At 71.0% G+C, this 55,126-nt stretch carries 59 protein-coding genes and 1 pseudogene (1 of these 60 cut by a window edge); 32 read left to right on the top strand and 28 right to left on the bottom strand.

The window, feature by feature from the left end; translation table 11 throughout:
• Positions 1-299: the 3' end of a sulfite oxidase-like oxidoreductase gene (locus VKN16_08815; protein ID HME94301.1), read on the top strand. 343 nt of this gene lie to the left of the window's left edge; 299 of the gene's 642 nt are visible here — the last part of the coding sequence; the start codon falls outside the window, past its left edge; it ends in the stop codon at positions 297-299.
• A 40-nt stretch (positions 300-339) separates the two neighbouring features.
• Here the strand turns inward: VKN16_08815 and VKN16_08810 are convergent, their stop codons facing one another.
• On the bottom strand, positions 340-1,167 hold the full coding sequence (locus tag VKN16_08810) for an alpha/beta hydrolase (GenBank protein ID HME94300.1): 828 nt from the start codon (positions 1,165-1,167) through the stop codon (positions 340-342).
• 619 nt (positions 1,168-1,786) lie between these two features.
• Here VKN16_08810 and VKN16_08805 point away from each other — a divergent pair.
• Positions 1,787-3,331, top strand: coding sequence for an altronate dehydratase family protein (locus tag VKN16_08805; GenBank protein ID HME94299.1), 1,545 nt, complete (start codon positions 1,787-1,789; stop codon positions 3,329-3,331).
• Between the two features lie 21 nt (positions 3,332-3,352).
• Positions 3,353-3,634 (top strand): hypothetical protein, encoded by a 282-nt coding sequence (locus VKN16_08800; GenBank protein HME94298.1) that lies wholly within the window; start codon positions 3,353-3,355, stop codon positions 3,632-3,634.
• On the opposite strand, the gene VKN16_08795 is transcribed toward VKN16_08800, so the two are convergent.
• Both VKN16_08795 and VKN16_08790 read right to left on the bottom strand, forming a co-directional pair.
• Positions 3,631-4,188, bottom strand: coding sequence for a hypothetical protein (locus tag VKN16_08795; protein HME94297.1), 558 nt, complete (start codon positions 4,186-4,188; stop codon positions 3,631-3,633). The genes VKN16_08800 and VKN16_08795 overlap by 4 nt on opposite strands.
• Positions 4,189-4,198: 10 nt before the next feature.
• Positions 4,199-4,327, bottom strand: a complete 129-nt coding sequence (locus tag VKN16_08790; GenBank protein HME94296.1) for a hypothetical protein — start codon at positions 4,325-4,327, stop codon at positions 4,199-4,201.
• Positions 4,328-4,447: 120 nt separating this feature from the next.
• Between VKN16_08790 and VKN16_08785 the strand changes: the two genes are divergently transcribed.
• On the top strand, positions 4,448-6,424 hold the full coding sequence (locus VKN16_08785) for a YjhG/YagF family D-xylonate dehydratase (GenBank protein ID HME94295.1): 1,977 nt from the start codon (positions 4,448-4,450) through the stop codon (positions 6,422-6,424).
• On the opposite strand, the gene VKN16_08780 is transcribed toward VKN16_08785, so the two are convergent.
• The 4 genes from VKN16_08780 to VKN16_08765 all read right to left on the bottom strand — a co-directional run bounded on the left by VKN16_08780 (position 6,425) and on the right by VKN16_08765 (position 10,738).
• Positions 6,425-6,730 (bottom strand): ATP-dependent Clp protease adaptor ClpS, encoded by a 306-nt coding sequence (locus tag VKN16_08780; GenBank protein HME94294.1) that lies wholly within the window; start codon positions 6,728-6,730, stop codon positions 6,425-6,427. It abuts the gene before it with no gap.
• An 80-nt stretch (positions 6,731-6,810) separates the two neighbouring features.
• Positions 6,811-8,007 carry a CoA transferase gene (locus VKN16_08775; GenBank protein ID HME94293.1) on the bottom strand — a complete coding sequence of 399 codons (1,197 nt, stop codon included), beginning with the start codon at positions 8,005-8,007 and terminating at the stop codon, positions 6,811-6,813.
• A 1-nt stretch (position 8,008) separates the two neighbouring features.
• Complete coding sequence (locus VKN16_08770) at positions 8,009-8,491, bottom strand: MaoC family dehydratase (protein ID HME94292.1); 483 nt, start codon at positions 8,489-8,491, stop codon at positions 8,009-8,011.
• A gap of 9 nt (positions 8,492-8,500) precedes the next feature.
• On the bottom strand, positions 8,501-10,738 hold the full coding sequence (locus tag VKN16_08765; GenBank protein ID HME94291.1) for an acyl-CoA dehydrogenase family protein: 2,238 nt from the start codon (positions 10,736-10,738) through the stop codon (positions 8,501-8,503).
• Between the two features lie 131 nt (positions 10,739-10,869).
• On the opposite strand from VKN16_08765, the gene VKN16_08760 reads away from it, so the two are divergent.
• The 4 genes from VKN16_08760 (at position 10,870) to VKN16_08745 (ending at position 14,115) form a co-directional block, all read left to right on the top strand.
• Positions 10,870-11,565 carry an endonuclease/exonuclease/phosphatase family protein gene (locus VKN16_08760; protein HME94290.1) on the top strand — a complete coding sequence of 232 codons (696 nt, stop codon included), beginning with the start codon at positions 10,870-10,872 and terminating at the stop codon, positions 11,563-11,565.
• Between the two features lie 17 nt (positions 11,566-11,582).
• Positions 11,583-12,926: a magnesium transporter gene (gene mgtE / locus VKN16_08755; protein ID HME94289.1), complete on the top strand. Its 1,344-nt coding sequence runs from the start codon at positions 11,583-11,585 to the stop codon at positions 12,924-12,926.
• A 152-nt stretch (positions 12,927-13,078) separates the two neighbouring features.
• A complete protein-coding gene (locus VKN16_08750; GenBank protein HME94288.1) occupies positions 13,079-13,543 on the top strand; it encodes a response regulator in 465 nt (154 codons plus the stop codon).
• A complete protein-coding gene (locus tag VKN16_08745; GenBank protein ID HME94287.1) occupies positions 13,450-14,115 on the top strand; it encodes an ABC transporter substrate-binding protein in 666 nt (221 codons plus the stop codon). The genes VKN16_08750 and VKN16_08745 overlap by 94 nt, the downstream gene beginning before the upstream one ends.
• Here the strand turns inward: VKN16_08745 and VKN16_08740 are convergent.
• Complete coding sequence (locus VKN16_08740; protein HME94286.1) at positions 14,112-15,347, bottom strand: Zn-dependent hydrolase; 1,236 nt, start codon at positions 15,345-15,347, stop codon at positions 14,112-14,114. The two genes, VKN16_08745 and VKN16_08740, sit on opposite strands and share 4 nt — an antisense overlap.
• Before the next feature lie 138 nt (positions 15,348-15,485).
• On the opposite strand from VKN16_08740, the gene VKN16_08735 reads away from it, so the two are divergent.
• Complete coding sequence (locus VKN16_08735) at positions 15,486-16,055, top strand: NUDIX hydrolase (GenBank protein ID HME94285.1); 570 nt, start codon at positions 15,486-15,488, stop codon at positions 16,053-16,055.
• Between the two features lie 44 nt (positions 16,056-16,099).
• On the opposite strand, the gene VKN16_08730 is transcribed toward VKN16_08735, so the two are convergent.
• Both VKN16_08730 and VKN16_08725 read right to left on the bottom strand, forming a co-directional pair.
• Positions 16,100-16,504 carry a thioesterase family protein gene (locus VKN16_08730; protein HME94284.1) on the bottom strand — a complete coding sequence of 135 codons (405 nt, stop codon included), beginning with the start codon at positions 16,502-16,504 and terminating at the stop codon, positions 16,100-16,102.
• A 35-nt stretch (positions 16,505-16,539) separates the two neighbouring features.
• Positions 16,540-17,274 carry a sulfite exporter TauE/SafE family protein gene (locus VKN16_08725; protein ID HME94283.1) on the bottom strand — a complete coding sequence of 245 codons (735 nt, stop codon included), beginning with the start codon at positions 17,272-17,274 and terminating at the stop codon, positions 16,540-16,542.
• A 47-nt stretch (positions 17,275-17,321) separates the two neighbouring features.
• On the opposite strand from VKN16_08725, the gene VKN16_08720 reads away from it, so the two are divergent.
• Entirely contained in the window at positions 17,322-18,509 is a 1,188-nt protein-coding gene (locus VKN16_08720; GenBank protein HME94282.1) for an MFS transporter, read from the top strand.
• A 14-nt stretch (positions 18,510-18,523) separates the two neighbouring features.
• Here the strand turns inward: VKN16_08720 and pssA are convergent, their stop codons facing one another.
• From pssA to VKN16_08705, 3 genes are read right to left on the bottom strand one after another with little or no spacing between them, the layout of a single operon-like run.
• Positions 18,524-19,135: a CDP-diacylglycerol--serine O-phosphatidyltransferase gene (pssA, locus tag VKN16_08715; protein HME94281.1), complete on the bottom strand. Its 612-nt coding sequence runs from the start codon at positions 19,133-19,135 to the stop codon at positions 18,524-18,526.
• A 1-nt stretch (position 19,136) separates the two neighbouring features.
• Positions 19,137-19,556 carry a DUF3037 domain-containing protein gene (locus VKN16_08710; protein HME94280.1) on the bottom strand — a complete coding sequence of 140 codons (420 nt, stop codon included), beginning with the start codon at positions 19,554-19,556 and terminating at the stop codon, positions 19,137-19,139.
• Positions 19,557-19,570: 14 nt separating this feature from the next.
• Positions 19,571-20,416, bottom strand: a complete 846-nt coding sequence (locus VKN16_08705; GenBank protein ID HME94279.1) for a HipA family kinase — start codon at positions 20,414-20,416, stop codon at positions 19,571-19,573.
• Positions 20,417-20,469: 53 nt separating this feature from the next.
• Between VKN16_08705 and VKN16_08700 the strand changes: the two genes are divergently transcribed.
• The 3 genes from VKN16_08700 to VKN16_08690 all read left to right on the top strand — a co-directional run bounded on the left by VKN16_08700 (position 20,470) and on the right by VKN16_08690 (position 22,517).
• Complete coding sequence (locus VKN16_08700; protein HME94278.1) at positions 20,470-20,748, top strand: hypothetical protein; 279 nt, start codon at positions 20,470-20,472, stop codon at positions 20,746-20,748.
• A 147-nt stretch (positions 20,749-20,895) separates the two neighbouring features.
• Positions 20,896-22,062 (top strand): hypothetical protein, encoded by a 1,167-nt coding sequence (locus tag VKN16_08695; protein HME94277.1) that lies wholly within the window; start codon positions 20,896-20,898, stop codon positions 22,060-22,062.
• Positions 22,063-22,064: 2 nt separating this feature from the next.
• On the top strand, positions 22,065-22,517 hold the full coding sequence (locus tag VKN16_08690) for a tetratricopeptide repeat protein (protein ID HME94276.1): 453 nt from the start codon (positions 22,065-22,067) through the stop codon (positions 22,515-22,517).
• On the opposite strand, the gene glgP is transcribed toward VKN16_08690, so the two are convergent.
• Both glgP and VKN16_08680 read right to left on the bottom strand, forming a co-directional pair.
• Complete coding sequence (gene glgP, locus VKN16_08685; GenBank protein ID HME94275.1) at positions 22,498-24,108, bottom strand: alpha-glucan family phosphorylase; 1,611 nt, start codon at positions 24,106-24,108, stop codon at positions 22,498-22,500. The two genes, VKN16_08690 and glgP, sit on opposite strands and share 20 nt — an antisense overlap.
• Before the next feature lie 93 nt (positions 24,109-24,201).
• The gene (locus tag VKN16_08680) at positions 24,202-25,458 is read right to left on the bottom strand and encodes an NAD(P)/FAD-dependent oxidoreductase (GenBank protein HME94274.1); all 1,257 of its coding nucleotides are present in this window, start codon (positions 25,456-25,458) and stop codon (positions 24,202-24,204) included.
• 164 nt (positions 25,459-25,622) lie between these two features.
• On the opposite strand from VKN16_08680, the gene VKN16_08675 reads away from it, so the two are divergent.
• From VKN16_08675 to VKN16_08645, 7 genes are all read left to right on the top strand, one after another.
• Positions 25,623-26,669, top strand: a complete 1,047-nt coding sequence (locus VKN16_08675) for a hypothetical protein (protein ID HME94273.1) — start codon at positions 25,623-25,625, stop codon at positions 26,667-26,669.
• Positions 26,669-26,956: a hypothetical protein gene (locus VKN16_08670; protein HME94272.1), complete on the top strand. Its 288-nt coding sequence runs from the start codon at positions 26,669-26,671 to the stop codon at positions 26,954-26,956. The genes VKN16_08675 and VKN16_08670 overlap by 1 nt, the downstream gene beginning before the upstream one ends.
• Positions 26,957-26,977: 21 nt before the next feature.
• Positions 26,978-27,211 carry a hypothetical protein gene (locus VKN16_08665; GenBank protein HME94271.1) on the top strand — a complete coding sequence of 78 codons (234 nt, stop codon included), beginning with the start codon at positions 26,978-26,980 and terminating at the stop codon, positions 27,209-27,211.
• 280 nt (positions 27,212-27,491) lie between these two features.
• Complete coding sequence (locus VKN16_08660; GenBank protein ID HME94270.1) at positions 27,492-28,472, top strand: alpha/beta fold hydrolase; 981 nt, start codon at positions 27,492-27,494, stop codon at positions 28,470-28,472.
• A complete protein-coding gene (locus VKN16_08655) occupies positions 28,469-29,770 on the top strand; it encodes a hypothetical protein (GenBank protein ID HME94269.1) in 1,302 nt (433 codons plus the stop codon). The genes VKN16_08660 and VKN16_08655 overlap by 4 nt, the downstream gene beginning before the upstream one ends.
• Entirely contained in the window at positions 29,770-30,255 is a 486-nt protein-coding gene (locus VKN16_08650; protein ID HME94268.1) for a GNAT family N-acetyltransferase, read from the top strand. The genes VKN16_08655 and VKN16_08650 overlap by 1 nt, the downstream gene beginning before the upstream one ends.
• 10 nt (positions 30,256-30,265) lie before the next feature.
• Positions 30,266-30,775, top strand: a complete 510-nt coding sequence (locus tag VKN16_08645; protein HME94267.1) for a hypothetical protein — start codon at positions 30,266-30,268, stop codon at positions 30,773-30,775.
• Positions 30,776-30,778: 3 nt separating this feature from the next.
• Here the strand turns inward: VKN16_08645 and VKN16_08640 are convergent, their stop codons facing one another.
• Positions 30,779-32,215: an amidase gene (locus VKN16_08640; protein HME94266.1), complete on the bottom strand. Its 1,437-nt coding sequence runs from the start codon at positions 32,213-32,215 to the stop codon at positions 30,779-30,781.
• A 137-nt stretch (positions 32,216-32,352) separates the two neighbouring features.
• Between VKN16_08640 and VKN16_08635 the strand changes: the two genes are divergently transcribed.
• Positions 32,353-33,615, top strand: coding sequence for a PEP-CTERM sorting domain-containing protein (locus tag VKN16_08635; protein HME94265.1), 1,263 nt, complete (start codon positions 32,353-32,355; stop codon positions 33,613-33,615).
• A gap of 81 nt (positions 33,616-33,696) precedes the next feature.
• Here the strand turns inward: VKN16_08635 and VKN16_08630 are convergent.
• The 6 genes and pseudogenes from VKN16_08630 to VKN16_08605 all read right to left on the bottom strand — a co-directional run bounded on the left by VKN16_08630 (position 33,697) and on the right by VKN16_08605 (position 41,683).
• Positions 33,697-34,638: pseudogene (locus tag VKN16_08630) on the bottom strand (ABC transporter permease).
• Positions 34,639-34,641: 3 nt separating this feature from the next.
• Positions 34,642-35,601, bottom strand: a complete 960-nt coding sequence (locus VKN16_08625) for an ABC transporter permease (GenBank protein ID HME94264.1) — start codon at positions 35,599-35,601, stop codon at positions 34,642-34,644.
• A 53-nt stretch (positions 35,602-35,654) separates the two neighbouring features.
• On the bottom strand, positions 35,655-37,454 hold the full coding sequence (locus tag VKN16_08620) for a peptide ABC transporter substrate-binding protein (GenBank protein HME94263.1): 1,800 nt from the start codon (positions 37,452-37,454) through the stop codon (positions 35,655-35,657).
• Between the two features lie 99 nt (positions 37,455-37,553).
• Entirely contained in the window at positions 37,554-39,353 is a 1,800-nt protein-coding gene (locus VKN16_08615; protein ID HME94262.1) for a peptide ABC transporter substrate-binding protein, read from the bottom strand.
• Positions 39,354-39,476: 123 nt separating this feature from the next.
• Positions 39,477-40,514, bottom strand: a complete 1,038-nt coding sequence (gene pdxA / locus VKN16_08610; protein ID HME94261.1) for a 4-hydroxythreonine-4-phosphate dehydrogenase PdxA — start codon at positions 40,512-40,514, stop codon at positions 39,477-39,479.
• The gene (locus VKN16_08605) at positions 40,511-41,683 is read right to left on the bottom strand and encodes a four-carbon acid sugar kinase family protein (protein HME94260.1); all 1,173 of its coding nucleotides are present in this window, start codon (positions 41,681-41,683) and stop codon (positions 40,511-40,513) included. Before VKN16_08605 ends, pdxA begins: the two co-directional genes overlap by 4 nt.
• An 86-nt stretch (positions 41,684-41,769) precedes the next feature.
• On the opposite strand from VKN16_08605, the gene VKN16_08600 reads away from it, so the two are divergent.
• From VKN16_08600 to VKN16_08590, 3 genes are read left to right on the top strand one after another with little or no spacing between them, the layout of a single operon-like run.
• Positions 41,770-42,318 (top strand): TlpA disulfide reductase family protein, encoded by a 549-nt coding sequence (locus VKN16_08600; protein HME94259.1) that lies wholly within the window; start codon positions 41,770-41,772, stop codon positions 42,316-42,318.
• Positions 42,315-43,052, top strand: coding sequence for a cytochrome c biogenesis protein CcdA (locus VKN16_08595; protein ID HME94258.1), 738 nt, complete (start codon positions 42,315-42,317; stop codon positions 43,050-43,052). The genes VKN16_08600 and VKN16_08595 overlap by 4 nt, the downstream gene beginning before the upstream one ends.
• 18 nt (positions 43,053-43,070) lie before the next feature.
• Positions 43,071-43,349, top strand: a complete 279-nt coding sequence (locus VKN16_08590; protein HME94257.1) for a hypothetical protein — start codon at positions 43,071-43,073, stop codon at positions 43,347-43,349.
• Positions 43,350-43,371: 22 nt separating this feature from the next.
• Here the strand turns inward: VKN16_08590 and VKN16_08585 are convergent, their stop codons facing one another.
• From VKN16_08585 to pdhA, 5 genes are read right to left on the bottom strand one after another with little or no spacing between them, the layout of a single operon-like run.
• A complete protein-coding gene (locus tag VKN16_08585; protein ID HME94256.1) occupies positions 43,372-44,046 on the bottom strand; it encodes an alpha/beta family hydrolase in 675 nt (224 codons plus the stop codon).
• A gap of 8 nt (positions 44,047-44,054) precedes the next feature.
• A complete protein-coding gene (lpdA, locus tag VKN16_08580; GenBank protein ID HME94255.1) occupies positions 44,055-45,440 on the bottom strand; it encodes a dihydrolipoyl dehydrogenase in 1,386 nt (461 codons plus the stop codon).
• A gap of 9 nt (positions 45,441-45,449) precedes the next feature.
• Positions 45,450-46,796: a dihydrolipoamide acetyltransferase family protein gene (locus tag VKN16_08575; protein ID HME94254.1), complete on the bottom strand. Its 1,347-nt coding sequence runs from the start codon at positions 46,794-46,796 to the stop codon at positions 45,450-45,452.
• Positions 46,797-46,803: 7 nt separating this feature from the next.
• Positions 46,804-47,784 (bottom strand): alpha-ketoacid dehydrogenase subunit beta, encoded by a 981-nt coding sequence (locus tag VKN16_08570; protein ID HME94253.1) that lies wholly within the window; start codon positions 47,782-47,784, stop codon positions 46,804-46,806.
• Positions 47,772-48,962, bottom strand: a complete 1,191-nt coding sequence (gene pdhA / locus VKN16_08565) for a pyruvate dehydrogenase (acetyl-transferring) E1 component subunit alpha (GenBank protein HME94252.1) — start codon at positions 48,960-48,962, stop codon at positions 47,772-47,774. The genes VKN16_08570 and pdhA overlap by 13 nt, the downstream gene beginning before the upstream one ends.
• Positions 48,963-49,035: 73 nt before the next feature.
• Between pdhA and thrB the strand changes: the two genes are divergently transcribed.
• The 6 genes from thrB (at position 49,036) to selD (ending at position 53,163) form a co-directional block, all read left to right on the top strand.
• Positions 49,036-49,947: a homoserine kinase gene (gene thrB / locus VKN16_08560; GenBank protein HME94251.1), complete on the top strand. Its 912-nt coding sequence runs from the start codon at positions 49,036-49,038 to the stop codon at positions 49,945-49,947.
• A gap of 43 nt (positions 49,948-49,990) precedes the next feature.
• Positions 49,991-50,542, top strand: coding sequence for a dCTP deaminase (gene dcd / locus VKN16_08555; GenBank protein HME94250.1), 552 nt, complete (start codon positions 49,991-49,993; stop codon positions 50,540-50,542).
• A gap of 45 nt (positions 50,543-50,587) precedes the next feature.
• The gene (locus tag VKN16_08550) at positions 50,588-50,794 is read left to right on the top strand and encodes a ubiquitin-like protein Pup (protein HME94249.1); all 207 of its coding nucleotides are present in this window, start codon (positions 50,588-50,590) and stop codon (positions 50,792-50,794) included.
• Positions 50,795-50,829: 35 nt separating this feature from the next.
• Positions 50,830-51,048 (top strand): zinc ribbon domain-containing protein, encoded by a 219-nt coding sequence (locus VKN16_08545; protein ID HME94248.1) that lies wholly within the window; start codon positions 50,830-50,832, stop codon positions 51,046-51,048.
• A gap of 107 nt (positions 51,049-51,155) precedes the next feature.
• A complete protein-coding gene (locus tag VKN16_08540) occupies positions 51,156-52,049 on the top strand; it encodes a selenium metabolism-associated LysR family transcriptional regulator (GenBank protein HME94247.1) in 894 nt (297 codons plus the stop codon).
• A 37-nt stretch (positions 52,050-52,086) separates the two neighbouring features.
• Complete coding sequence (gene selD / locus VKN16_08535) at positions 52,087-53,163, top strand: selenide, water dikinase SelD (protein ID HME94246.1); 1,077 nt, start codon at positions 52,087-52,089, stop codon at positions 53,161-53,163.
• Between the two features lie 24 nt (positions 53,164-53,187).
• Here selD and VKN16_08530 read toward each other — a convergent pair whose 3' ends face one another.
• Positions 53,188-53,451, bottom strand: a complete 264-nt coding sequence (locus VKN16_08530; GenBank protein HME94245.1) for a zf-HC2 domain-containing protein — start codon at positions 53,449-53,451, stop codon at positions 53,188-53,190.
• A 144-nt stretch (positions 53,452-53,595) separates the two neighbouring features.
• Here VKN16_08530 and VKN16_08525 point away from each other — a divergent pair, with 144 nt between their 5' ends.
• Both VKN16_08525 and VKN16_08520 read left to right on the top strand, forming a co-directional pair.
• Positions 53,596-54,639, top strand: coding sequence for a glycosyltransferase (locus VKN16_08525; protein ID HME94244.1), 1,044 nt, complete (start codon positions 53,596-53,598; stop codon positions 54,637-54,639).
• Positions 54,640-54,844: 205 nt separating this feature from the next.
• The coding region (locus VKN16_08520; protein ID HME94243.1) for a MoxR family ATPase at positions 54,845-55,126 on the top strand (282 nt) is incomplete at its 3' end.

The raw sequence follows: 55,126 nt of genomic DNA, 5'->3' as shown, positions 1-55,126 counted from the left end.
TCGCGCTCGCCGACCTGGTGGACGACGACGTGCTGCTGGCGCTCCGTCACGACGGGCAGGATCTCGCGCCGGAACACGGCGGCCCGCTGCGCCTGGTGGTGCCGAAGCTCTACTTCTGGAAGAGCGCGAAGTGGCTGCGCGCCTTCGAGTTCCTCGACGTGAATCCGCCCGGCTTCTGGGAGGTCAACGGCTACCACATGCGCGCCGACCCGTGGGCGGAGGAGCGCTACTCGGACCAGGAGACCCGCGCGATGCAGACGATGCGGGCCGAGGCCGCCCGCCGCCTCCGCGCCCGCTGATACCCCTCTCCCCTGAGGGGAGAGGGCAGGGTGAGGGGGTCTACGCCGAGAGAAACGCCCGCATCTGCCGGACGAACTCCTCCGGCCGGTCCGCGGGCACCGTGTGGCCGGCCCCCTCGATCTCGATCAGCCGTCCGTCGGGCAGCCGCGCCGTCATCTTCTTGGCCACGTCGGCCGAGAGGATGTCGCTCTCCGCGCCGCGCACGACCAGGGTCGGGCAGGTGATCCGGGGAAGCGGCTCCCACAGGTCGACCGCGTCGCGGCGGCCCACGCGCATCATGTCGCGCAGGCCCTTGGCGTACTTCCAGGTGAGCTCGCCATCGGGCAGCCGCTTGAGCCCGTGCCGGACGCGCTCGCGGAGCATGTCGACGTCCTGGAGCGGGTTGCCGCGGCGGATGTACTCGACGGCCCACTCCTCGCTCTCGATGCGCTCGGGCGAGTGCGCCATCATGTCGCGGACGCGCTGCAGGCCGGCCAGGTTGATCTCGGGGCCGATGTCGATGATCACGAGGCGGTCGAGGCGGGCGGCGTGGTCGGCCGCGTACTTGATGGCGATGCGCCCGCCCATCGAGTGGCCGATCAGCGCGAAGCGATCGAGCCGCAGGCTGGCCGCGAAGGCGGCCACGTCGTCGGCCATCGTGCCCACGCCGTAGTCGTCGTCCGGCGCGGGCTCGCTGTCGCCGTGGCCGCGCTGATCCAGCGCGAGGACGCGATGGCCGGGCAGGAGGCGGCTCGCGAGGTGGTCCCACACCCGCGCGTGGCCGGTGATGCCGTGCAGCAAGATCACCGGCGGCCGATCGGCGGCTCCCCAGTCGAGATAGTGCAGCGTGACGCCGTTGACGCGGACGGTGCGCTCGGTGAATGACATGGCGAAACGCAGTCTAGCTTGAAATGCTCATGGCTGCCATGCCGTGGGGCGAGCCGGACGGGGATCAGAGCGGGCTTTCGGGGCGCAGTTACGAGAATAGCAGTGATCGCTGTTCGCGGCGGCGCCCACCGCGCTTCACATGACGCCCGGCGGCTCTCCATCGGGGCGCGAGTATGCCGGACCCTTTGCCGCCCGGCCATCGAGTGGGGGTCGCCTCTCATCGGAGGTCTCTCGGAAGCTGATCGCCTCATCCGCCGCCTCGCCGGGAAGGGGGCGGCTAGCCAACCCCCGCCTCCTGATCCGCCCATTCGTCCGTCGCGAGGCCGGCTGTCCAGCCGGATCGAAGGTACTCAGGTCCCCGTGTCGTGGCGCTCGAATACGGGATCAAGCGGCTCAAGGACTGCCGCTGTCTCTTCGGCTGATGAAGGAGCTGCACTGACGTACGCCGGAGGAGCTACCGGACATCATCGAGGCGAAGGGACGGGAGGTGGCGGTGGCATTGGCGGCCTCGCGCGCCTTGTCAAGGCGCGAGGGCTGACGGTAGAGTAGAGTTTCTCAACACAGCCCGTCACCCTGCCCTCTCCCGCGAGGGGAGAGGGCGATTGCGAGGAAGCCAATCATGGCGAGTCACGCGATCACCGAAGTGGCAATCATCCTGCGGCCCGAGGACGACGTGGCGATCGCCAAGAAGGAGATCGCGGCCGGCACCATCCTGGAGGACGCCGACGGGCCCATCGAGGTGCGGCAGGACATCAAGCCCGGGCACAAGGTGGCCCGCCGGGCTCGTCGCGTCGGGGAGCCGGTCCGGCGCTACGGGCAGCCCATCGGCTTCGCCACCGCCGACATCGCGATCGGCGATCACGTCCACGTCCAGAACGTGGCGGTGGGCGACCGGCACCAGGAGTACGAGGTCGGCACCGACGTGCAGCCGGTCGCGTTCTACCCGCCGGATCGGATGCGCCACTTCGACGGCTACCTGCGAGAAGACGGGCGCGTGGGCACGCGCAACTACGTGGCGGTGATCTCCGGAGTGAACTGCTCGGCCAGCGTGAGCCAGTTTGTCAAGGACCGCTTCCGCGACGTGGGGAAGGACTATCCGAACATCGACGGGGTGCTCGCGATCACCCACAAGTCGGGCTGCGGCACCAAGCTGTTCGGCGAGGACCACATGGCCCTGCAGCGGGTGCTGGCCGGTTACGCCAAGCACCCGAACGTCGCAGCCTACATCCTGATCGGGCTCGGCTGCGAGGTGAACCAGGCCGCGGTCATGGTGGATCGCCAGCGCATGGCCGCTCCCGGTCATCCGGAGCGGCGGCCGTTCGTGGTGAACATCCAAGAAGCGGGCGGCATCCGCAAGACGGTAGAAACCGCCACGCGGGAGGTGGCCAAGCTCCTGCCCCACGCGAACGAGGCCCGGCGCAGCCGGCAGCCCGTCTCCGAGATCATGCTGGCCACCAACTGCGGCGGCTCCGACGGCGCCTCCGGCATCACCGCCAATCCCGCGCTCGGCTGGGCGGTGGACGAGCTGGTGCGCTACGGCGGCACCGGCGTGCTCGCCGAGACGCCCGAGATCTACGGGGCCGAGCACCTGCTGATCCGGCGCGCGATCAACGAGGGCGTGGCCAAGAAGCTCATCGATCGGTACAAATGGTGGGAGTGGTATTGCCGTGGCATCGAGGCGATGGACAACAATCCGGCGCCCGGCAACAAGGCGGGCGGGATCACCACCGTCTACGAGAAGTCGCTCGGCGGGGTGACCAAGGGCGGGACGACGCCGATGATGGACGTCTTCCAGTACGGTGAGCCGATCACCACCCGCGGCTTCGTGTTCATGGACACGCCCGGACACGATCCGGTGTCGATCACCGGTCTCGTGGCCGGCGGCTGCAACATGATCTGCTTCACCACCGGCCGCGGCTCGGTGTTCGGCTGCAAGCCGGTGCCGTCGATCAAGCTGGCCACCAACAGCTTGATGTACCGCCACCTGTCGGAGGACATGGATATCAACTGCGGGGTGATCCTGGAAGGCACGCCGCTCGCCCACGTGGGGCGGCAGATCTTCGAGGAGATCGTGGCGGTCGCGTCCGGCAAGCCGAGCAAGAGCGAGCTGTCCGGCGTCGGTGAAGAAGAATTCGCTCCGTGGATCATCGGACCTGTCATGTAAGGCCAGGCGCAGGGAGATCCAATGGCAAACCCGGGCATGTACCGCGGCGACCGGCGCCGCAAGGAAGATCAGCGCAAGGCCAAGCTGGAAGCCAAGAAGGCGCGGAAGGCGGAGCGTCGCGAGAGCGGGACCACCGGCCCCGAGATCGCCGAGCTGCCGGAGGCCGGGGGCGCGTTGGCCAACGAGTTCGTCTGGTTCTCCCCGAGCAAGGGGCGCACGCTCACCACGAACAGCGGGACGCCCCCCACGGTCGACGGGATCGACGACTGGATGCTGCTCAGCGAGCCGCCGGCGGGAGCCTAGCCGCGGAGCGGCTCGGACGCGCGACGCACGGGAGCGGCCGGGTCCCCTTGCGGCTTGTCCGCGAGCTGCCCGCCCTTGAAGAACGCGCCCCAGAACACGTCGTCGGCCACCGGGCGCCGCGCCCGGTCGGTGAAGCGGTCGGCCAGGAAGCCGGCGCGGGCCCGGACGATGAAGCTGTAGAAGTGCACGAGACCGCCCGAGGCGAACTTGCCGTTGAAGATGACGTCGAGTGGCAGGTGCAGCAGCATCCCGAAGACCCAGCCCCACAGCCACTCGATCCCGGTGAGCCACGAAACCGCGGCCAGCAGCGCGAGCAGCTCGTAGGAGTGGAGGACCAGCACGACCCGCCGAGCCTGGCCGTTGACGTAGTAGCGGAGGAAGCTGCCGGGCCGCAGATCGCGCTGACGCTCGAAGAGGACGTAGTCGATGACGTGATCGACGTCGATCAGGAACCCGCCGGCGGCCAGCCCCGCGGTCAGGGCCGGGCTGCCCGTGCCCGCGTACACCGCGGCGCACGCCGCCGCGGTCGTGACCAGATGCCCTCCCGGGCTCATCGGGGGAGGGCTAGCGGTAGTACGGGCTGCGGGGGCGGCGAACCGGGACCGGCGTCATGCGTCGGAACGGTCCGCCGAGCCAGCCGAGCGGCATGTTGTCGATCAGGTCCAGGAGCCTCGTGCCCAGTCGCTTCAGCATGCCGTTAGCGGGAGCAACTCCAGTGCCAGCGACCGATACCATCGAAGTGGCTGAATTGGCGAACGACCGCCGCACGGCCGGATGCTCGATCCCCCAAAACCGGAAGGGGTGAAGACCAAAATGGTGACCTCGTTCGAGCAGATCGTAGGATCCGAGCCGTCGGTGTGGGCGATCGAGACCGCCGGGCCCGGTCCGCAGGGCCGACTGCCGCTGACCGCGGAGATGCTCCGCGATAGCCCGAGCGGCGACATCTTCGGGCTCACCCAGAACGCGGGCATGGGCTGGGACCCCGGCGAGCTGGGACGGCCGCAGTACCTCATGCTGTCCACCCAGGGGGGCATTCGCGCCGCCGACGGCCGGCCCATCGCACTCGGCTACCACACCGGTCACTGGGAGATCGGCCTGCTGATGCAGGCGGCCGCCCAGGAGCTGGGCGAGCTCGGGTGCCTGCCCTTCGCGGGATTCTGCTCCGATCCCTGCGACGGCCGCACCCAGGGGACGCCGGGCATGATGGACAGCCTCGCCTATCGCAACGACGCGGCGGTGGTCCTGCGCCGGCTGGCCCGATCGCTGCCGACGCGCAAGGGCGTGCTGGGCATCGCCACCTGCGACAAGGGGCTGCCCGCGATGATGATGGCGCTGGCCGCGCTGCGGGATCTGCCCTGCGTGCTCGTGCCCGGCGGCGTGACCCTGCCGCCGCAGGCCGGCGAGGATGCGGGCACGGTGCAGTCGATTGGCGCGCGCTTCGCGCACGGCGAGCTGACCCTGGAGCGCGCGGCCGAGCTGGGGTGCCGCGCCTGCGGGTCCCCGGGCGGCGGCTGCCAGTTCCTCGGCACCGCGGCCACCTCGCAGGTGGTGGGCGAGGCCCTCGGGCTCTCGCTCCCGCATACCGCGCTGGCGCCGTCGGGCCAGCCGGTCTGGCTCGACATGGCCCGGCGCTCGGCGCGCGCGCTCGTCGCGCTCGGCACGCGCGGCGTCACCACCCGCGACGTCGTCACCGACGCGGCCATCCGCAACGCGATGATGGTGCACGCGGCCTTCGGCGGCTCCACGAACCTGCTCCTCCACCTCACCGCGGTCGCCCACGCGGCCGGGCTCCGGCGTCCCACCGTGGCCGACTGGACCGACGTCAACCGCCGGGTGCCGCGGCTCGTGGACGTGCTGCCGAACGGCCCGCGCAATCACCCGACGGTGCGCGTCTTCCTGGCCGGCGGGGTGCCGGAGGTGATGCTGCACCTCCGGCGGGCCGGGCTGCTCGACGAGCGCGTCCTCACCGTCTCCGGCGAGCCGCTCGCGCGCGGGCTCGACTGGTGGGAGCGCTCGGCGCGGCGGCGCGCCCTGCGGGAGCGGCTGCGCGAGCAGGACGGCGTGGATCCCGACGACGTCATCATGGATCCGGAGCGGGCGCGCACGCGCGGGCTCACGAGCACCGTGACGTTTCCGCGCGGCAACCTCGCGCCGGAAGGATCGGTGATCAAGAGCACCGCGATCGACCCGTCGGTGGTCGACGCCGACGGCGTGTATCGCAAGGTCGGCCCGGCGCGCGTGTTCACCACCGAGCGCGCCGCGATCGCCGCGATCAAGAGCACGGGGCCGGAGCGGGTCAAGCCGGGCGACGTCATGGTGCTGATCTGCCGCGGGCCGATCGGCGCGGGGATGGAGGAGATCTACCAGATCACGTCGGCGCTCAAGCACCTGTCGTGGGGCAAGCAGGTGGCGGTGCTCACCGACGCGCGCTTCTCCGGGGTATCCACCGGCGCCTGCGTCGGCCACATCGGGCCCGAGGCGCTGGCCGGCGGCCCCATCGGGCGCCTGCGCGACGGCGATCTCGTGCAGATCATGGTGGATCGCCTGCGGCTCGAGGGGAGCATCGACCTGGTGGGCGCCGACGAGCGAATGTTCGGCGCGGAGGAAGGGAGCCGGGTGCTGGCGGGCCGCCCGCCGCGGCCCGACCTGGCCCCGGATGCGAAGCTGCCCGACGACACGCGGCTCTGGGCCGCACTGCAGCAGGCCGGGGGCGGGGCGTGGGGCGGGTGCGTGTATGACGTGGACGCCATCGTGGCGGCGCTGACGTCCCCGCGCCCGGCGGGAGCGTGACTACGACTGCGTGACGGTCACGATCAGGCCGATCGCGGCGAGGACGTTGCCCACGCGCACGCACTCGGTCTCGGGGCCGACCTTCACCACCGCCTTGCCGGTGTTGTGCACCTGCCACGCCAGCTCCCACCCGCGCTCCTCGGAGCAGGCGATGGCCTTCATGAGCTGCTTCACGACTTCCTCGAAGGTGTGGCAGTCGCAGTTGTGCAGCACGGTCATCCAGGGAGGCGCCACCGCGACGTCGGTGGCCTCTTCCTCGTCGACCTCGGGTCTCTCGGTGGTGGCGTGCGACCGTGGAAGCATCATGTATTCGCTCGGCTCGCCTTCGGCTGCACCTCGCCCTGCCACGGCCGGCTCGCCTTCGGCTGCACCTCGCCCGGCCGGTGCTACCCGATGATACCGCCCTCGCGAAGCCGCGCGATGGTGGCGTCGCCGTAGCTCAGGACCTCGCGCAGGATCTCGTCGGTGTGCTCGCCCAGGCGCGGAGCCCGCCGCGGCTGACGGATCTCGCCCTCGGTCCGTACGGGGCTGCGCACCTCGCGCATGGTGCCGAACTCGGGGTGCGGGACGTCGACGATCATGTCCCGCGCGAGCACCTGCGGGTCGGCCAGGGCCTGGCGCACGTCGTTGACCGGCGCGCACGGCACCCGTCCGCGCAGCCGGTCCAGCCATTCCTCGGTGGTCCGGGTGGCGAACCGCTCGCGCAGCAGCGGCAGGAGCGTCTCGCGATGGGCGAAGCGGTCGCCGAAGCCGCGGAAGCGCGGGTCGTCCGCCAGCTCCGGCGCGCCGAGGACGTCGACGAGGTCGCGCCAGAACTTGTCCTTGTTGCAGAACACCACGATCCAGCCGTCGCGGGTCGGGAAGTTCTGGGCGGGCACGAGCGTCTGGTGGGCCGAGTGCCGGGTGCGCTCCGGAATCCAGTCCCGGTTGAGCGTCCACACCGCGAAGTACGAGAGCATGCTGACCGCGGTGTCGAGCAGCGAGATGTCCACGTCGCGGCCCACGCCGGTGCGCTGCGCCTCGAAGAGCCCGACCATCAATCCGACCATCGCGGCGTAGCCTCCCGCGAAGTCGATCACCGAGACCCCGCACTTGCCGGGGGGGCCGTCCGGCTCGCCGGTCACCGACATGTAGCCGGCGTAGCCCTGCACCAGATAGTCGAAGGCCGGCTCGGCCGCCCGCGGTCCGGTCCGCCCGTAGCCGGTGAGCGAGCAGCAGACCACGCGCGGATTGATCGCCTTCAGCGCGTCGTAGGTGAGGCCGAGCTTGTCGGGCAGATCGCCGCGCGCGTTGTTGAAGACCGCGTCCGACACGCGCACCAGATCGTGGAACACCGCCTGGCCGTCGGGATGGCGGAGATTGAGCGAGACCGAGCGCTTGCCGCGATTGAACGACTGGAAGTAGGGCGAGTCCGCCTCGCCCTGGAACGGCGGCACGTAGCGCGCGCTGTCGCCGCCCACCCCGGGGTCTTCGATCTTGATCACGTCGGCCCCCAGGTCAGCCAGCATCTGGGTGCCGAAGGGCCCGGCCCCGAACTGGGAGACCGCGAGGATGCGCACCGAGTCGAGCGGAGGGCGGTTCATGTCAGTAGGGCAGGCGCCCCTCGCCGAGGGTCGCATGGTTCTTCCGGGGCACCAGGATCTTGCGGGTGTAGGAGCAGACGACATCCCCGCGCTGATTGAGCCCGTGCGTCTCGACGGTCACGATGCCGCGGTCGCCCTGCCGGGATTCGCGCAGCTCGAGCACCCGGCTCTTCGCGTAGAGGGTGTCGCCGATGAAGGTGGGCTTCTCGTGCTTGAGCGCGTTCACCTCCAGGTTCGCGATGGCCCGGCCCGAGATGTCGGCCACCGTCATCCCGATGACCACGCTGTAGACCAGCGGGCCCATCACCAGGCGCTGCTTGTGCTGGGTGTGGGTCGCCGCGTAGTGCGCGTCGGAGTGCAGCGGATGCTGATTCATGGTGAGCAGCGCGAACCAGGTGCAGTCCGCCTCGGTGATCGTCCGGCCGGGCCAGTGGGAGAATTCCTGGCCCACCGCGAACTCCTCGTAGTACCGGCCGTAGCCCATCGCTTCCGCCTACGGTCGCGCGTTCGACTCGAGCCAGCGCGCGGCCAGCCGTCGCCGCTCGGCGACCGGATCGCGCGGGCCCAGCAGCAGCGCGGCCGCGTCGCGGTAGTAGCGCTCGACCGGGAACTCGCTGGTGTAGCCGTAGCCGCCGTGGATGCGCATGGCGTCGAGGGTGACCGCGTAGGCGGTCTCGCTGGCCGCGAGCCGGGCCATCACCGCCCCCGCGTCGTCGCGCGAGTCCACGTCCAGGCGCTCGGCGGCCCGCGCGGTGAGCAGGCGTGCCGCGGTGATGCGGGTGGCCATCTCGGCCAGCTTGAGCTGCACCGCCTGGTGCTGGCAGATCGGCTGGCCGAACGTCGACCGCTGCTGCGAGTAGCGCAGGGCCGCCTCGAAGGCGGCCTGGGCCAGACCCACCGCGACCGCGGCCGCGCCCACGCTGGAGGCCGCTTCCAGCACGATCTCGCCGCCCTCGCGAAGCGCGGCCGAGGCGCGGAGCCGCGCGCCCACCAGCACGACGTCGGCGGACCCCAGCCCCCGAAGCCCGATGGTGTCCGACGCGAGGCCCACGGTCAGCCCGGCGTGGCCGGCCTCGACCATGAAGGCGCGCGTGCCGCCGCCCTCGAGCGCCGCGTTCACCAGGAACAGCTTGGCGCGGCTCGCGTTCGCCACCACCGGGGCCGCCCCGGTGAGCACCCACTCCTGGCCGGCGCGGCGCGCGCCGATCGAGGCGCCGACCACCGGCGCGGTCCATTGCTCGCCGCGGACCATCGCGGGCAGCCAGCGCTCGCGCGTCTCCCGCGAGCCGGTGCGCTCGACCGCGAGAGTCGCCGCGAGCTGGGCGGCGAGCCACGAGGCGAGCCCGGCCGAGCCGCGCGCGACCTCCTCGACGATCGTGACCGCGGTGAGCAGGGGCAGGCCGAGGCCGCCGTGCTCGGGGTCGGCGAGCGCGCCGAAGATGCCGAGCTCGGCGAGCTGCTCCACCAGCGGCGTCGCATCCCGCCGGCCCGCGTCGTGCTCGGCCGCCACCGGGACGACGTCCTTCTCGACCGACTGGCGGACCGCCAGCACGAGCTGCCGCGGCTCCTCGTCGAGACGGTCGCGCGAGGTGAGGGCGCCCGGCCGCTCGCCGTAGCGATCGAGCAGGTTCTTGCAGATGATGAGGCGTTGGATCTCGTTGGTGCCCTCACCGATGATCATCAGCGGCGCGTCGCGGTAGAGGCGCTCCACCAGGCCGGAGGCGAGCTGGGCCCGCACGCCCCCGACCTTCATGGCCTCGACCGCCACCTCCTGCGCGGACTCGGAGGCGTGCAGCTTGGCCATGCCCGCCTCGAGGTCGCAGCGCTCGCCGCGGTCCTTCATGGCGGCGGCCCAGTACGTGATGAGCCGCGCCGACTCCACCCGCATGGCGATGTCGGCCAGCGCGGGCGGCGGCTCGGGCAGGGCGGCGGCGGCGCGAATCGCCTCGTCGAGCCCGGCCTGGGCCACCCCGACCGCGCGCGCCGCGATGTTGATGCGGCCGGCCTCGAGCCCGGACATCACCTGCTTGAAGCCGCGGCCCTCCACGCCGCCCACCAGGTTCGCGGCTGGGCAGGGGAAGGCGTCGAAGACCAGCTCCGCGGTGTCCACGCCCTTGTAGCCGAGCTTGGCGATGGACTTGACGACCTGGGGCCCCGGCTCGCCCTTCTCGACGATGAAGCAGGACATGCCGCGATGGCGCGGGGAGGCCGACGGATCGGTCAGGGCCAGCAGCGCGAACGTGTTGCCCTCGCGGCCGTTGGTCACGAACATCTTGGAGCCGGAGATGAGATAGCGGTCCCCGTCGCGGCGGGCCACCGTGCGGATGGCCTGCACGTCCGAGCCGGCGTGCGGCTCGGTCAGGCAGAGCCCGCCGCGCGCCTGGCCGCTGGCGAAGCGGGGCAGCAGGCGCAGCCGCTGCTCGTCGGTGCCGTGGTGGAGCACGATCAGCGCGGCCATGGTGTGGCTGTTGATCACGCCGGCCAGCGACATGAAGCCGCGGCAGAGCTCCTCGATGACCCGCGCGTACGTGGTGACGTCGAGGCCGAGGCCGCCGTAGTCCGCCGGCACCAGCGCCCCGAAGAGGCCGAGCCGCTTCATCCGGTCGACGAGGGTCTGCGGGTAGCGGTCGGCATGCTCGAGCGCGGCGGCGGCCGGCATGACGTCGTGCTGGACGAACTCGCGGACGGCGGCCACGATGGCGGGGACGCGCTGGGCGGTGCGTGAACTCACGAAAACCTCACGGTCGGCGATCGGCTGCTGCGAGGAGACTAGCAAAGCCCGTGGGGGCGTTGCAACCGTGAGCGCGGCGGCGGCCGTGGCTTTCTTGGCGAGCGTCGCCGGGGACCGGTATGCTGAGGCCAATGACCTTCACGGTGGCCAGCTACAACATCCACAAGTGCGCCGGGCTCGATCGGCGGGTGGACCTGGACCGCATCGCGGACGTCCTGCGCGAGATCAACGCGGACCTGGTCGGCCTCCAGGAGGTGTACCGGCCCCAGGCGCACGCGCTCGCCGAGCGTCTGGGCGTCCAGGTGGCGATGGGGCCGACCCGGGAGCGCGACGGCCTCGCCTACGGCAACGCGGTGCTGACCCGGCTCGCCGTGCGGGGCAGCCGCATCTTCGATCTCTCGCAGCCGGACCGCGAGCCGCGCGGCGGCATCCGGCTGGACCTCGAACTGCCCCACGGGGCGGATCGGCCCCTGCACCTGTTCAACGTGCACTTCGGGCTGAAGATCCGCGAGCGCGCCTCGCAGGTCCGCATGCTCGTGCGCGAGCACATCCTGCACGACGAGCTGACCGGGCCTCGGGTGGTGGTGGGCGACCTCAACGAGTGGTTCTGGTTCCCGGGCGCGGTCGGGCGGACGCTTCGGCGCGAGCTGCACGGCCCGCGCATCCGCCGCACGCATCCTGCCCCGCTCCCGCTCTTTCCCCTGGATCGCATCTACTGGGATCGCGGGCTCGACGCCGACGGGTTCCGCGTGCACCGCAGCCGTCTGGCCCGCGTGGCTTCGGATCACCTGCCGGTGGTGGCGCGCCTGCGTTTGGCGCCGGCCTGACCCCCCATCGAGGCACCATGGCCGAGGACGATCGACTCCTGCACGCCGCCCAGCGGCTGGCCACCGCCGAGGCCGAGCCTGCCGATGCGGAGGCGCTGCGTGAGGCGCATCCCGCCGACGTCGCCCACGTGCTGCAGCACCTGGATCCGGGCGAGCGCCCGGCGCTGTTCCGGTCCCTCGGCCTCGAGCGGGCCGGCGACGTGCTGTCCGAGCTCGACGACCACACGCTGCTCGAGCTGATCCGGGGACTCGACGACCTCGAGCTGTCCCGCATCCTCGATCAGATGCCGGCCGAGCACGCGGCCGATGTGGTGGACGAGCTGCCCACCGAGCAGGCCGAGAAGATCCTCGACCTCATGGAGGAGGAGAAGTCCGAGGAGGTCCAGGGCATCCTCGAGCATCCCGACGAGTCGGCCGGGCGGCACATGTCGCCCGACTTCCTGGCCCTGCCCGAGACCGCCACCGTCGAGACCGCGATCCAGCACATCCGCCGCTCCATGAGCGAAGAGCACGCCTTCGAGCTGTACGTGGTGGACGACCACGAGCACCTCGTGGGCCGGGTGCCGCTGCGGCGGCTCCTGGTCGCGGATCCCCGGACCCCCCTCGCCGCGCTGCTGGATCACGAGCTGGTCAGCGTGCGTCCGGAGACGGATCGCGAAGAGGTCGCCCGGCTCGTGGCCAAGTACGCACTGGTGAGCGTGCCGGTGGTCGACGAGCAGAACCGCCTGCTCGGCGCCATCTCGCAGGACGACGTCATCGACATCGTGCAGGCGGAGGCGTCCGAGGACATCTTCCGGCTGGCCGGCTCGGACGCGGCCGAGCTGGAGCGCCGCACGCCCTACGAGATCGCGCTGCTGCGCCTGCCGTGGGTGCTGACCACGCTGCTCATCGAGCTGTTCGCGGGGTGGGTCATCCACGCGTTCGATCGCACGCTGGCCCAGGTCATCCTGCTCGCGTCGTTCATCCCGGTGATCCAGGCCATCTCGGGCAACACCGGCCTGCAGGCGGTGACCATGGTGGTGCGCGGCCTCGCCACCGGCCAGGTCCAGCTGTCGCGCTGGTGGGAGCCGCTGCGACGGCAGGCCCAGACCTCGAGCATCCTGGGCGTGGTGTGCGCGGTGGTGGTCGGCACCATCGGGCTCCTCTGGCACTCGCCCGCCTTCGGGCTCGTGGTCGCGGTGTCGATGTTCATCTCGGTGAATCTGTCGGGGCTGGCCGGCACGCTGATCCCGATGCTCTCGAAGCGCCTCGGCTTCGATCCCGCGCTCACCGCCGGCCCCTTCGAGACCGCGCTGCAGGACGTGCTCGGCGTGACCATCTTCCTCTCGCTGGCCACCGCGCTGCTGCACTGGCTCACGTGATCGCGCGCCCCGACGCTTTGTTGACGAACGGTGCCGTGCTTGGTCCCTCGGCTGCCCGGCCAATCTTGCGTCCCGGAGGATCCGGCCCATGATATCGGCCATTTGTCAGACGCTCGCCGGTGGCAAGCGCCTTGCTGCCCTAGTGCCCCGTGATGGAACACGAGCGTGCGCTGCCGGAGGAGAGGGAGCCGATCGCGGTGCCGAGCGTGGCCGGCTCGGCCCGGGCCGCCGCGGAGGCGACGGCGACGCGGCTGCCCTCGCGGGCGCTCGTGGTGGACGATTCGCTGGTGGTGGCCGACGTGGTGACCGCGCTGCTCCGCCGCACCGGGTGGACGGTGGACGTGGCGACCAGCGTGGACCGGGCGCTCGAGCACGTGCACGGAGTGCCCTACGATCTGGTGGTCTGCGACGTGTGCATGCCGGACGGCGGGGGCCCGGCGGTGTACTACGCGACGATCGCGCGGCGGCCGGATCTGGCCGGTCGCTTCCTGTTCATCACCGGCAACGTGGACGATCCGGGGCCGTGGCGGTTTCTCGCCAAGATCCGCGCCCACGTGCTGGAGAAGCCCTTCACGGGGCGCGCCCTTCGCAGCGCCCTGATCAAGGTCATCGCCTGACCGGCCGGCTCGCCGCGGCGCTCCTGCTGCTCCTCGCGCTCGCCGGGCCCGCCGGGGCGGGCGCTCCCACCGATCAGCTGAAGGCCCACACCGACCGTGTCGTCCGCGTGCTCGAGGATCCCGCGCTGGATCAGGGCCAGCGCAAGGCCGAGATCCGCGCGGTCGCGCTCGCGGCCTTCGACGTCGCGGAAGCGGCGCGCCGGGCGCTGGGTCCGCACTGGAGCAAGCGCACCCCGGCGGAGCGCGAGGAGTTCGTCGGCATCTTCCAGGGGCTGCTGGAGCGCGGCTATCTGTCGCGCATCGGCGAGTACGGCGGCGAGCGCGTGCAGTACGTGGGCGAGCGCATCGACGGCGACTACGGCGTGGTGCGGGCCCAGATCGTCACCGCCAAGGGCACCCAGGTCCCGGTGGAGGCGCGGGTCCTTCGACGGGGCGACCGCTGGCTCATGTACGACGTGCTGATCGAAAACGTGAGCCTGATCGCGAGCTATCGCTCCCAGTTCGACCGCGTCATCCGGACCTCGTCGTACGAGGATCTGGTGCAGCGGCTCAAGGCGCGCGGCACGCCCTAGCGCAGCCGGCCCTGCGCCCCGGCGAGCTGGGCGCACGCGAGCAGCAGCGCGTTGGCGCCGTGCTCGATGTCGTCGAGTGCGGTGAACTCCTCCTCGCAGTGGCTGCGGCCCGCGCGCGAGGGCACGAAGATCATCCCGGTGGGCGCGATCGCCGCCATGTACTGGGCGTCGTGGCCGGCCCCGGAGAGGATGCGACGGTGGCCGCAGCCGAGGGTGACCGCCGCCGCCTCCACCGCGTCGACGACCTCGCGGTCGAAGCGGGTGCGCGGGACGCGCCAGTAGTGCTCGACCTCGGCGCGCACGCCCTCGCGCTTGGCCGCGGCGCGCACCACCCGGTCCAGCATGGAGAGGGCGCGGTCGATGGTGGATTCGGCCGGGTCACGGAGGTCCACCGAGAAGCCCACCCGGCCGGGAATCGCGTTGGGAATGTTGGGCGTCACGTCGAGCCGTCCCACCGTGGCCACCAGGTTGCCGCCGATCTTCCGGGCGATGCCCCGCACCCCGCCCACCACCTCGGCGGCGGCCACCAGCGCGTCGTGGCGGATGCGCATCGGGGTCGGGCCCGCGTGGTCCTGCACGCCGTGGAAGGTGATCCGCGACCACGAGATCGCCACGATGCCCTCGACGACTCCGAGGGGGATCTGCTCCTCCTCGAGGATTGGGCCCTGCTCGATGTGCAGCTCGAGGTACGCGCGCATCGGGCGGGGCACGCAGGGCTCGGCGCCCAGGTAGCCGATCCGCTCCAGCTCGTCCACCAGACGCCGCCCGTCGCGGTCGCGCGCGTTGTAGGCGTCCTCCAGGGGGATCTTTCCCGCCATGACCCCGGAGGCGATCATCGCGGGCTGGAAGCGCGCGCCTTCCTCGTTGGTGAAGACGATCATGCCGACCGGATGCCGGGTGCGGGCCCGCGCGTCGATCAGGGTGCGAATCGTCTCGAGCGCGCACAGCACGCCGAGCTGGCCGTCGTACTTGCCGCCGCTCGGCACCGAGTCCGCGTGGGAGCCCATGAAGACGGGGGGCAGGGACTCGGTGCCCGGGCGGACGCCGAAGATGTTGCCCATCTGATCGACGGTGACGGTGAGGCCGGCCTGCTTCATCCAGCCGACCAGCAGATCGCGGCCGCGCCGATCGTCGTCGGTCAGGGCCACCCGGTCGAGGCCTCCGCGCGCGGTCTCCCCGATCTTGCCGAGGGCGTCCATGCTCCCGGCGAGGCGGGCTCGATTGATCCTCATGGCTCCCCTCTCATGGGTTACTGGTCCGGCACGCGACACACTTCATGGACGCGGCGCCTCCCTTCGACCGCGAGCCTCGCGCACGCGGTCGCCGGGTGTCAAGGCGTCGCGGCCGCGCGTGCTAGACTGGCCCGCGTCATGCCGTCCGATCCGCCTCCGCGCGTTCTCACTCCCGAGACGATCCGCTTCTGTCCCCTCTGCGGCGCCCGGCTCGAGCGGCGCCCGGTCGGACCCGACCGGCGACCCGAGATGGTGTGCGGGGGCTGCGAGTTCGTCTATTACCTGGACCAGAAGGTGGTGGCCGGCACCATCCCGCTCGTCGACGGTCGCCTCCTGCTCACCCGCCGGGCCATCGAGCCGTCGCGGGGGAAGTGGACGTTCCCCGGTGGCTACGTGGACTGGGGCGAGACGGTGGACGCGGCCGCCCTGCGCGAGACCTGGGAGGAGACGGGCCTCACGGTGGCCCTGGGCGCCCTGGTCGGCGTCTACTCCTACGCGGCGACGCCGGTGGTCATCGTGGTCTACACGGCGGAGGTGCTGAGCGGCACGCTCACCCTCTGCCACGAGAACGATCGGCTGGAGTGGGTCGCGCCCGCCGACATCCCGTGGACGGAACTGGCCTTCCCGTCCACGCAGGCGGCGCTGCGCGATTTCCTCGCGCGGCTCGGCAACGGAGATCACGCGGCGCGCGGCGCGCTACCCGCGTGAGGTGACCGCGCCGCGCGCCTCGCCCCACCCGGTCCGGCTCGCCATCAGCGCGGTCCCCGCGCTCCCTTGGCGGCGGCGCGCTCGAGAAAGCGCGCGAGATCCGGCACCACGAAGCGCTCGTGCCGGCCCTCGGCGATCCTGTCCACCTCGTCCCACGCCTCGACCTCGAAGAGGCAGCGCCGGCCGTCGGTCTCGATCAGCACCGCCTTCGCGCGCACCGTCATGCCGAGCGGGGTCGCGGCCAGGTGACGCATGTCGACGCGGGTGCCCACGGTGGCGCCGCCCGGCGGGAGGTGCGGCACCATCACCGCGTGGGCCGCGTTCTCCAGCAGGGTGAGCACGAAGGGCGTCGCGAATACGGTGACGCCGCGATTGCCGAGCACGTCGGCGGTCAGCTCTCGGGTCACCACCTGCTGCACCTCGGCGGTCTGGCCCGGCTGGAGCGGCATGGTGGCTCCTCTTCTACCCCGTTTGCCGGCACAAATCAACGACTCGGGAAGAGGAGCATCTGCGTGCCGAAGAGCAACAGCAGCACCTCGATGAGTCGCACGAACGTCCGCTCGCTCATGCGATCGAGGAGGCGGCGGCCCGCGAACGCGCCGACGATCATCACCACCCCGAGGAAGAGCCCGACGGCCACGGTCTGGGCGCCCATCAGCTCGTTCCGGCGGAAGACGACGAGCCGCAGCGCGAAGGTGCCCACCGTGCAGAGCGCGTCGGTGGCGACGTAGGCGCCGCGGCGCAACCCGTAGCCCAGGAAGAACGGGCTGATGATCGGTCCGGTGGCACCCACCAGCGCGGACAGCAGGCCGAACGCGCCGCCCACGATCGGGAAGTGGCGGAGCTTCACCGACGTCCCGCGGACCAGCAGCCAACGGCGGAACGGGACGGCCAGGAGAAGAAACGCCCCGAGGACGCGGCTGATCGTGGCTCCGGGCGCGCGCGAGAAGAGCGTCGCGCCCACGACGGTCATCGGGAGCGAGCCGGCCAGGAACGCGGCGACCACGTGCCCCTGGACCTCGGTCCGGCTGAACCACGCGCGCGCCCCATTGCCGATGAGCATGGCCACCGTGAGGATCGGCACCGCCGCCTTGATGCCGAGGGTCCACGCGATGATCGGCACCATGATGACGCCGGTGCCGAAGCCGGCGACGCCGCCCACCGTGGACGCCACGAGCGCGGCGGCCCCGAGGACCAGCCAGCCGAGCGCGTCGGGCATGGCCCGGTAGTATACGCGGCCGCGCCGGTCGCACGTATACTTGCCGAATGCCCGTCCTCCTGGCGGCGCTCGGCGCGCTGCTCATGTCGCTCGACTCGGCGATCAACATCGTGCTTCCCGCGATGGCCGAGGCCTTCGGCGTGGCGCCGGCCGCGATCCGGTGGGTGATCATCTGCTACGTCCTGACCTACGCGCTCACCGCGTTCGCGGCGGGCCTGCTCGCCGATCGGCTCGGGCCGGGCCCGGTGTTCTCGGCGGGACTGTGGATCTGCGGCTTCGCGTTCCTGGGCTACCTGGCCGCGCATTCCTACACGATGGTGCTGCTGCTGCGGGTGCTGCAGGGGCTGGGCGGCGGGCTCGTCTACGGCACCGCGCCCGCGCTGGTCACGCTCTCGCTGCCGCGCGAGCGGCACGGCCGCGGCCTCGGTGTCATGAGCCTGGGGCTCGGGGTGGGGCTCGGCGTCGGCCCGATGCTGGGCGGCGTCCTGCTCGACGCGTTCGGGTGGTCGTCCACCTTCCTGTTCCGCGCGCCGCTCTTCATGGCCGCGGCGGTGCTCGCGCAGACGCGGCTTCGCGCCCTCGGGGGCGCGCCGGCGCTCCCGCGGCGCATCGAGCTGGCCGACGTGCTGAGGGTCCCCGTGCTGCGCTCGGCGGCGCTCGCCTTCCTCTCGAACCACGCCCAGTTCTCGGTCTGGCTGCTCGTGCCGTTCTACCTGGTGGGGCCGCTGGCGCTGTCGCCGACCGTCGGGGGCCTCGTGTTCACCCTCACGCCGCTCGCCAACGCGCTGGCCGCGCCGGTGGGGGGCGCGGCCACCGATCGCATCGGGCCGCGCGTGCCGCTCGTGGTGGGGCTGGCGCTGGAGCTGGCGGGCCTGCTCGCCATCGCCCGCATGACCGAGCACACGCCGCTGGCCCTCGTCGGTGTCGCGATGGCCCTGGTCGGCGTGGGGGTCGGTCTCTTCCAGGTGCCGAACCTGGCCCAGATGATGACCGCATTCCCCCAGGCGCAGCAGGGTGCGGCGGGCGGCCTGGCCTTTTTCGGCCGCACGCTCGGCAGCGCGGTCGGCGTGCAGGTGACCGCGGCGCTCTTCGACGCGCGGGTCTCGCGCGACGGCTTCCTCCCCGCCTTCCACGTGGCCTTCCTCGCCGCCGCCGCGGTCTGCGCGCTGGGGGTACTGCTCGCGCTGCTGCCCGGCGCGGCGGCGAGGGCCTCGAGCCGGCGTGGCGGCGGCTGACCGCGGGGCCGGCCCTACGGCTTGGGGATGCGGAGGGTCTTGCTGATCATCAGGCTGCCCGAGACGACGAACAGCAGCGTGACGAGGTGGAAGCGCAGACCGGCGATCGTCACCGGATAGAGGTCGCCGTGATGGAACGCCAGCATCAGCAGGCCCAGCGGCACCACGCTGGTCGGGATCGGCGTGCCCTCGAAGTAGGTGACCTTGCCCGCTTCGCGCGAGAGGTCGCCGGCGGTGATGTTGTAGCGGGCGAGGCGGCTCAGCCCGCAGCCCACGAAGTACATCAGGGCGAGCTGGTCGAGCGGGCGATCGAGTCCGGCCGCGAAGGCGATGGCCGCGGGCGCGACGCCGAACGAGATGACGTCGGCCAGCGAGTCCAGCTCGCGTCCCATCTCGGAGGCCTGGTGGCGCCAGCGCGCGATCCGCCCGTCGAGGACGTCCATCACCAGGGCCAGCGGCACCAGAAGCGCGGCGAGATAGAGGTTCCGGCGATTCTGGGTGGCCAGGAACGTCATGGCCTGGAACACCGCGGCCACGCCGCAAAACCCGTTGGCGATCGTGAAGAGGTCGGCCAGGTGGAAGCCGCGCAGCAGCGAGAAGTGCCGGCGTCGCGCGCGCTCGTCCATGCTAGCGCTCCCCGGCGTCGCGCGGGTCGGCGCCGAGCACGTAGGCGGCGAACAGCTCGTCCAGCGCCCGCGCCGGATCTTCCGCGAGACCCGCGTGGACCGGCGACGACTGCAGCACGTCGGAGCGCGGCGCGGTGAGCCAGTGGAAGCGCTCCGAGGGCGGGGCCAGCGCCACCGGCCCCGCCGCGGGATCCCCGGCGGCCACCGCGCAGCAGGAGCGCAGATAGCGCGCGAGCAGCTCGTGATCGACGTCGGGCACCCGCGCGGCGAGCTCGGCCGGGTCGCTGAGGGTGCGCATGCCGAGATAGCCGGCGGTGCGCGCGTGCACGACCACCCCGACCGGCACGAAGGCCCCGAGGTGCACGTGGGGCACCGCGCGGAGCACCGCGAAGTCGTAGGCGATCCGTCCGTCGTCGGTCATCGGAGCCTCGGGGCTCACCGCCGCGCCGAGAGCGGGCGCGGCGGCTCGCGTCGCAGGTGCTCGCGCGCCCGCCCCGCCTCGGCCACGAAGTCGCGGGGCGCGCGCAGGCGGGTCAGGAGGTAGTCACGGTACCGGGCGCGGGCGGCCGCCGCGGTGGTGAACTCGCGACAGCTCACCGGGTCGGTGAAGAGCTCGTCGGGCACCTCCGCGAGCACCGAGGCGATGACGTCGACGTCGAGGTGGGCCGCCAGCGCGGCGTCGATCGCGGCCAGGTCGCCCGCTCGGTCGAGCAGCACGTGCTCGCGAATGCGCGCGAACGGCGTGCGGGTGCGCGCCTCGTCCACCGAGGCCCAGTCGTGGTGGGCGTAGAGCGCGCCGCCGTGATCGATGAGCCACGGCCGGCGCTGCCACACGAGCAGGTTCGGATTGCGGTGGGTCCGATCCGGATTCGTGACGAAGGCGTCGAGCCACACCAGTCGCGTGGCCAGGTCGACCGGGATCAGGTCTCCCGCCGCGCTCGCGTCGAAGTTGAAGGCCGAGTCCAGATAGCGGAGCCCCACGTTGACCCCATGGCTCCCCCGCAGGATGTCCTGGATCTCGGGGTCGGGCTCGCTCCGGCCGAAGGCGGCGGCCAGCTCGATGATCGCGAGGCCGGGCACCGGCAGGTCGAGCGCTTGCGCGAGCCGCCCCACGATCAGCTCGGCGATGAGGGCCTTCGCGCCTTGACCGGCGCCCCGGAACTTGACCACGAAGAGGCCGCCGCCGTCGGTGTCGACCACCGCGGGGAGCGAGCCGCCCTCCCGGAGGGGCTGCACGTAGCGAGTCGCCGCGTGGCGGAGGAGCGGGGGTCGTGTCGGCATGATCGCCAGGACTGTACTACACGGGCCCGGGGGCCCGGAGTATCATGCTCGTCATGGAAATCCTCGATCCGGTCGGCTCCACCACCGCGGCGCCCCGCGCGCTCGCGCCGCGTCCGGGCTCGTTGCAGGACGCGGTGATCGGCGTCCTCGACAACTCCAAGCCCAACGCGCGCGTCCTGCTGGAGGGAGTGGCCCGCGCGCTCGCCGAGAAGGTCGGCGCGCGCGACGTGCGGGTCTGGCGCAAGCCCGGCGCCTCCAACGGGGCGACGGCCGCGGTGCTCGACGAGATGGCGGCGCAGTGCGGGGCCGCGCTGACCGCCTCCGCGGACTGAGGGTCGTGCACGTCGTGGAGTATCCACGACGCCACCGAGCTGGAAGGGCGGGGCCTCGCCACCGTCGTCCTGGGTACGCACGAGTTCCGTCCGCTCGCGCTCGCCGAGGCGCGCGCCAAGGGCCTGCCCGATCTCGGCATCGTCACGGTGCCGCACCCGATCGGCGGAGTCGCCGAGTCCCTCGTCGCGGGCAAGGCGCTGGCCGCGGTGGGCGACGTGCTGTCGGCGCTCACCCGGGCCGCGACGGGTCGCGTCGACTCTCGCCCGGCGGAGGGCGACCCACGATCGCACCGGGCGCCCGACGATCTGCTCGAGTTCCAGTCGTTCATGATGGAGCGGGGCTGGGGCGACGGCCTGCCGCTGATCCCGGCCACGGCGGAGCGCGTCGCGGCCATGCTCGCGGCCAGCCGCCGGCCCGCCGGTGATGTCGTCGCGGTGCTGCCGCCGCGTCTGGGCTGCGCCACCGTCGAGCGGGTGGCGATCAATGCGGTGCTCGCGGGCGCGCTGCCCGAGCACCTGCCGGTGATCCTGGCCGCGGTGGACGCGGTCGGGCAGGCCGCGTTCAACCTGCAGGCGGTGCAGACCACCACGCATCCCTGCTCGCCGCTCATCATCGTCAACGGGCCGATCGCCGGGCGCCTCGGGATCAACGGGGCGGGCAACGCGCTCGGACAGGGCCATCGCGCCAACGCGGTGATCGGGCGTGCGCTGCGCCTGGCGCTGCAGAACGTGGGCGGCGCGCGACCGGGCCACGAGGATCGCGCGACCCACGGGCACCCCGGCAAGTACAGCTACTGCGTGGCCGAGAACGAGGCGGCCTCGCCGTGGGCCCCGCTCTCGGTGGACCGCGGCTTCGCGCCGGACGTGAGCACGGTCACGGTGTGCGGCTCGGAGGCGCCCCACAACATCAACGATCACGGCTCGTCCACGCCGGACGGCATCCTCACCACGGTGGCGGGTACCGCGGCGGTGGTCGGCTCGAACAACATCTACCTGGGCGGCGAGCCGCTGGTGATCCTGGGGCCGGAGCACGCGGCGACGGTGGCGGGCGGCGGATGGAGCAAGGATGACTTCAAGCGCGCGCTGTGGGAGCGGGCGCAGGTGCCGCTCTCGCGCTTCGATCCTTCGAACATCGAGCGTTTCGCGGTGATCCACCCCGCCGGGTTCAAGGATCGACCGCCGGAGACTCGCGCGCCCATCGCGCGACAGTGGTCGGACATCATGATCGTGGTGGCGGGCGGCGCGGGAAAGCACTCGGTGCTCGTGCCGACCTTCGGGGCCACTCGCTCGGTCACCCGGCGCATCGAGGCCTGACGGTGCGAGCGCACGCGGTCGTGGCCTTGGTCCTGCTGCTGACCGCGGCGCCGGCCGGCGCCGACATGACGCCGGCGCCGCCCCGCGACCAGATGCCGCCCGCGCCGTCGGCGGAGGAGGAATACCGCCGCGGCGTGGCGGCCACCCGGGCGAAGGAGTGGAGTGTGGCGGGCGCCGCGTTCGGCCGAGCGGTCGAGATGAGGCCGAGCTACCCCGAGGCCTGGAACGGGCTCGGCTACGCGCTGCGCCAGCAGGGCAAGTACCCGGAGTCGCTCCGAGCCTACGACGAGGCGCTGCGACTGCGGCCAGAGTATCCGGAGGCGCTCGAATACCTCGGCGAGGCCTACGTGAAGATGGGTCGCCTCGACGACGCCCGCCGCGTGGTCGACCGGCTCCGGCCGCTGGACGCCGCGCGCGCCCGCGAGCTCGACGAGGTCATCGCGAAGGGGAAGTGACCGAGTAGAGCCGCGCGAAGTACTCCTGGACCATCCGGTCCGAGGAGAAGCGCTCGGTGGCCATGCGGATCGACGCGCGCATCATCTGGACCCACCGGTCCGGATCCGCAAAGGCGGGCAGGACCTCGCGCTCCAGCGTCTCGTAGAGCGAGCGCAGATCGCGCAGGTCGGGATCGCCCCCGACGGTGCCGTCGCCGATCGCCCAGCCGGTGACGCCGGGCTCGCAGCCCTCCGGCCACCAGCCGTCCAGCACCGAGAGGTTGAGCGTGCCGTTCATGGCCGCCTTCATGCCCGACGTGCCGCTGGCCTCCATGGGCCGGCGCGGGGTGTTCAGCCAGACGTCGCAGCCGCGGGTGAGCAGGCGACCGAGCCCCATGTCGTAGTTCTCGAGGAAGGCCACGCTCTCCGGCCAGCGCTTGAGCGCGTTGACCAGCCGGGCGATGACCGCCTTGCCTTCATGATCGGCCGGGTGGGCCTTGCCCGAGAACAGCAGCTGCACCCGGTGACCGCGGACGAGCGCGGCGAAGCGCTCCGCATCGCGCAGCAGCAGATCGGGCCGCTTGTAGGTGGCGGAGCGGCGGGCGAAGCCGATGGTCAACGCGGCCGGATCGAGCCGCACGCCGGTGCGCGTGCGCACCTCGGCGAGCAGCTCGCCCTTCAGCGCGCGCTTGGCCGTCTGCAGCCGCTCGTCGCTGCCGTGCGCGGCGGGGATGCGCGCGTCCTGCCAGGTGGGGACGTGGACCCCGTTGGTGATCGCGATGATCGGGGCCGCGTCCTTCACGTGCGCCCACATCGCCCGGGCGGTCTCGCCGTGCAGCTGCGCCACCGCGTTGGCGATGTGGGCCAGCCGCAGGCCGGCCACCGTCATGTTGAACGGATCGCCCCCGATCTCGGCCAGCTCGCTGGCCACCAGCTCGCAGCCGGCGCCGAGCCGCCGTAGCTCGGCGAGGGAGTGCACCTCGTTGCCCGCGGGCACCGGGGTGTGGGTGGTGAACACGATCGACTCCCGGGCGACCTGCCACGCCTCGTGGAAGCCCAGGCCGGCCTCCATGCGATCGGCGATCATCTCGATGCCCGCGAAGACCGCGTGGCCCTCGTTGAAGTGGTAGCGCTCGACCGGCAGGTGCAGCGCGCGCAGCGCGCGCACGCCGCCGATGCCGAGCAGCATCTCCTGGGCCACACGGCAATCGGGACGCGGGTCGTAGAGGCGCCGCGTGATCCAGAGGTCTCGCGGATCGGTGGGCTCGAGCAGATAGAGCGGGGCGATGGCGTAGCGGCCGACGCGCCACACGCGACAGGCCACCTCGCGGCTGGCCACTCGCACGCGCACCCGCGCGCCGGTATCGGTCAGCGCGTCCGGCTTCTGATCGCGCCACTCGTCGTAGGGATAGCCGTCGGCGCCGATGTGCTGCGAGGTGTAGCCCTGGCCCCAGCGCAGGCCGACGCCGACCACCGGCAGGCCCAGATCGCCCGCCGACTTCATGAAGTCGCCCGCGAGGACGCCGAGCCCGCCCGCGTAGGAGTACAGCTCCTCGTGGAGGCCGTACTCCATCGAGAAGTAGGCGACGAGCGGCGGATGGCCCGCGGTCACGAGGCGGAAATCGGCGGCGGCGAGGTCTCGGCGGGACTCATCAACCCGAGCATAGGGCATCGCGGCGGCAACGCAAAGCCCGCCCCGCTGCGGTCAGGGCTTGGGACGCCAGGGGCGCGTGATCAGCCGCGCGCCGCGCTGCCAGCTCACGTACGCCCACGCCCACTGGAACAGCACGAGGAATCGATTGCGGAAGCCGATGAGGAACATGATGTGGACGAAGAGCCAGGCGAGCCAGGCGGGCAGGCCGGAGAGACGGAGCGGCCCGATCACCGCCACCGCGGCGGCGCGACCGATGGTGGCCATGGTGCCCTTGTCCCGATAGTGGAACGGCTGCGTCGGCTCGCCGGCGAGGCGGTGCAGCACGTTCGCGGCCACCCGCCGTCCCTGCTGGATCGCGACGGGCGCCAGTCCGGGCAGGGGCTGGCCGTGCTCGTCCGGGAGCGTCGCCATGTCGCCGATGGCGAACGCCTCGGGATGCCCGGGGATCGACAGATCGCGCTCGACCTGCACGCGACCGGCGCGATCGAGGGGCACGCCGAGCGAGCGGGTGAGGGGAGACGCGGCCACGCCGGCGGCCCACAGCACGGTGCGGGCGCGGATCGGCTCGCCCCCGAGCCATACCGCGTCGGGGGTCACCCGCGTGACCATGGCGCCGGTCCGCACCTCCACGCCGATGCGGGTGAGGGCCTCCTCCGCGCGCTCGGATAGCGGCTCCGGGAAGCTGGCCAGGATGCGCGGCCCGCCCTCGAGGAGGATGATGCGCGCCCGCGTTGGATCGATCACCCGGAAATCGCGGGCGATCGTCTCCCGAGAAATCTCCGCGAGCGCCCCGGCCAGCTCCACCCCGGTGGGGCCGCCCCCGACCACCACCGAGGTGAGCAGGGCGCCTTGCTCGGCGGCGTCGCCCTCTCGCTCGGCCAGCTCGTAGGCCAGCAGCACGCGCCGGCGGATCTCGAGCGCGTCCTCGAGGGTCTTGAGGCTCGGCGCCAGCGGCTCCCAGTCGTCGTGCCCGAAGTAGGAGTGCCCGGCGCCGGCGGCCAGCACGAGGGCGTCGTAGCGCATCTCCCCCTCGTCCAGGCTCAGGCGACGATCGGCCAGATCGACCGACTGCACCTCGGCCAGCAGCACCGTGATGTTGGCGGCCTTCCTCAAGACTGCGCGGAGCGGCGACGCGATGTCGGAGGGATTCAGCGCCGCGGTGGCGACCTGGTAGAGGAGGGGCTGGAAGAGATGGTGATTGCGCCGGTCAAGCAGGGTAACGCGCACCCGACGGCGCGCCAGCCCCCAGGCCGCGTACAGGCCGCCGAAGCCGCCGCCCACGATGACCACGTGCGGCCGGTCGTTCATGTCTTCATCTTCCGGCCGCGGCCGGGACGTTTCAAGCGCCCGGGGCGATGCTTGACAGGGCCGGATCTTCGCCCTACGTTGAGGCCCATGCGTCCGGTGTCCGGGAACGCGGCGCCGAGGCCGGTCCGCGTCGCGATCATTCTCGCCACGCGAAGGAGCCGCTCATGACCGCTCGCATCAGCTCCCAGCGCTATGCCGTCGACGACTTCACGCAGGCCCTCGACCTCTGCTACCGGCGGGGCTGGACCGACGGGCTGCCGGTCGTGCCGCCCACCGAGCCGGCGGTGCGCGCGATGCTCGACGCGGCCGCCCTCGAGCCCGACACCCAGATCGCGTTCGTCACCAACCGGCAGGTGGCGATCAGCGCCGAGAAGGTCGCGATCAACGCGGTGATGGCCGGCTGCCTGCCCGAGCACATGCCGGTGGTGGTCGCGGCCATCGAGGGCATCGCCGATCCGCGCTGGGGCTATCACGGCCCCGCGACGTCCACCGGCAGCGCCGCGGTCCTCATGATCGTCAACGGGCCCATCGCCAAGCGGCTCGACTTCAATTCGGGTGACAATCTGTTCTCCCCCGGCTGGCGATCCAACGCCACGGTCGGCCGCGCGGTGCGACTGGTGATGCGCAACGTGATCGGGACGCTGCCGGGCCGTCTCGACCGGGGCACCTTCGGTCATCCGGGCCGTTACACCTACGTGATGGCGGAGAACGAGGCGGAGAGTCCGTGGACGCCGCTGCACGTGGAGCGCGTCGGCTGCCGCCCCACCGACAGCGCGGTCACCGTGATGGCCGCGCTGGCCCCGATCCAGTTCTACAATCAGCTGTCGAGCACCGCGGCGGGGGTGCTGGGCACTCTCTGCGACACCATGCGCTATCCCGGCCAGATCGGGCAGCCCAACTACTGCGTGGTGCTGGCCGGTGAGCACATGCGCACCATCGCGGCCGACAACTGGTCCAAGGCCGATATCCGGAAGTTCATCTTCGAGAACACCACGAACACGATCGCTCACTTCAAGCGGACGGCGCGCATGCCGGGAGCGGTGAAGGCGGGGGACGAGACCGCGACCCGGCCCCTCGTGCAATCGCCGGACGATCTATTGGTAGTCGCGGCGGGTGGACGGGCCGGGTCGTTCTCGTGCTACATCCCGGGCTGGGCCAGCCGCACCTCGTCGGAGGCAGTCACGGTGGTCATCAAGGAAAGGAGCGCATGATGGCGGGCTTCGAGATCCTCGACCCCACGGTCGAGCCGCGGCGTCAGCCGCTCACGTACGTGCCGCGGCCGGATTCGCTGAAGGGCAAGCGGATCGGGCTGGTGGAGAACACGAAGTTCAACTCGGACAAGCTGCTGCACAAGATCGGCGACATCCTGAAGACCGAGTACGGGGCCGCCGAGACCCGGATGTGGCGCAAGCACAACGCGGGCGTTCCCGCGCACCAGGAGATCCTCGACGACGCCACCCGGAGCGTGGACGTCGTCGTCGCCGGCATCGGAGACTGAGGGTCCTGCTCGTCGGGCAGTGTGCTCGACGGAATCGTGTTCGAGAAGGTCGGCATTCCCGCCGCGTCCATCGTGACCGACGTGTTCGAGGGAACCGGCCACGCCATGGCCCAGTCGTGGGGCGTGCCGGAGTACAAGTTCCTGTCCATGCCGCATCCGATCGCCAACCTGACCGACGCCGAGCTGGACGCGCGGGCCCGCACCATCGCCCCCGCCATCGTCCAACTACTGCTCAAAGGCCAGGAAAGCTCCTAACGACAACGGGTGTCCGCCACTGTGGGGGAGTGCGGGGGCCATTTCGGGGCCCCCGCATTGAACAGAGCCGTGAAGAGGTGAACGGGTGTCCGCCACTGTGGGGAGTGCGGGGGCCATCTCGGGCCCCCCGCATTGAATGGAGCCGTGAAGAGGTGAACGGGTGTCCGCCGCTGTGGGGGAGTGCGGGGGCCATCTCGGGGCCCCCGCATTGAACAGAGCCTTACAGAAGTAAACGGTTGTCCGCCAACCGAGCCGTACAGGACTAGACGGTCGCCGAGAAATGCCCGCCGACGCCGAGCCCTACCGCCCTCCGTTCTGGTATCGCGGCCGGCACCTCCAGACGCTCTGGGGGCCGCTGTTCCGTCACTGGCGGCGGCCCCCGGTGCGCCGCGAGCGGCTGGAGACCCCCGACGGTGATTTCCTGGACCTCGACTGGCTCGAGGGCGCGCCGGCGGACGCCCCGCTGGTCCTGATCCTTCACGGGCTCGAAGGCTCGTCCCGCTCGCACTACGCTCGGGGACTCTTGCTCGGGGCCCGGCGCCTCGGCTGGCGGGCCGCGGTGCTGCATTTCCGCTCGTGCAGCGGCGAGGTCAATCGGCTCGCCCGCCTGTACCACTCGGGCGAGACCACCGACCTCGAGTGGATGGTGGACTGCCTCGGCAAGCGGGACGACGCGCGGCCGATCGGCCTGGTGGGCATCTCGCTCGGCGGGAACGTCGCCCTGAAGTGGCTGGGCGAGCGCGGCGACGCGGCGCCGCCCGAGATCGCGGCCGCGGTGGCGATCTCGACCCCGTTCGACCTGGCCGCGTGCGCGCGGGTGCTGGACCGAGGATTCAATCGCGCGATCTATACCCGGAGCTTCCTGCGCACGATGAAGGCGAAGATCCTCGACAAGCGGGGTCTGTACGACGGAGACCTCGATCTGCCCGCGGTGCTGCGGTCCCGCACGTTCCGGGAGTACGACCGGCTCTTCACCGCGCCGCTGAACGGGTTCGCCGACGAGAACGACTACTGGACGCGGGCCAGCAGCGGCCCCTTCCTCCCGGGGATCCGGCGTCCGACCCTGCTCATCAGCGCGACGAACGATCCGTTCATGCCGGCCGAGAGCCTGCCCCGCGCCGCGGTGGAGCAGTCCGCCTGGCTCGAGGCCGAGTTCGTCACGCAGGGCGGACACGTGGGATTCCTCGACGGCGCGCTCGGCGCGTCGTCGTGGGCCGAGCGGCGCGCGCTCGCGTTCCTGAGACGGCATCTGCTACGATGAGCGCCGTGCTGCGCGACGCCTACGGCCTGCCCGTCACCACCGCGTCCCGCGTCGCGGTGGACCACTACGACCGCGGCGTGCGCGCCCTGCTGGGGTTCGGCGCCGAGGCGATCGCCGACTTCCGCCAGGCCGTCACGGCCGATCCCGAGTTCGTGCTGGCCGCCGCCGCCCTCGCGGTCTCGCTCTATCTCGACGAGCAGATCCCGGCGGCCCGCGCCGCGATGGAGCAGGCGACCGCCCTCGGCGCGGCCCAGGCCGCGCGCCTGACCGCTCGCGAGCGCCGGCATCTGGAGGCCCTCGGCCTCTTCGTGGGCGGCCGGAGCAACGAGGCGATCGCCCTGATGAAGGCGATTCTCGCCGAGCATCCCCGCGACATGGTGCTGATGCAGCGCCTCTACTACATCTACTTCTGGCAGGGCCGCTCCGCCGAGATGCTCGCGCTGACCGAGTCGGTGCGCCCGGCCCTGGCCGACGACGGCTACACCCTCGGTTATCACGCCTTCGCCCTCGAGGAGAACCGGCGGCTCGACGAGGCGCTGCCGCTGGCCGAGGCGGCGCTGAGCGTGAACCCGCGCGACGCCTGGGCCGTGCACGCGATCGCCCACGTGCTCTACGAGCGCGGCGACAACCGCCACGGCATCGAGGCGCTGCCCGCGCGCATCCATCCGTGCGATCACCTCGGCTACTTCAAGAACCACCTGCTGTGGCACCTGGCGCTCCTCCACCTGGCCGAGGGCGACTACGAGCGAGGGAGCCGGCTCTTCGAGAGCGTGTTCGGCCGCAGTCCCATCGCCATCGCCTCCGACCTCCAGGACTCGGTCGCGCTCGCGTGGCGGCTCGACCTGTTCGGCCATCCCGACCCGCGGCGGTGGGAGCACCTGGGCGCGGCGGCCCGGCGCTGGCTCGACATGCCGCTGCTGCTCTTCCACGATCTGCACGTGGGGATGGCCCTCGCCGCGGCGGGGGACTGGACGATCGCGGAGCTGCAGCTCGAGCGGCTGCGCCAGCGCAGCAAGAAGTCGAAGAACCCCACGCTGGGCGAGGTGGTGGTGCCGCTCATGGAGGGCCTGCACGCGTTCGCCCGCGGCGACTACGCGGGGAGCGCGGCGCGCATCGAGCCGGTCGAGTCGCGCATCATCGAGGTCGGCGGCAGCCACGCGCAGCGGGAGGTCTTCCACGACACCCTGCTCGCCGCGGCCCTGCGGGGGCGGCAGGCGCGCGCGGTGTCGCTGCTGGAGCGCCGCCTGGCCAAGCGGCCCAATCCCGGACACTACTGGCAGCAGCAGACCGTCGCCTGATGGCCCGCCGCTCCCTCGTGATCCGGCGCGGCACCGCGCGCGACGTGCCCACGATTCTCCGATTGATCCGCGGGTTGGCCGAGTACGAGCGGCTCGCTCACGAGGTGCGCGCCACTCCGGCGCGCGTGCGCGCCCACGGCTTCGGCCCGCGGCGGTACTTCGAGACCCTCATCTGCCGTCGCGAGGGCCGGCCGATCGGCTTCGCGCTCTACTTCTTCACCTACTCCACGTTCCTGGCCCGGCCGACCCTCTACCTGGAGGATCTGTTCGTGCTGCCGGAGGAGCGCGGCGGAGGGGCGGGCAAGGCCTTGCTGAAGGCGCTGGCCCGCATCGCGGTCCGGCGCGGCTGCGGCCGGCTGGAGTGGGCGGTGCTCGACTGGAACCGGCCGGCCATCGGCTTCTACAAGCGGCTCGGCGCCCGCCTGAACAAGCAGTGGATCATCACCCGCCTCACCGGCACTCCGCTGCGGCGGCTCGCGCGCTGACCGGTCCGGCGTGATCCGGCTGGCCGCCGCGCTCTGGACGATGACCCTGCTCGGGGCCGCGCTGCCGGCGGCGGCGCAGTCGATCACCTGCCCGGCGGGGACCAAGCTCGGCGGCGCCGAGACCGAGGTCGGGAAGTTCCAATGGTGCGAGCAGAGCGCGCCGGGCGGGATGATCCGGCAGGGGCCGATGGTCGGGTTTCATCCCAACGGGCGCCGGAGCTTCGAGCTGACCTTCGTCGACGGCACGCCGCGCGGCTCGATCCGCGCGTGGTACGAGGGCGGCCAGCCGAGCATGACCGGTGACACCCGCCCGGACAACGGCACCCTGATCCTGTGGGACGAGCGCGGGCGACGCCGGGCGCAGATCGACGTCCGGGAGCGCCAGGTCCTGACGCAGGCGTGGGACGAGCAGGGTCGCGAGGAGCGCTACGACGAGAAGAAGCTGGCCCGGGCCTTTCCGAACAATCGGAACCTGCCGTTCATCATGAACCTGTTCGCGGTCGGCATCGGTATCCAGTAGCCCTCACGCCGCCCCGCTGACCACCGGCGGGATCTGCCCGGCCCACGGCGCGGCGGCCTCGAACGCGGCGGCGGCCTGCAGCACCGCGGCCTCCTGCCGCCGCCGGCCCACGATCTGCAGCCCGACCGGCAGCCCGCTCCTCGTGAAGCCGCAGGGCACCGAGATCGCAGGCAGGCTGGTCAGGGTGATGCCGTAGGTCAGGAAGAACCACTGCGTGTAGTTGTCGAGCGGCTTGCCGTTGATCTCGGTCGGATACGGCTGCTCCACCGGGAAGGGCGGGACCGCCACGGTGGGGAGGAGCAGCAGATCGCGCGTCTCCATGAACTCGCGCACCCGATGCCACAGGCGGGTGCGCAGCTTCTCGCCGTTGCCGATCTGCTCGGGGGTGAGCGACAGCCCCTGCTTGATATTCCACACCAGGCCCTTCTGCATGACCGACTCCCACTGTGCGAGCTTGTCGGCGTGGCGGGCGACCATGCCGAGGCCTCGGGTGGCCAGGACGATCTCGTTGGCCTCGCCGAAGTCGGGGCAGGCGTGCTCGATCTTCGCGCCGAGGGCCCGGAACACCCGCGTGGCGCCCTCGGCCACCGTGGCGACTTCGTGGTCCACCGGGATCAGCCCGTTGAGATCCGGGCTCCACGCCACGCGCCAGCCCTTGATCGACGGTCGCTTCACCGCCGCGGTGAACCGACGCGTGTCGACCTCGTAGGACAGCGGCGCGCGATCGTCCGGCCCGGCCATCGCGGCGAGCATGAGCCCGACGTCGCCCACCGTGCGGGCCATCGGCCCCGTCACGCTCAGCGAGTCCCACCCGAGATCGGCCGGGTAGACCGGGATCAAGCCGGGCGTCGTGCGGAATCCGACGACGCCGCAGAACGCGGCGGGCGTGCGTAGCGAGCCGCCCAGGTCCGAGCCCTGTGCGAGCGGTCCCATGCCGGTGGCGAGGGCGACCGCGGCGCCCCCGCTCGAGCCCCCGCACGTGAGCGCGGTGTTCCACGGATTGCGAGTCACGCCGAACACCGCGTTGAAGGTATTGCCGCCGGCGCCGAACTCGGGCGTGTTGGTCTTGCCCACCACGATGGCCCCGGCGCGCTTCAGCCGCTCGACGTACAGCGCGTCCGCCTCCGGCACGTGGTGCTCGAAGATCTTGGAGCCCCAGGTGGTGCGGATGCCCCTGGTCGGCGTCAGGTCCTTGATCGAGACCGGGACGCCGTGGAGCGGACCGAGCGCGGCGCTCCGTCGGCCGAGGGCCACCGTCGCCTTCTTCGCCTCGGCCAGAGCCGACTCGCGGACCAGCGTGACGTACGCGTTCACCCGCGGATTGACCGCGTCGATGCGCGCGAGCACCGCCTGCATCACCTCGAGCGGCGATGCCTTGCGCGTGCGGTAGAGGCGCTGCAGGGCGGTGGCGGGCGTGAAGCACAGGTCGCGGTCGGACACGGGCGTCTCCTGGCTGGTGTGGGCTACGGGACGGAAGCCTAGCACGGCTGTCCTTACAGGGCAGCCGGTTTGCTTGACGACCTCGGGGGAATGCGCTAGGTTGCCGCGTCCGACCCGACCGCTCCCAGGAGGCTTTCATGTTCCTTCGAGCCCTCGTCGTGTCCGCTCTCATCGCGTCGACCACGCTGGCATGGGCCGCGCTCGCTCACGCGACGCCGATCACGTCCATCACGCACCTGAACAGCTTCCGCGATACGCGGTCGGCCAATGACGTGGGCATCGGCTCAGGCGATCTCAACCAATTCGGCGCCGACGTGGTTCCGCGGTTGGGTACGACCGTGACGGCGGTACAAGGTGGCTTCGTCGTCGGACCCATTGCGTGTGCCGGTCTCGCGGTGAACGCGGACTTTTGCGCGGCGGCCCCGCTGTTCAACCCGACTCGCACGGCAACGTGGGCCCTCACGTTTCAGAATGGAGCTGACGTGGCCATCGCCACCACGCCGGCGATAGGCAGCATTCCCGCGGCCCCCGTTCCGTTTCCGACCAGCGTGACCATCTCCAATTCCGGAACCACGCCGACCTTGAGCTGGATCGTGCCGCCCGGCTTTACTCCGGACGCGGTGCGGGTGAACGTGTTCGACAAGAGCGTGACCCTGGTGAACGGGCAGAAAGACGTGATCTTCGTGAGATCGCTGGACGCAACGCAGACGAGCTTCCAGATTCCCGCGGCGAATCCTCAGAACCCGCAGCAGCCGCTGCTCAAGCCCAATGGCCAGTACGTGCTCAACGTCCAACTCATCGAGACTCGGGGCCATGTCCCGTTGCTCAACGGTGACGGTAACGACAATATCCTCCGTCGCTCGAGCGCGTTCTTCGACTTTTCTCCGTTGACCGGGCCTCAGCCTGCCGCGTTCCTCCCGACCCGAGGCCCCGGCATCGACGCGCCCTACAAGTTCGACGTGCGCGCCATACTCGCCAACGAGACGGTGTTCATCGATCCCTTCGTCGCGGTGGGGTACAAATACGCGATCGGAGCCGGTGATCCGAATTTCAAATCGGTTCTCCTGCCCGCGGTGGGCGACAACCAGTACACCCTGAGCTACATGGACGGCCTGAACCTCATCCAGATCTTGCTCGGGGCGAACAGCCAGTTCTTCTTCCCGCAGGGCGGCGTGGGGGCCTTTGAGGTGGGCGGCATCGAGGTATCGGCCGGGCTCGACCCCAACAACGTCACCGCCTTCATCACCGGCCTGACCTTCGTGGCTGACGGTCAGTTCACCGGCACGATGACCCCGGTGGTGACGGAGATCGCGGCGACGCCGGAGCCCGCGACCGTCCTGCTCCTCGGGGCGTCGCTGATGGGATCCGGCCTGGCCACCCACCGACGCCGGAGGCGCTAGGCTCGCCTCGGCAATGAACGGTCAGGCGTCCGGGGCTCCCACCGCCGCGGCGCCGCCATCGGGCGTCGGGGTGCGGCTGGACATGACCTTGCGCGGGTCGAGCGCATCGCGGAGGCCGTCGCCGATGTAGTTGATGCTGAGCACGGTGAGGAAGATCGCGGTGCCCGGGAAGATCGCCCAGTGCGGCGCGAAGTCGAGGTTGTCCTTCGCGTCGAAGAGGATGCGGCCCCAGGTCGGGATGTCGGGCGGGAAGCCCAGCCCCAGGAACGACAGCGAGGACTCCGCGATGATGGCGGCGGCCACGTCGATGGTGCCGGCCACGATCACCGGGCCCACCGCGTTGGGCAGGATGTGGCGGATGACCTGTCGGAGCGGGGGCGCCCCGAGCCCGCGCGCGGCCTCGACGAATTCCTTCTCCCGCAGCGAGAGGAACTGCGCGCGCACCAGGCGCGCCACCGGCATCCAGCGCAGGCCGCCGATCACCACGACCACCAGCGCGAAGACGCCCATCTCGGGCCCCAGCACCCGCTTGAGCGAATCGCGGAAAAGATAGACCAGGAGCAGGAGCAACGGCAGCTGCGGCAAGGACAGGAAGAGATCGGTGAGGCGCATCAAGGTGTGGTCGGTGGTGCCGCCCACGTGGCCGGCCGCGGCCCCCACCACCGTGCCTACGGTGATCGCGATCAGCATCGCGGCCACGCCGACGGCGAGCGAGATCCGGCCGCCGTAGAGCATCCGGGCCAGCAGATCCTGGCCCAGGTCGTCGGTGCCGAGCGGGTGGGCCCAGGTCGGCCCCTTCAGCTTGGCCCGGAAGTCGATCTCGTCGATCGGCACCCGGTACACGAACGGGCCCACCATCACCGCGGCCACCATCACGAGCAGCACGACCGCGCCGAAGGTGGCCAGGTGGTGCTTGCGAAAGCGCCGGAACGCTTCGCTCCACAACGAGCGCACCGCCGGCGCGCGCGAGGCGGGCGCCGTGCGGGTGACCGCCTCGGCCGCGACCCCGGTCGGAGGCGTCATGGGCTAGCGATACGAGATGCGCGGATCGAGCCAGCCGTACAGCAGGTCCGCGACCAGGTTGAAGACGACCACGAGACAGGAGAACACGAAGGTGATCGCCATGATCACCGGAGTGTCGTTGGCCAGGATCGAGGTGATCAGTAGCGAGCCGATGCCGGGCACACGGAAGATCTGCTCGGTGATGACCGCCCCGGTGAAGATGCCGGGGATCTGCAGGGCCACCAGGGTGACCACCGGGATGAGGGCGTTGCGCACCACGTGCTTGAGGATCGTCACCCGCTCCGACAGCCCCTTGGCCCGCGCGGTATTGATGTAGTCGAGCCGCACGATCTCCAGCACCGCCGAGCGCACGAACCGGGTCATCGCCGCACCCTGGAAGAGGCCGAGCACCGCCACCGGCATGATGGCCTGGCGCAGATTTTCCCAGTACCAGCGCCAGCCGGTGGCGCTGATGTCGGCGCGGTAGATGAACGGCAGCCAGTCCAGATAGATGCTGAAGAAGAGGATGAACAGGATGCCGGTGAAGAAGGTGGGCAACGAGAAGCCGATGAAGGCCAGCGTCGTCGAGACCTGGTCGAACAGCGAATACGGCCTTACCGCCGCGTAGATGCCGACCGGCAACGCGACCAGCAGCCCCAGGAGCTGGGCCAGGCCGAGCACCCAGAGCGTGGTGGGCAGGCGCTGTAAGATCAGGGTGCCCACGTCGATGCGGCTCACGAACGAGAAGCCCCAGTCGCCCTTGAGCATCGAGGTGAACCAGCGGAGGTAGCGCACCGGGATCGGATCGTCGAGGCCGAACTGGTGCCGGAGGTTCGCGCGCACCTCCGGCGGGACATTCGGGTTGGTGGCGAGCTCCTCGAAGGGATCGCCAGGGGCGAGGCACAGGATCGTGAACAGCACCAGGCTGATCCCCGCGAGCACGGGGATCATGATCAGCAGCCGGCGCAGGAGATACCTGGACATCTAATTGATGCAGCCGGCGCCGGGTTCTGGGCCCGGCGCCGACCCGCCTCCCGCTACGCCTCCTTGTGCCAGAACGGCAGCTGCCAGAAGTCCGAGTCCCAGCCGCTTTGGGCGACCTTGAGCTTGTTGCTGATCGCGGAGACCCGCGGCCGCCAGGCCACCGGGATCACTACCACGTTCTTGATCACCATGTCGTTCATCTGGATGAACAATGCCGCCCGCTTGACCGGATCCACCTCGGCCTCGGCCGCCTTGTGGAGCTTGCCGTACTCCTCGCTCTGCCAGCGGGTGATGTTGCGGCCCTGCCACTTGTTCTCCTTCGACGCGATCTCCCAGGGCGTGAACTGGAGCATGAAGTCCTGGGGATCGGGCATGGTCTCGGTGACGGTGTACATCTGGAGGTCGGTGGAGAAGTGCGGGTACGTATCGAGGTTGGCCGGGTCCGACGAGAAGAACACCGACGCGACCACCGACTTGATCTCGATCTCGATGCCGGCCTTGGCGCAAGCCTGCTTGACGATGGCCTGCGTCTTCTGACGGGGAGCGTTGATCGAGGTCTGGTATACCATCTTCAGCTTCTTGCCGTCCTTGGCCCGGATGCCGTCGGCGCCCTTCTTCCAGCCTGCCGCCTCCAGGATCTGGTTGGCCTTGTCGACGTTGAACTCCCAGCGGTTGTTCTTGGACACGAACGGGGCCGGGGCGTTCAGGAAGTTGGCGGTGGTGAGCGCGGTGCGCCCGTAGATCTGCTCCTGCACCGAGGCGCGATCGACCAGCATGCTCAGGGCCTGGCGCACCGCGGGGTCGGTCAGGAAGGGATGCTTGGTCTTGAGGCTGGAGCGCTCGCCGTCGACCTCCGTCCACGGGTCGGTCTGGTTGCACTGGATGTGCTCGATGTTACCGGTGGTGACGATGCTCGCCTTGCCGCGGCCGCCCTGCTCGAAGCGCTTGAGGATCTCGTCCTCGACCTGCATGTTCCAGGCGTAGTCGTACTCACCGGTCTGCATGACCGCGCGCGCCGCCGAGACCGCGTCGCCGCCGCCCTTCATCTCGATCGAGTCGAAGAACGGGCGGTTGGGCACGTGGTAGCTCGGGTTCAGGTCGCCTTTCACGATGTCGCCCGGCTTGAAGTCCACGAACTTGAAGGGGCCGGTGCCGACCGGCTTCAGATTGTTGGGCGCCTCCCGCGACTTCTCGCCCAGGTAGGGCTCGAAGAGGTGCTTGGGAATGATCATGCCGTTCACGCCGCAGAAGGCGTTGGCCCAGAACGGCACCGGCTTCTTGAAGACGAGCCGGACGGTATGGCTGTCCAGCACGTCGATCTTGTCGATGTCGGTGTAGGAGCCGATCGTCCGCGCGGCGGTCTTGGGATCCTTGACGAACTCCCAGTTGAAGACCACGTCGGCCGACGTGAACGGCTTGCCGTCGTGCCAGGTCACGCCCTTCTTGAGCTTCCACGTCACCGACCGGCCGTCCTTGCTCACCCCGCCGTTCTGGACCGACGGCACCTCGGCGGCCAGCACCGGGAACAGGTTGCCGTCCGGGTCGTAGGAGGCCAGCGGCTCGTAGAAGATGCGCGAGCCGTCCTGGTCCTTGGTGCCGGTGGCGAAGTGCGGGTTCAGCAGGGTGGGCGCCTGCCACCAGAGCACCTTGAGCTGCCCGCCGCCCCCGCGCTTTGTCGGATTGAACATCGCGGCGCCCTTGGTCTGGGCCTGGGCGACTCCGGCGTGGGCAAGCATCTGGGCCGCCATGGGAGCGGTCAACCCGAGCCCCAGCATGGTCTGGACGAAGGCGCGGCGGCTCAGCGTCCCAGCCTTGACCTGGCCGATCAGGTGCCTCAGTTCGTGCTCTTGCATCGGTGGTCCTCCTGAGAGAATGGGTCGGCGGCGACCGGTTGGAATGGCCTTATATACGGCTCGCGGCCGAAACTGTCAAGTTCACCGCCAGGTTCCACGCTATGCCTGCTTGTGCCAGTAGGGCAGGCGCCAGAAGGTGGAATCCCACCCGGTCAGGTCCATGCCCTGCAGCGCGTGGGCGGCGCCCGAGACTCCGTTGCGCCAGAGCACCGGGATCACCACCACGTTGGAGATGACGATGTCGTTCATCTTGACGAACAGGGCCGCCCGCTTGACCGGGTCGATCTCGCTGTCCGCTGCCTTGTAGGTCCGGTCGTACTCGTCGCTGCGGAAGCGGGTGACGTTGCGGCCCTGCCACTTGTTGGCCTTCTGCGAGACCTCCCACGAGCAGAACTGGTTCATGAAGTAGCCGGGGTCCGGCGCGGTCATGGTGGTGTTGTACATCTGCAGGTCGGCGTAGAAGTGCGGGTAGGTGTCGGTGTTCGCGGCATCCGAGGAGAAGAACACCGAGGCCACCACGGACTTGATCTCGATCTCGATGCCCGCCTTGGCCGCGGCCTGCTTGACGATGGCCTGGTTCTTCTGGCGGGGGGCGTTGATCGAGGTCTGGAAGAGGAACTTCAGGCGCTTGCCGTCCTTGGCCCGGATGCCGTCGCCGCCTCGCTTCCAGCCGGCCGCGTCGAGGACCTGGTTGGCGCGATCCACGCTGAACTCCCACCGGGTGTTCTTGGAGAAGAACCGCGTGGGCGCGTTCAGGAAGTTCGCGGTGGTCTGCCCGCCGCGGCCGTAGATCTCCTCCTGCACCGCGGAGCGGTCCACCAGCAGGTTGAGGGCCTGGCGCACCGCGGGATCCGAGAGGACGGGATGCGCGGTCTTCACGTGCGACCGCTCGCCCTCCACGTCGGTCCACGGGTCGCTGAAGTTGCACTGCATGTGCTCGGGATTGCCGGTGGGCCAGATGTTGACGCGTCCCTTGCCGCCCTGCTCGAGCCGGCGCAGGAGGTCGTCCTCGACCTGCAGGTTCCACGCGTAGTCGTATTCGCCGGTCTGCAGCACCGCCCGCGCGGCGGAGGCCGCGTCGCCGCCGCCCTTCATCTCGATCGCGTCGAAGAAGGGCCGGTTCGGCACGTGATACGCGGCATTCGCCTCGCCCCGCACCGTGTCGCCCGGCTTGAAGTCGACGAGCTTGTAGGCGCCGGTCCCGACCGGACGAAGGTTCGCGGGCGCCTCGCGGCTCTTGGCTCCCCGGAACGGATCGAAGACGTGCTTGGGGATGATGGCGCCCCGCACCCCGCAGAACGGGTCGGCCCAGAACGGCTGGGGCTTGCTGAACGTGAGCTTGACGGCGTGGCTGTCGACCTTCTCGAGCTTCGAGATCTCGCGGTACGACCCGCTGGTGACCGCGGCGGTGGCGGGATCCGAGACGAACTCGTAAGTGAAGACCACGTCGTCGGCGGTGAGCGGCTTGCCGTCGTGCCACGTCACGCCCTTCTTGATGCGCCAGGTCACCGAGGTGAGATCGCGGGCGAGCCCGCCGTTCTGGACGCTGGGCGTCTCCGCGGCGAGGATCGGGATCACGTTGCCGTCGGGATCGAAGGCGGCGAGCGGCTCGTAGAAGATGCGCGAGGCGTCCTGGTCCTTGGTGCCGGTGGCGAAGTGGGGATTCAGCAGCGTGGGCGCCTGCCACCAGAGCGCTTTCAGGAGCCCGCCGCCCCCGCGCTTCGTCGGGGTGAACGCCGGCGCCTTCGCCTGCGCGTGGGCCACTCCGGCCGGGGCGAGCAGCTGTGCGGCCATCGGCGCGGTGAGGCCCAGGCCGATCATGGCCTGAACGAACGCACGACGGCCGAGATGGCCCGCCTTCACCTGGGAGATCAGCTCGCGGAGGTTGTGATCGTCCATGGAATCCTCGTCGGGGTTAGAGGGCCTCGATGATGGTATCGGCGCAGCGCGGGGCGAGGCGGTGCCGCCGATGTCGTCGGTGCGGGAGCCTGGGTCGGTCGGCGCCCGACGGCATGGCGGGTGTCAACCGCGGGCGCCGAGCATGCGCACCGCGACGTCCAGAGCCTCCAGCATGCTCTCGGGATTGGCGATGCCCTTCCAGGCCCGGTCGAACGCGGTCCCGTGGTCGACCGACACGCGGAGGAACGGCAGCCCGACCGTGACGTTGACGCCGGACAGCCCGGTCCAGGTGCCGCTCTTCTCGTCGTAGTTGAAGCCGAGTGTCTTCACCGGCACGTGTCCCTGGTCGTGGTACATCGCGACCACGATGTCGAACTCGCCCCCGCGGGCGCGGGAGAAGACCGTGTCGGCGGGCAGCGGACCGTGCACGTCGAGCCCGGCCCGCCGCGCGTCCTCGACCGCCGGGATGATCTGCGTCTTCTCCTCGTCGCCGAAGAGGCCGTCCTCGCCCGCGTGCGGATTGAGCCCGCACACCGCGATGCGGGCCCGCGGGCGGCCCAGGCCGGTCATGGTCTGCTGGGCCAGGTGGATGACGCGGCCGACGCGCTCGCGGGTGACCAGGTCCGGCACGCGGCGCAGCGCCACGTGGGTGGTGACATGGATGACGCGCAGCTCCTTGCCCATCAGGAGCATCGCGAAGTCCTTCGTGTCGGTGAGCCGGGCCAGGATCTCGGTGTGCCCGGAGTGCTGCACGCCCGCCGCGGCGAGCGCTTCCTTGTTGACCGGCGCGGTGACGATGCCGTCGATGGCGCCGGCCTGACAGAGCCGCACGCCGGTCTCGATGTAGGCGTACGCGGCGCGGCCGGCCTCGGCGCTGACCGTGGATTTCGGCAGCGCGGCCGCATCCACGTTGGCCAGGTCGAGGCACTCGAGCGCGCCCGGCTCGAAGCGGCATGCGTCGATGGATTTGACCGCGTGCAACCGCAGCGGCGACCGGAGCAGCGTCAGCGTCGCCTCCATCACCGACCGGTCGCCGATGACCACCGCCTTGCACGCCGCCGCGACCTCGGGCTGCGCCAGCGCCTTGGCGATGATCTCCGGGCCGACCCCGGCGGGGTCGCCCATGGTGATGCCGAGCACGGGAACGCGAGCGGCGGTCACGAGGTTCCTCCCAGGAGGGCGTCGAACACGGTCGAGCGGAATCCGCCCGCCTTGGTGAGCAGCGAGATCTCACGTCCCCCGCGCAGGACGAGGCGGCCCAGGGCCAGCCCGTCGGCCGGGGCGCCGACGAGGTCGAAGCGCCGCGGCCCGAGCGCCCGGATCAGCGCGTAGGCGGTGTCGCCCCCGGTGACCGCCACGAGATCGGGCGCGGCCGCCTCGAGGATCTCGGTCGCGGTCTGCGCGAGGCTTCTCAGGATGTCCTCGCGCGACACCGGCGTCGTGACGCTCGCGACCACCGCGGGCCGGCCGCTCGCCAGCGCCGCGATGGCCGGCGCGGGATCGGTATGGTTTTGCGAGCCGGCGACGACGACAGGCACCGAGAGGGCTGCTCCATCCACGAGGGCGCGGCTGGTCGGATGCAGGCTGCCGATCACGACGAGCCAGGCGCGGCCGTGCGGCAGCGGCACGATCGGCACGCCGCCGCCGAGCGCGCGGCTCAGGGCCCGGCCGAGACCCGCCGATCCCGCGACGAGGGTGCGGGACACGATCAGCGCGGCCTCGGCGAGGCCGGCCAGATCGGCGTCGGTCTCCGCGTCGGCGGCGACCACCGCGCCCCGGTGCTGCTCGAGTCGGTGGGCGACCTTCTCGCGGCCGGCGCGGACTTCCTCCAGGCCGAGCCGGGCGACCGGGCGCACGCCCGCGAGCAGGCCCAGCATGTCCGAGGTGGTCGCGCGAAACGCGGGGTCGCGGCCGATCGGGGACTCGTGGACGGGAACGGAATCGACGAGGAGGCAACCATCACGAACGACGCGCCGCTGAGCCGGGAACGCGGGGCAGACGAGCGCGCCGGAGAAGCCGTGCTCGAGCAGCGCGGCCAGCTCCGCGGCCACCGAGCCGCGCATCGTCGAGTCGATCTTCTTGAAGACGTGACCGGTCGCCAGCCGCTGGCGCAGCCGCTGTGCGCTCGCGCGCACCGCGGCACCGGCCGCCTCGGGGGGCAGCATTCGGCTCTCGGTGTCGATGGTGATGACGGGCCGGTCCGAGGACGACAGATCGGGCTCGGCGATCACTCCGACCGGTCCGGCTCCCGCGAACAGGCAGCCGGTGTCGCAGGCGCCGGTCAGGTCATCGGCGACGATCGTGACAACCTGGGATGCGCTTGCCGCCATGAGTGGACCACCGTACCACAGAATCCGCGGCTTCCGGACCAGGCCCGACGCGGTGGGCCGGCGGACGCGCGGTGTATACTGCGTCGGTGAAATCTCGCCTCGTCGTGGCGCTGCTGCTCACGGTCGCCGCGCTGGCGTGGGCGTGGCTGCCGAGCCGCGAGGGGATGTCCGCCGAGGATCCGGTGGCGGCGCTCTCCCTGATCCGTCCCAAGCCGGTGAAGGACGCGCCGGAATTCCAGGTGCGCACGCCCGACGACCACACGATCCGGCTCGCGGACCTGCGCGGCAAGGTCGTGTTCCTCAACTTCTGGGCGACGTGGTGCGAGCCGTGCCGGGAGGAGATGCCGAGCATGGAGCGTCTGCACCGCGCCTACAAGGATCGCGGCCTGGTGGTCCTGGCCATCTCCCTCGACGCACAGGGGGCGAGCGTGGTGAATCCGTTCGTGAAGAAGTTCGCGATCACCTTCCCGGTCGGGCTCGATCCCAAGATGGCGGTGCGGGAGACCTACGGGGTGTGGGCGGTGCCGTCCACCTTCCTCATCGACAAGCAGGGCAAGCGCGTGCTGTTCGCCAACGGCGCGCGCGAGTGGGACGGCAAGGCGGCCCACGCGTTGATGGACTCGCTGCTCAAATGAGCGAGTCCCTCGGCGTCCTGGTGGCCTTCTCGGCCGGGCTCTTCTCGTTCCTCTCCCCGTGCGTGTTGCCGCTGTTCCCGTCGTACCTGTCCTTCATCACCGGGATGTCGGTGGACCGGCTCACTCACGAGGTCAGCGCGGGGGCGCGGACCCGCGTGCTCCTGCACTCGGTGGCCTTCATCGTCGGCTTCAGCGTGGTCTTCGTGAGCCTGGGCGCGTCCTTCAGCGCGGCGGGTCAGTTCCTGCTGGACTACCGGGACTGGATCCGGATCGGCGGCGGCGTGCTGATCATCGTGTTCGGGCTGTACATCGCGGGCGTGCTCCGCGTCGGCATCTTCGGGCGGACCCAGCAGATGCAGATCCGGAGCAAGCCGGCCGGGCTCATCGGGTCCTTCCTGGTCGGGCTGACCTTCGCGATTGGCTGGACGCCCTGCGTGGGGCCGATCCTGGGCTCCATCCTGACCCTCGCCAGCAACGACAAGACCATCGGGCAGGGGATCACGCTGCTGCTGTCCTACTCGGCCGGGCTCGGGCTGCCGTTCCTGCTCTCCTCGGTGGCGCTGGGCGCGTTCCTGCGCTTCTTCAAGCGCTACCGCCCGTTCATCCCGGCGGTGGAGCGCGCGGCCGGCGTGCTGCTCGTGGTGGTGGGCATCCTCGTCGCCACGAACTACTACGTGCTGCTGAACTCCTGGGCCATCAGCCTCACTCCCGAGTGGCTGCTGAAGCGCCTCTAACCCAGCAGGAGGTCGGGCATGGTCGTCAACCGGGTCGGTCCCCTGTCCTGTGCCAAGATCGTCGGTTTGCTCTACGTCATCCTCGGCCTGATCATGGGCGCCTTCGTCTCGCTGTTCGCGGCGACGATGGGCGGCGTGCCAGGTCGTGATCCCGGCAACCCCGTCTTCGGGATGGCCGCGGTGGTGTTCTTCCCGGTGCTCTACGGCGTGGCGGGCTTCGTGATCACCCTGATCGCGGCCTGGCTCTACAACGGTCTGGCCGGACTGGTCGGCGGAGTCGAGATCGATCTGCGCTGAGCGCACCGCCGAGAGCGCTCGGTCACGGCAACTCGGCGATCCAGCGGGCGATCAGGTCCTGCACCCGCTCGAACACCTCCTCCTGCCGTACCGGACCACGGCGCGCCACCTTGAGCGAGTGATCGCCGCCTTCGACCACGTGGATCGTCGCGGCGGGGAGCGGCGCGAGGAAGGGCCGAAGCTCGTCCGGCGTGCCGAAGGCATCGCGCTCGCCTTGCACCACCAGCAGCGGCTGCCGGATGCGCGCCAGGTGCTCCACGCGCAGCTGGTCCGGCCGGCCGGGCGGATGCAGCGGGTAGCCCAGGACCACGACGCCGGTCAGCGCCGCGAGCCCCTGGGCGGCCAGGTGAGTGGCCATGCGCCCGCCCATCGACTTGCCGCCGATCACCAGCCGGGGCGACACCAGCTCCGGCCGGGCTCGGACGGCCGTGACCACATCCCGGAAGCAGGCTTCGAGCACCGGCGCGCGATCCGGTAGCCGGCGCCGCTGCTCGGTGTAGGCGAAGTTGAACGTGACGGCCCGGCAGCCGCGGCGGGCCAGCGCGCCGGCGAAGTCGACCATGAACGCGCTGGTCTGGGGCAGCCCAGCTCCATGGGCGAGGATCACGGTAGCGCTGGCCCGCGCGGGATCCGGCGGCGGATAGACGAGCGCGGTCACGCTCGAGTCGCCGACCGCCACCTGCATCGACTCGGGCACGGCGTGCCCTAGCCGAGAAGGTTCTCGGCCGCTTCCATGAAGGTCTCGGACAAGGTCGGGTGGGCGTGGATGGTGGCCGCGACGTCCTCGACGAGCGCCGCGGTCTCGACCGCCAGGGTGGCCTCCGCGATCAGCTCGCCCGCGCCGGGGCCGACGATGCCGACACCGACAACACGCCCGGACTGCGCATCCGCGACCAGCTTGGTGAGGCCGTCGGAGCGGCCGATCGTCGCGGCACGGCCGGATGCTGCCCATTGGAATTTCGAGACCTTGGGCTCGATGCCCTGCGCCTTGGCCTGAGCCTCGCTGAGCCCGCACCAGGCGATCTCGGGATCGGTGAAGACGACGGCCGGGATGGCCACGTTGTCGAACGCGGACGGCTGGCCGGCGATGGCCTCGGCGGCCACCTTGCCCTGGCGCATGGCTCGGTGGGCGAGCATCGGCTCGCCGGTGACGTCGCCCACCGCGTAGATGTGGGGGTCGTCGGTGCGGCAGCGATCGTCCACCTGGACGAAGCCGGTGCGAGCGGCCAGCCGCACGCGCGTGGCCTCGAGGCCCAGCCCGCCGCTCTGCGCGCGCCGCCCCACCGCGATCAGGACCCGGTCGAAGCGCTGGGTGCCCTGGCCCTCCCAATCCGCCTCGATCGCTCCGCCCGCCTCGCGCAGGGCGGTGACCTTCGTCTTCAGGTGGACGGCGGTGAACAGCTTCTCGATCCGGCGCTGGAGCGGCTGGACGAGGTCGCGGTCCACCCCCGGCAGGAGCCCGTCGGTCATCTCGACGAGCGTCACCTGACTGCCCAGCGTGGCGTACACCGTGCCCATCTCGAGACCGATGTAGCCCCCGCCGATGACCAGCAGCCGCTCCGGGATGTCGGGCAGCTCGAGCGCCGCGGTGGAGTCCATCAGGCGGTCGCTGACGAGCGTCACGCCGGGCAGCGCGCTCGCCCGCGAGCCGGTGGCCACGATGGCGTGCTTGAATCGGATCTTCCGCAGCGCGTCGCCGCCCTCGATGCGCAGGGTGGTCGAGTCCTCGAACACGCCGCGTCCGCCCACCACCTCGACGTGCTTCCCGCGGGCCACCGAGGCGAGCCCGCGGGCGAGCTTGCCGACCACGCGCTCCTGCTTCCACTTCCGCAGCGGGTCGAGCGAGATGCGCGGCTCGCCGAAGTCGACGCCGAACTCCTTCGCGCGCCCCGCCTCGCTGAGCACCGCGGCGACGTGCAGGAGCGCCTTGCTGGGAATGCAGCCCTCGTAGAGGCAGGCGCCCCCCAGCCGACCGGTCGTGTCGATGACCACCGTTTCGAGCCCCAGGTCGCCGCAGCGGAACGCGGCCGAGTAGCCGCCGGGTCCGCCCCCCAGCACGGCCACGTCGACTTCGTCGACGAGATCACCCATCACCATCGGCTACCACTCCCAGAGCAGGCGCTCGGGCGCCTCGAGCCGCTGCACGATGTCGGTGGCGAGGCGCGCGCCGTCCGCCCCGTCGGCGATGCGGTGATCGAAGGTGAGGGTCAGCGGCAGGATCAGCCGCGGGACGATCTGGCCCTGACGCACGACCGGTTCCTGGCGGGCCCGGGCCACGCCCAGGATGGCGACCTCCGGATAGTTGATGATCGGGATCGCGGCGGTGCCGCCGAGCGCGCCGATGTTGGTGATGGTGAAGGTGCCCCCGCGCAGATCGTCGAGCGTGGCCTTGCCCTCGCGAACGCGCTGGGCCAGCGCACCCAGCTCTCGCGCGACCTCGAGCACCGGCTTGCGATCGACGTCGCGCAGCACCGGCACGATGAGGCCGCGCTCGGTGGCCACCGCCACGCCGACGTGGTAGTAGCGCTTGAGGATCATCTCCCCGGCGGCGGGATCGAGGCTCGCGTTGAACTGGGGATGGCTCCGCAGCGCCAGCGCGGTGGCCTTGAGCAGGAAGCCGGTCAGGGTCAGCGTGACGCCCTGGGCGCGCGCGGCCTCGAGGTTGCGGGTGATGATCGCGTCCAGGTCCGTGATATCGGCGCGGTCGAAGTGCGTGACGTGCGGAATCAGCGTGGCCGACAGCGTCATGCGCTCCGCGATGGTCCGGCGGAGGTGCGACAGGGGCGTGCGCTCGACGGGTCCCCACTGCTCGAATCGCGGTAGGGGCGGCGGCTCCAGGCCGACGCCGGCCAGCGGCTTGGCCGGTGCCGCGGGCGCGGCCGGTTTCGCGCGCTCCGCCGGCGCGACGGCCGTCGGCTGGCCCGCCCGTGCCGCCGCGGCCCGCACGTCGTCGTCGACGATCCGGCCGCCCGGCCCGGTGCCGCGGACGCCCGGGAGTGCCACGCCCAGCTCGCGCGCGAGTCGGCGCGTGGCCGGGGTGGCGGCCACGGGGCCCGCGGCGGGAGCCGGCGCCGCCGATGGCCGAGGCGCCGCGGACGGCTCGGCCGGCGCCGGAGACGATTGACCCGGTGCCGCCCGCCGGGGTGGCGCAGCCGTCGGCTTCCGATGAGCCGCGTCGCCGGCCGCGGCAGCCGGCTGCGCCGACGCGCCGTCGTCGGCGAAGGTCACCAGCACGGTACCGACCTTCACGGTCTGGCCAGGCGAGACGTGGATCTTCTCCACCCGGCCGCCCATCGGCGAGGGGATTTCCACCTGCGCTTTGTCGGTCTCCACCTCGAGCAGCGGAGCGTCCTCGGCGATCACGTCGCCTTCCCGCACGAGGACCGCGACGATCTCCGCCTCGGTCAAGCCCTCTCCGAGGTCGGGCAGCGCAAATGGCCTGGACATGAGAAAACTAGAACTTCAGGGTCTCGCGACAGGCCGTCAGCACCCGGGGGACGTCGGGCAGGTTGGCGCGCTCCCGGGCGAAGCCGACGAACGGCACGTCGTGGGCGGTCACCCGCTGGATCGGCGCCTCCAGAGAGAGGAAGGCGCCCTCCATGATCGACGTGGCGATCTCGGCGCCGGGGCCGAAGCTCTTCGGGGCCTCGTGCACGATGACGGCCCGGCCGGTCTTGCGGACGGAGGCGGCGAGCGTGTCGCGGTCGAGGGGAGAGATCGTGAGCAGATCGACGATCTCGGACCCCACGCCGTCCTCCTGTTGCAGGCGGTCGGCGGCTTCGCGGGCGACGCGGACCATCGCGCCGTAGGCCACGATGGTCAGATCGTCACCGGCGCGGTCGACCCGGGCGCGGCCGATCTCCATCGTCTCCATCTCGTCGGGCACGTCCTCCTTGGCCGCGTGATAGAGGGCCTTGGCCTCGAAGAAGATCACCGGGTCAGGATCGCGGATGGCCGAGGCCAGGAGCGCCCGCGCATTGCGGGGTCCGGACGGGATCACCATCTTGAGCCCCGGGATGTGCGCGTAGAACTGCTCCTCGCTCTCGGAGTGGTGCTCCAGCGCGCGAACGCCGCCGCCGTAGGGCATTCGCACCACCATCTGGCAGCCGAAGCGCCCCTGCGTCCGCATGCGGTAGCGGGCGGCGTGGTTCTCGATCTGATGGAAGCACTGGAAGGCGAACCCCGAGAACTGGATCTCGCAGATCGGCTTGAGCCCGTAGAGAGCCATGCCCACGGAGGCCCCGATGATGCCGGCCTCGGCCAGGGGACTGTCCACCACTCGCGTGCCGCCGAACTTCCGGTGCAGGTCCTCGGTGACGCGAAAGACGCCGCCGTCCACGCCCACGTCCTCGCCGATGATCAGCACGTCCGGATCGCGCTCCATCTCCTGGAGCAGCGCCAGGTTCAGCGCCTTGACCATGTTCAGCTTCGCCACGGTCGCCTCTGGCCGCGCATGGGCGGGCTGGTGGGGACCGCGTGCTCACCGCCGGTGGACGCGGGCTCGCGCGCCGGCGCATCGGCGGGCGCCCCGGCCGGGCGCTCGCTCGTCACGTGCTCGAGCCGGGCTTGCATGGCGGTCCGCTGCGCTTCGAGCGCGGGGAAGGGCTCGGCGTAGGCGTGGGCGAACATCGTCAGGGGATCGGCGCCGGCGGTGGCCTCGAACGAGCGAACCGCGGCCGCGATCTCCCCGTCGATCTGGTCCTCGAGGCCGGGCTCGCGGAGACCGCGGGTGTCCAGGTACGCGCCGAAGCGGGTGAGCGGGTCCTTCCGCTCCCAGGACGCGACCTCCTCGGCGGACCGGTACTTGGTCGGGTCGTCCGAGGTCGTGTGCACGCCGAGGCGATAGGTCACGCACTCGATGAGGGTCGGGCCGTCGCCCTGCCGCGCGCGGGCCACCGCCTCCTGGCTGGCCGCGTAGACCGCGAGCACGTCGTTGCCGTCGACCTGGATGCCGGGAAAGCCGTAGGCGAGGGCCTTCTGGGCGATCGTGCGGGAGTTCGTCTGCTTCTTGAACGGGATCGAGATGGCCCACTGGTTGTTCTGGATCACGAACACCACCGGTACGTGCCACACCCCGGCGAAGTTCATCGCCTCGTGGAAGTCGCCCTCCGAGGTCGCCCCGTCGCCGCAGTACACCATCACCACCGCATCGTCGCCGCGGTACTGCGCGGCGTAGGCGAGGCCCACCGCGTGCGGCAGCTGGGTGCTGACCGGGATGCACACCGGCAGGTCGTGCTGGTCCGCCGCGGGCTGGCCGCCCTCGAGATAGCCGGCGAAGAAGAGCAGCATCTTCTCCATCGGCCACCCGCGCCAGAGCATCGACGCGGTCTCCCGGAACGACGGCACCATCCAGTCGGTCCGGCGCAAGGTCGCCACGCTGCCGAGCTGGGCGGCCTCCTGCCCCTTGATCGGAGCGAATGTGCCGATGCGGCCCTGGCGCTGCAGCCGCAGCATGCGCTCGTCGAAGCGGCGCGCCAGCACCATCGAGCGGTACAGGCGCTTGAGCTCGTCGGGGGGAATCGGCGGCTCGACGGCGGAGTCCAGGTTGCCGTCGGCGTCCAGGACCGACAGGTGCTCGACCGTGAACTGCGGCTCGATGTTGGTCCTCGGCATGAGCCTCTCGTGCTCTGCATTCTACCCCTGGATGCATCTAGGCGGGTCCTCGGAAAGCGGGTATTCTCCGGCCATGCGCGTCCGGGTCCGCGTGCCCGCCACCTCCGCCAATCTCGGGCCGGGATTCGACGCGCTGGGCCTGGCGCTGGCGCTGCACAACGAGGTCGTCGCCGAGGCGGCGGCCGAGGTCACGGTCTCGATCGAGGGCGAGGGCCGGGGGCGTCTGGACGAGGGCGCGAAGAATCTCGTGGCGCGTGCGGTGGCCCTCGCGCACGAGGTCGCGGGCCGGCCGTTTCACGGTGCTCGCCTCCGCTGCATCAACCGGATCCCGCTCAGCCGTGGCCTCGGCTCGAGTGCGGCGGCGTGGGTCGGGGGACTGCTCGCCGCCAACGCGTTGATGGGTGAGCCCCTCGATCGGGAAGCCGTCCTGACCGCGGCGGCCCGGGCCGAGGGCCATCCCGATAACGTCGCCGCCGCGCTGCTGGGCGGGCTCACCGTGTCCTGCGCCGATGGCGGGCGGGTCACGGCGGTCAGCCTTCCCGCGCCGAGCGAGGTGGAGTGGGTGGTGCTCCTGCCCGAAACCGAGAGCTCCACCCGCGACGCCCGCGCGGTCCTGCCCGACACGGTCTCGCGCTCCGACGCGGTGTTCAACGTGCAGCGGGTGAGCCTGCTGCTCGCCGCCCTCGCGACCGGCCGCACGGACCTGCTCGACCAGGCCATGCAGGACCGGCTCCATCAGCCGTATCGCCAGCGCCTGTTCCCGTGGATGGAGGCGATCGCGGCCGCGGGCCGCCGGGCCGGCGGACTCGGCTGCGTCCTGAGCGGCGCGGGGCCCTCGATGCTGGCCGCGGTGCGCCAGGGCGGCGGTCGGGCGGTGGCCGAGGCGATGGAACGGGCCCTGCGGGACGTCGGCATCGCCGGTCGCGCGATGCCGCTGCCCGTCGATCCGGTCGGCGCGACGTGGGAACGGGTGTCGGAGACTTGACTCCTACTCGAAGCCGGCAGTACGATCGCTCCAAGGTGTATCCGTGATCAAGAGCGACCGCTGGATCAGGCGGATGGCCGCCGAGAAGGGCATGATCAAGCCCTTCGAGGATCGGCAGGTCCGGAAGGGGTCGATCTCGTACGGCCTGTCGTCCTACGGCTACGACATCCGGATCGCCGACGAGTTCAAGATCTTCACGAACATCAACACCACGATCGTGGATCCGAAGGGCTTCGATCCGCGATCCTTCGTGGACTACCAGGGCGACGTGGCGCTGATCCCGCCGAATTCCTTCGCCCTGGGGCGCTCGGTGGAGTACTTCAAGATCCCGCGCAACGTCCTGACCATCTGCGTGGGGAAGTCCACCTACGCGCGCTGCGGCATCATCACCAACGTGACGCCCTTCGAGCCGGAGTGGGAGGGCTACGTCACGCTGGAGATCAGCAACACCACACCGTTGCCCGCGAAGATCTACGCCAACGAGGGCATCGCGCAGGTCCTGTTCTTTGAATCGGACGAGGCCTGTGAGACGTCATATGCGGACAGGCAGGGGAAGTACCAGGGCCAGCAGGGGATCGTGCTCCCCACCGTCTAGGTCCTGACGCCGGCCTCGCTGACCGGGGCCAGGAGGTGACGTGCCATGGCTGAGCAGAAGAAAAAGGAAACGAGGCCGACCAAGCCTTCCGAAGGCGGGGGCGAGGACGGCGGAGCGGGCAGTGCCGAGCTGAGCAAGAAGGGCAAGAAGATCAAGGAAGAGCTCGACAACCTGCTCGACGAAATCGACGACATCCTCGAGGAGAACGCCGAGGAGTTCGTCAAGAGCTACGTGCAGCGCGGCGGGCAGTAGTCCGACCGCCTGACGTCACGGAGAGAGCGGGAACGATGCCGATCTACGAATACGGATGCCTCGCCTGCGGGGCCGAGTTCGAGAAGCTCGTGCAGGCGCCCACCGCGGTGGCCTGCCCGTCCTGTCGGAGCGACCGGGTGAGCCGTCGCCTGTCGATCGTCGGGGTGAAGGTGGGCGCCCGCGCCTCGAGCGGGCCTGCCGCGCCCATGGGCGGGGGAGGCGGTTGCTGCGGAGGCGGGTGCGGCTGCCACTGAGCGCCTGATCTCCGCGTGACGACGCGGGGCCCTTCGGGGCCCTTTTGTTTTCGCCATGCGCCGCCGTCGGCTGGACAGGGCCGCGCCGCGCTTCTATACTCGGCGCCGTGGATCTGCGCCAGCTCGAGATCTTCGTCAAGGTCGCCGAGCTGGGCTCGTTTTCCCGCGCGGCCGACGCGCTCTTCCTGACCCAGCCGACCGTCTCGGAGCACATCCGCACCCTCGAGGATGATCTGGGCCTCCGGCTGCTGGATCGGCTCGGCCGAGGCGCCGCGGTGACCCGCGGGGGCGCGCTTCTGCTCTCCTACGCGCAGCGGATGCTCGCGCTGTCGCACGAGGCGCGGCAGGCGATGGAGAGCTTCCAGGGCCGCATGAGCGGCGATCTCCTCGTCGGCGCGAGCACGATTCCCGGCGAGTACATCCTTCCCGCGCTGATCGGACGCTTCAAGGAGAAATTCCCCGACATCGCGATCACCCTGCTCATCGGAGGCAGCCAGGCGGTGACCGAATGGGTCGCGGAGGGACGCGCGGAGATCGGCGTGGTGGGTGCCCGCCCGGCGCATCGGAGCATCGAGTACCGCGAGCTCTTCCCGGACGACATCGTGCTGATCGTCGGCGCGGCGCATGCGTGGCACGGGCGCAAGCAGGTGACCATCGAGGAGCTGCGCGCCGAGCCGCTCTTGCTCCGGGAGCGCGGCTCGGGCACGCGCGCGGCGCTGGAGACCGCCCTCGAGGCGGCCGGGGTGGATCTGGCGGAGTGCCGGGTGGTGGGCGAGATGGGCTCGACCCAGGCGATCAAGCAGGCGGTCAAGGCTTCGGTCGGGGTGTCGCTGGCGTCGCGGCGGGCCGTCGAGGACGAGTGCCGGATCGGAGTCTTGGGGTGCCTCCGGGTGAAGAACCTCAAGATCAACCGCGCGTTCTACCTGGCCACCAATCGGGAGCGGAGCCGCTCGCCGCTGGCCGAGGCATTCCGGGCCTTCGTCGAGGCCGAGGCAGTCTGACGCCTCACCGGCGGTCGACGTCCCCTCCGGAACCGTGATGGACACCCGACTGATCGATCCCAGGACCGGCAAGCAGATCCGTCTCACCGCCTACGCGGCCTGCGCGGGCTGAGCGTCCAAGATGGGTCCTGGAGATCTCCAGGACGTGCTCGGTGATCTGCGGCACGAGGAGCACGCCGACCTGTTGGTCGGGCTCGGCAAGAGCGACGACGCCGCGGTCTACCGCGTGAGCGACGACGTCGCGATCGTGGAGACCGTCGATTTCTTCCCGCCCATCGTCGACGATCCGTACCTCTTCGGCGCGATCGCCGCGGCCAACTCGATGTCCGACGTCTACGCGATGGGCGGCCAGGTGCTCTTTGCCCTCAACGTGGCCGGCTTCCCGCGCGACCTGCCCAAGGACATCATCGCGGCGGTGTTCCGTGGTGGCGCGGACAAGGTGCGCGAGGCGGGCGGCGTCATCGCGGGCGGCCACACCGTGGTGGACGCCGAGCCCAAGTACGGCCTGTGCGTGACCGGCCGCGTCGATCCGCGCCGCATCCTGATCAAGGGCGGCCTGCGCGCCGGGCAACGCGTGTTCCTCTCCAAGCCGCTCGGCACCGGCGTGATCGCGACCGCGGCGAAGAACGACAAGACGGATGCGGCGACGCTGGACGGCGCGGTGGCCAGCATGCTGCGCCTCAACCGCGTGGCCGCCGAGGTCGCCCAGCAGGCGGCGGCCCGCGGCGCCACCGACATCACCGGGTTCGGCCTGCTCGGGCACGCGGGCGAGATGGCGGAGTCGTCCGACGCCGGGATCGAGTTCCGCGCGCGCGACCTGCCGCTCCTGCCGGGAGCGCTGGCGTTGGCGGAGGCCGGCGTGTTCAGCGGCGGGATGGGGCGAAACCGGAGCCATCTCGACGCGGCCTTCGCCGCGCGCGGACGGTTCCACGTCGGGCCCGGCGTGCCGGAGTCACTCGTCAAGCTGCTGTGCGAGTCGGAGACATCGGGCGGGCTGCTGTTCGCGGTGGACGCGCCGCGCGCAGAGCAGGTCTTCGAGGCGTTCGCGAAAGCGGGCGAGGCGGTGTGGGAGGTGGGCACCGTCACCGCGGACGCCCGGCTCGCGCTCGTCTAGGCGCGATCACGCCGGAGCGAGCGTCTAGCGGGAGGCGTCGGAGCGCTTCAGGAAGGCGATCAGCTTCTGGCGGAGCTCGGGCGGCAGCTTGGTCTCGGGATGCTCGCGCAGGCGGCGGGCCGCGTCCACGGTGCCTCGGTACGTATTGACGAAGGCCACGCAGGGCGGGCAGCCGTCGAGATGCCACTCGAGCAACTCGGTCTGGTCCGGCGGCAGCGATCCGTCGATGTAGTCGGCGAGGAGCTCCACGCATTCCGGGCACCCGATCTCTCGTGCCGACCCGCCCATGCCCATTCCCCCTCGCCGATGAGGCAACGTGTGATGTAGCCAAACCTTAACATACGCCCGGCCGGCGGCAAGTCCGTCTTTCGCCGTCGCACGGCGCGCGCGGATTGCCTTGACGCGCACGCTCAGTGTAGGCTCGACGCACACATGCCCGCCCGCGTGGCTCTCGTCACCCCCTTCGCGTCGCCATCGGTCCGCGGCAATGCCATCACGGTCGAGCGGATCGCCCGCGGCCTCCGTCAGCGTGAGGTGGAGGTGCGGGTCTGGGATCTCTCCAGCGTGCCCGAGAGCGCGGTCGAGCACCAGATCGTCCAGTACGGGCCGGCGCTGATTCACGCCTTCCACGCGTTCCGCGCCGGGCCGACCGCCGTGCGCCTGGCCCGTCGGACATCGGTCCCGCTGCTGGTGACCCTGACCGGCACCGACGTGAACCACGATCTCGTCGAGCCCGATACCGAGCCGGTCGTGCGCCGCGTGCTCGACGGCGCGAACGCGGTGGGCGTGTTCGACGAGTCGATGGCCGGCGCGATCCTCGCCGCGATGCCCGAGATCGCGGCGCGCATCGTGGTGGTGCCGCAGAGCGTGGCCTTCGAGCCGGCCACCGGGCACTGGCCGGTGGCGGCGGCGTTGCAGCGTTCTCCCGGTCCGATCGTGCTGTTTCCCGCCGGGCTCCGGAAGGTCAAGCAGCCCATCCGGCCGCTCGAGCCGCTCGATCGGCTCCGGCCCGAGCACCCCGGCCTCGAGCTGGTGTACGTCGGGCCCGTGCTCGACCCCGTCGAGGGCGAGGCGTTCGTCCGCTCGCTGGTCGCGCATCCGTGGGCGCGCCATCTGGGCGCGGTCCCGCACAACCGGATGCCGGCCCTGCTGGAGCTGGCCGACGTGGTGCTCAACTGCTCGCTCTCCGAGGGCGGGATGGCCAACTCCGTGCTCGAGGCGCTGTCGCTCGGTCGCGCGGTCCTCGCGAGCAACATCCCGGGCAATCGCTCGCTCGTGGAGGAGGGCGTGACCGGCTTGCTCTTCGACTCGCCCGACGAGCTGTCGGCCAAGGCGGATCGGCTCCTCAAGGATCCGGACCTCCGGGCCCGGCTCGGCGAGGCCGGACGCGAGCGGGTGAGCGCCCGCTATGGCGCCGACCGCGAGATCGACGGCTACCTCGCCGCGTACACGCGCCTCGCGCCCGCGTTTCGCTGAGACCGCGTACGGCGCGGGGCACGGTCCTTGCTGATCGCCTCGTCGCGGCCCGGTCACCTGCGCGTCCGTGCCGCCGTGAGACACGGTCGGCGTGACGGCGGAGCTCGCGCGCGCGTCCGACGAGCGGTCCGACGGGGCAACTAGTTGACGGGGGTAGACGGCCCCCCTATGATGAGTCAATTCCAAGGCGGGAAAGGAGCCGTTCATGGCGCAGCCTCCCGTGTCGAGCCAGCCTCAGGAGCAGCGGGTCACGGAGTTCGTCAGCTCCTATCAGGCGCTGCGGGCCGAAGTCGGCAAGATCATCGTCGGCCACGCTGACGTCGTCGGCCAGGTCCTGGTCGGACTCTTCGCGGGCGGGCACGTCCTGCTCGAAGGCGTTCCTGGGCTCGGCAAGACGCTTCTGATCAAGACGCTCGCCGAGAGCCTCGAGCTGACCTTCTCGCGCATTCAGTTCACTCCCGACCTGATGCCGGGCGACATCACCGGC

The organism is Candidatus Methylomirabilota bacterium (assembly GCA_035315345.1).
GTDB lineage: Bacteria > Methylomirabilota > Methylomirabilia > Rokubacteriales > CSP1-6 > CAMLFJ01.
Note: the sequence above shows the minus strand (reverse complement) of the source record. Positions and strands in the feature narration are given on the sequence as shown.

Coding starts and splice junctions, on each gene's coding strand:
- VKN16_08750 (HME94288.1), top strand. CDS start 13,079: ATGGAACACGAGCGTGCGCTGCCGGAGGAGAGGGAGCCGATCGCGGTG.
- lpdA (HME94255.1), bottom strand. CDS start 45,440: ATGGGTGATCTCGTCGACGAAGTCGACGTGGCCGTGCTGGGGGGCGGA.
- VKN16_08730 (HME94284.1), bottom strand. CDS start 16,504: ATGCCGCTCCAGCCGGGCCAGACCGCCGAGGTGCAGCAGGTGGTGACC.
- VKN16_08550 (HME94249.1), top strand. CDS start 50,588: ATGGCTGAGCAGAAGAAAAAGGAAACGAGGCCGACCAAGCCTTCCGAA.
- mgtE (HME94289.1), top strand. CDS start 11,583: ATGGCCGAGGACGATCGACTCCTGCACGCCGCCCAGCGGCTGGCCACC.
- pdhA (HME94252.1), bottom strand. CDS start 48,962: ATGCCGAGGACCAACATCGAGCCGCAGTTCACGGTCGAGCACCTGTCG.
- VKN16_08725 (HME94283.1), bottom strand. CDS start 17,274: ATGCCCGACGCGCTCGGCTGGCTGGTCCTCGGGGCCGCCGCGCTCGTG.
- VKN16_08525 (HME94244.1), top strand. CDS start 53,596: ATGCCCGCCCGCGTGGCTCTCGTCACCCCCTTCGCGTCGCCATCGGTC.
- VKN16_08620 (HME94263.1), bottom strand. CDS start 37,454: ATGCAAGAGCACGAACTGAGGCACCTGATCGGCCAGGTCAAGGCTGGG.
- VKN16_08710 (HME94280.1), bottom strand. CDS start 19,556: ATGACCGACGACGGACGGATCGCCTACGACTTCGCGGTGCTCCGCGCG.
- VKN16_08575 (HME94254.1), bottom strand. CDS start 46,796: ATGTCCAGGCCATTTGCGCTGCCCGACCTCGGAGAGGGCTTGACCGAG.
- VKN16_08545 (HME94248.1), top strand. CDS start 50,830: ATGCCGATCTACGAATACGGATGCCTCGCCTGCGGGGCCGAGTTCGAG.
- VKN16_08655 (HME94269.1), top strand. CDS start 28,469: ATGAGCGCCGTGCTGCGCGACGCCTACGGCCTGCCCGTCACCACCGCG.
- VKN16_08790 (HME94296.1), bottom strand. CDS start 4,327: ATGCTGAAGCGACTGGGCACGAGGCTCCTGGACCTGATCGACAACATG.
- VKN16_08735 (HME94285.1), top strand. CDS start 15,486: ATGCCGTCCGATCCGCCTCCGCGCGTTCTCACTCCCGAGACGATCCGC.
- VKN16_08595 (HME94258.1), top strand. CDS start 42,315: ATGAGCGAGTCCCTCGGCGTCCTGGTGGCCTTCTCGGCCGGGCTCTTC.
- VKN16_08770 (HME94292.1), bottom strand. CDS start 8,491: ATGGGCTACGGCCGGTACTACGAGGAGTTCGCGGTGGGCCAGGAATTC.
- VKN16_08785 (HME94295.1), top strand. CDS start 4,448: ATGGTGACCTCGTTCGAGCAGATCGTAGGATCCGAGCCGTCGGTGTGG.
- VKN16_08740 (HME94286.1), bottom strand. CDS start 15,347: ATGAGGATCAATCGAGCCCGCCTCGCCGGGAGCATGGACGCCCTCGGC.
- VKN16_08705 (HME94279.1), bottom strand. CDS start 20,416: ATGCCGACACGACCCCCGCTCCTCCGCCACGCGGCGACTCGCTACGTG.
- VKN16_08800 (HME94298.1), top strand. CDS start 3,353: ATGGCAAACCCGGGCATGTACCGCGGCGACCGGCGCCGCAAGGAAGAT.
- VKN16_08805 (HME94299.1), top strand. CDS start 1,787: ATGGCGAGTCACGCGATCACCGAAGTGGCAATCATCCTGCGGCCCGAG.
- VKN16_08780 (HME94294.1), bottom strand. CDS start 6,730: ATGATGCTTCCACGGTCGCACGCCACCACCGAGAGACCCGAGGTCGAC.
- VKN16_08660 (HME94270.1), top strand. CDS start 27,492: ATGCCCGCCGACGCCGAGCCCTACCGCCCTCCGTTCTGGTATCGCGGC.
- pssA (HME94281.1), bottom strand. CDS start 19,135: ATGGACGAGCGCGCGCGACGCCGGCACTTCTCGCTGCTGCGCGGCTTC.
- VKN16_08680 (HME94274.1), bottom strand. CDS start 25,458: ATGAACGACCGGCCGCACGTGGTCATCGTGGGCGGCGGCTTCGGCGGC.
- VKN16_08720 (HME94282.1), top strand. CDS start 17,322: ATGCCCGTCCTCCTGGCGGCGCTCGGCGCGCTGCTCATGTCGCTCGAC.
- VKN16_08775 (HME94293.1), bottom strand. CDS start 8,007: ATGAACCGCCCTCCGCTCGACTCGGTGCGCATCCTCGCGGTCTCCCAG.
- VKN16_08650 (HME94268.1), top strand. CDS start 29,770: ATGGCCCGCCGCTCCCTCGTGATCCGGCGCGGCACCGCGCGCGACGTG.
- VKN16_08700 (HME94278.1), top strand. CDS start 20,470: ATGGAAATCCTCGATCCGGTCGGCTCCACCACCGCGGCGCCCCGCGCG.
- thrB (HME94251.1), top strand. CDS start 49,036: ATGCGCGTCCGGGTCCGCGTGCCCGCCACCTCCGCCAATCTCGGGCCG.
- VKN16_08625 (HME94264.1), bottom strand. CDS start 35,601: ATGTCCAGGTATCTCCTGCGCCGGCTGCTGATCATGATCCCCGTGCTC.
- VKN16_08760 (HME94290.1), top strand. CDS start 10,870: ATGACCTTCACGGTGGCCAGCTACAACATCCACAAGTGCGCCGGGCTC.
- VKN16_08530 (HME94245.1), bottom strand. CDS start 53,451: ATGGGCGGGTCGGCACGAGAGATCGGGTGCCCGGAATGCGTGGAGCTC.
- VKN16_08675 (HME94273.1), top strand. CDS start 25,623: ATGACCGCTCGCATCAGCTCCCAGCGCTATGCCGTCGACGACTTCACG.
- VKN16_08795 (HME94297.1), bottom strand. CDS start 4,188: ATGAGCCCGGGAGGGCATCTGGTCACGACCGCGGCGGCGTGCGCCGCG.
- VKN16_08605 (HME94260.1), bottom strand. CDS start 41,683: ATGGCGGCAAGCGCATCCCAGGTTGTCACGATCGTCGCCGATGACCTG.
- VKN16_08810 (HME94300.1), bottom strand. CDS start 1,167: ATGTCATTCACCGAGCGCACCGTCCGCGTCAACGGCGTCACGCTGCAC.
- VKN16_08635 (HME94265.1), top strand. CDS start 32,353: ATGTTCCTTCGAGCCCTCGTCGTGTCCGCTCTCATCGCGTCGACCACG.
- VKN16_08670 (HME94272.1), top strand. CDS start 26,669: ATGGCGGGCTTCGAGATCCTCGACCCCACGGTCGAGCCGCGGCGTCAG.
- VKN16_08590 (HME94257.1), top strand. CDS start 43,071: ATGGTCGTCAACCGGGTCGGTCCCCTGTCCTGTGCCAAGATCGTCGGT.
- VKN16_08615 (HME94262.1), bottom strand. CDS start 39,353: ATGGACGATCACAACCTCCGCGAGCTGATCTCCCAGGTGAAGGCGGGC.